We start from the raw sequence: 57,671 nt of genomic DNA, 5'->3' as shown, positions 1-57,671 counted from the left end.
GCTTCTGTTCGAGAAGACAGTTTAAATTCTTACAAGGATTGAAAATGGATGGACATTTGAAAAATGAAAAGTTTTGACTGCCGAATATTTGTCTATTGAAATCAAGTTAGCAGAACAGTCTGTAATAAAGGTAGCCTCAAGAATTTTGGGTAAATTCTTTTTTCTTCCATAGACAATCTTGACTTTTAGATAAAAATCAAGCATTATTATTCTACAAATAAATTGGAAGATAAAAATATGCCCGAAGAGATTTTTATTTTTACTAAAGAGATGGCAGAACTCTTAAAGAAGATGCGATTGCGGGCTCATCTCTCGCAACAGCAAGTAGCGGTTCGTTTAGGTTTATCGCCAAAATCCGGAAAGAAATATATATCGTCATTGGAACGGGGTGAAATTAGAAATCCCACTATTGGCACAGTCCTCCGTTATCTTAAAGTTTGCGGTGTATCCTGGTCAGAATTTTTTTCGGATTTGTCAGCAATCGACTCTGGAATGAGAATGGAAAAGCCTTTATCCGGGTCAGAACTTAAACTAAAATTATCCTATGATATTACAAAATATACTCCCGCATTAAAGCACTTTCCTTATCATAAATACAAATATGTCGACTTAATTCGATTAAAAAAGACGATTGATGATAAAATCTTAGAACTATTGGAAAAAAGCAAAGTCGAAAAGGAATTGATTCCCTATTATATGCTATTTGCCGATGAGTTCTTTTCTTCTTTAGAGGAAAAATTGTTAAGGGCAGAGTTAAAGCCTTCGATACTATTAAATATCAAACGAACTGTCCAGAAAATTCTCAATGCCGAACGCAAACGTATTATGACAAAACCTTTAAGCAAAGGAAAACGAGAACAGATGGCAATTGGATTTACCGAAACACAGGTTGCAATTGAACCAATCTTAAATGATGTGCGAAAACAATTAAATGAAATTGCACCTGACATTACCTGGATTATGCTCTATGAAGATTTTGCCCAAGAGATATGTCTTGCCTTAAATAAATATAATAAAAATGACGAACTTTTAGAAAATGAGTTGAATGAAATTATTAAGAGATGGGTTAAAAGGGGACTAAAGGAAATTGATTTGCAAAAGGTTAAAGATGCTACGATTAAGGCGTTTAATATTGCAAAAAGTTAATTATGCAATAGAGCGCAATGACAAAGATTTTCTTTTATTTAATTTGCTTGCGGGAACAGTATTGGAAGAATTTTATTCACGCTGATGGCAGAAGTTATTTTATTGGAAATTATTCTTTTAGGACGATTTAGTAGTACTAATTTTATTATATGCGACTAATGGTATTGATACTTCTGCTTACTACGAGTCAAGGCACAACATTTTTGGTTCCGCCTTTTGAGCACACGATGGGTTTTAATCGGATAACAAAATTTCATATGGAATTCTATTTGGGTGGTGAATTTAAACTTTCTGACCCGCAAGGGATTACAGGCGCCAAAATGGATGAAGAGAATGACCCGCAAACATCCAGTGATGACCGAATCTTAACCCTTTTCGCAGTCAATTCTGGCACTGCGCAAATTATCTATAATGTAAAATTGAGCAAAATCAAAGTTTATGGTGGATTTGGTAAGGGAAAAGGTGAGTTTAATTCACCTACCGGTATTGTTTGTAATTCCCAAGGTGAAGTTTATATAGCGGATACTGGTAACGACCGGATTGTGAAATTAAGATATGTTAAAGGCGCTTTACATTTTGAGTGTATCTTTGCGGAGTCAATCAGTGCACCAAGAGGAGTTGCTTTAGATGTTGACGGTAATCTATATGTTACGGATACAGAAAACTCACAAATCGTTATCTTTAATAAAAAGGGCGAAGTAATTAACAGATGGATTAGTAACTTAAACCATCCAACCGCAATATCAATTATTGACAAAAACGAAATTTACAATTATTATAAAGAGGACTTTGTAATTGTTGTTGATAACGAAAACAAAAGAATTCAGAAGTTTAACCGAAATGGACAATTAATAGCCAGTACGAATGCTTATATGATAGGATTATCGAATGCGGAATTTAATAGTTGTGCGCTTGATTATAATGCTAATATTTATGTTACAGATATGTTGAACAATCAGATTCACAAATTCGACCGGTCGTTGAATTATATTACTTCTATTGGACAAACTGGTTCTGGACCGTTAAAATTTATTTCACCCCGAGGTATCTTTATTTGGAAACGGTTTGGCCAAGTTTTTATTACTGATGCGGATGGTGGGTACTATTACTGGCTTGGCGTTGATGGCTCGGTGCTTGGTTGTTATCCTCAAGTTATGACTGAACTTCATAAAGGAACGACCATTGCTTTATTTTTGACCGAATTAGCACAACTTAAAATCGATATTTATGATAATGCAGATAACTTAGTGAGGACTCTAATTCCAGAATATTTTAGCCAACCTGGTGAAGTGTTGATTGTTTGGGATGGTAGAAATAATAATAATCAAGAAGTAAGACCGGGCGAATATGATATTAGGATAAACATCTATCCAACTTATGGTTTGGCAAGAAGAAATTTTGTGAAACAACTAAAAACCAAAGTTAAGAAGAGTGCTTAATGTGTTATCTTTATAAGTTTTGAAATAGAATATGCCATTGAGATATTTTGATTATACTGTGCAAAAATTAAAACAAAACTCTTTTTACTGGTCATGGATTGGTTTAGTACTTTTTGTGCTACTTGGTAATTGTAGTTTGGCAACTCATTATGCTGGTGATTTTCAGTCATTTGGTGCTTCAGCCCGGGCTTTAGGGTTAGGCGGTGCTTATGTGGCGTGTGTTAACGATGCTTCGGCAATTTATTACAATCCATCCTGCGGCGTTTTGTTAGATTCGCGACAAATTCTTTTTCTCCATTCAAAGATTTTCAGCGGAATTATCCAACATAATTTTCTCTCATTTATTGCTTCTCAGTCTCGTAATCAAGCATTTGGTGGAGCAGTTTTGTTTAACCGAATCCCTGACATTAAAATCACGAAGTTACCAGATGCTAATCAACCACCCAGTGAATACAATCGACCAGAGATTGACCGGACAATTAATGCTGCAGATTGGACATTCTATCTTAATTATGCTCGGATGATAATTAATAACTTTCATCTGGGAACGAATTTTAAGTTCTTTTATCGCAACTTAGGAATTGGGACAGGTTGGGGAATTGGATTAGACTTCGGGGCGACGAGACTTTTACCGCAAGAATGGCAATTAGGATTACGCATCACAGATATAACGCATTCACTGATATTCTGGAATAATAAGACTCGCGAAATAATCGTTCCTCATTTAGCATTTGGTTTCAGTAAGACTTTTAACTTAAATAATTCCAACATATTACTGAGTTCGGAATTAGAAGGCGATATGGATAAACTCAATTTTAATACTAATCTGGGTGCGGAATATGTCTATAAAAATACTTTGGCATTTCGCCTGGGATTTTATCACCAAAACTTCACAGTCGGTTTAGGCCTGAATTATAAGAAGATTTTTGTTGATTACGCTTATGTTAAAGAATATTATCAAGAAGATTTGGGCGCAAGTCAAAAATTCAGTGGAGGTATTAGATTCTAAAGAGCGAGATTTCACGAAAACTGGTTCATCTTATTGCCCTCTTAATACCTATTCTCTACTATTTCTTGCCCCGCAAAATAAGTATCATAACATTAGCATTGGTAACCTTAATTTTTATTATGATTGATTATATCCGTTTACATATCGGCTCAATCAAAAAGATGTTTCTCCTTTTGTTTGGCCAACTGCTACGGAGAAGCGAATTACATTCTTTAACCGGTGGTAGTTATTTGTTGTTAGCCTCTTTGGTTGCGATATTAATATTTCCTGATCCCGGTGTCTATATGGCGGCAATCTCATTTTTAGTTATCGGTGATACCGTTGCAGCATTATTCGGTCTTAGATTTGGTAAAACGCGATTATTTCGAAAGACCGTGGCCGGCACTTTGGCTTGTTTGGTAAGTTGTCTTTTGATTGCTTATATCTTATCACGATTACCTTATAAGAATTTATCGCTACCGGTCGGAATTATCGGTGCTTTTACTGCAACCTTAGTCGAAGCATTGCCCGTCGAAGTCAATGATAATGTTGTTATACCAATCTTATCCGGTGCGGTAATGCAAATAAGCGCATTACTTTTAAGATGAACACCTTGATAATACTACTTTGTAGTCACTCTGAACTAACAAGCAGTATTAATAGAGATATTGTCAATTTTTGTAGGAATTCTGGTAAATTAAAGATAAGCATATTAAACATAAGTATCAACTTTTTAAAAGATGATTATTCTAATTCATTAAGACTCTTAAGTATGAGTTAGAAAGGAGTCATAGTATGAAGCATCTCTTAATAGCAATTATGCTTATATTATCTTTTGTTACATATAGTTTTAGCGCAAAACAAACAACTAAACTTGACGAAATCTATATCTTATACGGTAAAGGCGACTTTTATACTGCTGAACGAAATCTATTAACCTATTACGCTAATACTTCAAATCAGCAACTTCAGTATCAGTATGCTTTAGAATTAGGTGACCTTTATTTTGATAAACTTAACCAACTAACCAAAGCCGAAAGTATTTACTTATCAATCATTGAGAAGTTTCCAAAACACAAAGGGTTGGGTGATATTTATTATCGGCTGGGTTTGGTTTACGAAAAGCAAAATCGCTATTTAGAATCAGCGCAGATGTATGAACAAGTTGCCATTAAATACCGAAAATCAACTTATGCCCAGGACGCCTTAGATGCCATTGAGCGGTGTTTTAAGAAAAATTATCAAGAAATAGTTGCCAAAATCGATGGCTATCCGATTACTCGAGTGGAATTTGATGAACGGGTTAGCCGAAATCCCGGTCGTTATGAAAAATTTGAAGATAAAGAACAATTGCTTAACGAGATGATTGATGAGCATCTGTTGTATCTTAAAGCGCTTAATAATGGATTAGACCAGGCACAAGATTTCGTGAAACGGATGTCAGATTTTCGAAATGGAGCAATCTTTCAGTTATGGTATCAGAATGAGATTGTTAATAAAATTGTAATTAAAGAAAGTGACAAAAAAGCATTTTATAAAAAACATCGGTCTGAATTTATTACTCCAGAACAAGTTCGAGCGCGGGAAATATTAGTTCAGACCAAAAGCCAAGCCGATTCTATTTACATGATGCTTACCACACAGAAATTGCCTTTTGACTCTGTGGCTCAAGAAATCTCATTATCGCCAACCAAGAGTAATGGTGGAGATTTGGGATATTTCCGGCGCAACACATATCCCAAAGAAATTGATGATTTTGCCTTTAAGGCAAAAATTGGTGAGATAAGCCAACCAATCTATTCTGAAACTAAAGCTGGCTATGTAATACTAAAGATTGAGGATAAAAAACCGCAAAAAATTAGAACTTATAAAGAAGTGTCCGCAGAGATTGAAGGACGATTAAGAAGTCAAAAACTTGATGAAACCTATCGGAATTTTACCGAAAATCTTAAAAAAAACCATCAGATTATAATTGATGAACAAGCAATTAAAGACAACCGCGATACTTTTGCCTTAATTGACGATAAACCAATCTTAAAACAGGATATCGATGAACAGATTGCCAAAATTCCGCCGTTTTATCGGTCTGATTTTGAAACTCCTGAAGGCAAAAGACGAATGTTAGACCAATTAATATTAGAAAGAGCGCTTTTGACCTATTTTGAAAAACAGAAGTTTTGGTTGCGCAATAATGTCTTTGCGCCAGTGGAGGAGACTAAGCGAAGTATGCTGATAAGAGATGTGCGTAAACAAGAAGTTACCGATAAAATTATCGTCACAGACCAAGAACTAAAAGATGATTACAAAAAGACGATTAAAGATTATCAGGTTCCCAAACAAGTTCGCGCCCGAGAGATAACGGTTAAAGATGAAACTACAGCAATCAGACTGAGAAAACTCATCATTGATAATAAAGCAAGTTTTGATTCTATTGCCCGCAATTTCTCTATTGCACCGACAAAATGGAATGGTGGCGATATGGGATTTTTCTCCCAAGGCACCAAGCCGAAAGAAATTGAGAATGTCGCCTTCAAACTATCACCAGGACGCATCAGTCAACCAATAAAAATTAATGACACAACTTATACAATAATCAAGGTTGAAGAAGTTAAGTCGGCTTACACTCGACCATTCGAGGAAGTTAAACAAAAAATCGAACGAAAACTTCGGCAACAGAAAGAAGACTTTACATATAGAAATTTTATCGCCGAATTGCGAAAAAATTATACAATCGAAAGGTTTTTAGTTGAAGAACCTATAGAAAAAGAAGAAAAATAGCATAAAATCTTTCTTTTGATGAAATTTAAGAGAATACTAAAAAATCACAAAGAAGCGAAAGCACATTTTACTATTAGGAATTTATTACCCATTAGTAGAGGAGTTTGTGCTTTCATGCTTAAAAAGATTTATTCAGAGGTTTCATAATATCTTATGCCCGAATTAAGAAAAGACCCGGTAGTTGGTCGATGGATTATAATTGCTTCAGAACGTGCTGCTCGGCCTTCGGATTATCAGCCTAATCGCGAGCCGATCAAAGAAAATAGCATATGTCCTTTCTGTCCGGGAAATGAAGATAAGACGCCACCAGAAATATTTGCCATACGAGAAAGTGGAACCTCAGCCAATGCCCCTGGCTGGAGAGTTAGAGTGATTCCTAATAAATTTCCCGCACTTATTATCCAGAACCCGTTAAAACGACAAGGCGAAGGAATCTATGACCGAATGGCAGGAGTTGGTGCTCATGAAGTAATCATTGAAACTCCAGAACATTCATTGAGTTTGGATAATTTTGATGATAAGGCAATTGCTGATTTTATCTTTGCATATAAAGCCCGAGTAATCGATTTAGCCAATGATAAACGATTTCGTTATATTATGATTTTCAAAAATCACGGTGCCTCAGCCGGGGCTTCTTTGAGCCATCCTCATTCTCAATTAATCGCGATGCCGATTATTCCGAAACATGTCAAAGAAGAAATCGATGGTGCACGTCAATATTTTGATTTTAAGGAACGGTGTATTTTTTGTGATATTATTAAACAAGAATTAGAAGATGACAAACGGGTTGTGAGAGAAACTAATGATTTTATCTCATTTGAACCTTTTGCGGCGCGATTTCCCTTTGAAACCTGGATTATTTCCAAACGCCATTTTACATCATTCTTTGATTTAAATGATAATGAAGTCTATGACTTGAGCATCGTTCTCAAAGACCTGGTAACGAGAATTAATAAAGTTTTATCTTCACCTGACTATAATTTCTTTATCCATACCGCACCATTGGATTCGCCTTGCCTGGAACATTATCATTTTCACATTGAATTTATTCCCAAACTTACTAAAATTGCTGGGTTTGAAGTTGGCAGTGGATTTTACATTAATACGACACCACCCGAAGATGCCGCGCGATACTTAAAAGAATGTGAATCTAAAACTAATTGTTAAGTTTAAGCAGTGCCTGATACGGATAAAAAGTTAAATATAAATTGTCTTTTGATACATTAAGATATCTTATAAGGACCGCTATGTCTAATTTATTTGTATCAGAGTGTTAGATTTAAACAGTGTTGTAAAACAAATAAAAAGTTAAAATATGACAATATCTTAATACGGAAAAAGATGAGAAAATCTTATATGACAACATAATATAATTTATTTGTATCAAGGTGTTAAGTTTAAACAATAATCTGACACAGATAAAAAGTTAAAAGATGAGTTATCTTTTGATACCGAAAAAGTTGAGGTATCTTTTGAGGCTGTATAAATAATTACTATGTTTAAGTGATATTTATGGAAATAGAAGATGATTATATCTTTTGTTGCTTCAGAAGTGGCGCCATTTTCTAAGACCGGCGGTTTGGCTGATGTCATTGGTGCTTTACCTAAGGTTCTTTGTCAAATTCAAAACAATCTTCAGATAATTGTCTTTTCGCCATATTATCAGATGGTTAGAAATTATGAGATGCAAAAAATTGGACAGGTTCTGTCGGTTAATCTTGGTAATGAAAATAAACAGATACATCTTTATACTAAATCTGATGCCGATAAAGAGGCAAACAATCAACTCAAATTTATTTTTATCGGCTGTGACGATTTTTTTGACCGGCCATTCCTTTATGGCGATGAAAAAGGAGATTATCCAGATAATGCACAGCGCTTTATTCTTTTTTCCAAATCGGTATTAGTTGCGCTTCATAGTTTACAAATAAAACCAGATATAGTTCACTGTCATGACTGGCAATCAAGTTTAATTCCTTTATTGCTTAAAAGAACAGTTCACGCTCAGCAGTTTCCATCAACAAAATCAGTTTTTACGATTCATAATCTTGGTTATCAAGGGATTTTCTCTGCCGAGGTTTTTACATTGTTGGATGTTCCTGATGATGTGTTTTCACCCCAAGGTATCGAATATTATGGCAAAGTTAATTTTCTCAAAGCAGGTATTGTATATTCTGACTTCATCACTACGGTTAGTCCGACATATGGAGAAGAAATTCAAAAACCGGAAAAAGGATTCGGTCTCGATGGTGTATTACGAGAACGTCGCGATAAATTGCTTGGTATTCTTAATGGTATTGATTACGAGGTCTGGGACCCGCGTTCGGATAAGATGATTAACCCTAATTTCGATATAACCAATCTGACGCGCAAGACGGAAATAAAGCAAAAATTATATACAGAACTAAACTTAAAAAATCCTTCTGCTCCGTTAGCTGGAGTCATTACTCGTTTGGCCCAACAGAAAGGAATTGATTTAATTATTTCCACAATTGAACCAATGATTAATCTTGGTGTCAATATTATAATCTTAGGTAAAGGTGATAAACAATACGAGAAAAACCTTTTAGAACTCAAAACCAAGTTTCCGGACCATTTAAGTGTCATTTTAGCATTTGATGAACAGTTGGCACATAGAATTTATGCTGGGTCTGATTTCTTCTTGATTCCGTCTCAATACGAGCCGTGCGGATTAACCCAAATGATTGCGCTACGATATGGTGCAATTCCGATTGCTTTCAAAACCGGTGGCTTAAAAGATACAATTAGAGATATTAGCGAAAATCCAGAAAATGGCAACGGTTTTTTGTTCAGTGAATATAATATCAAAGCATTCTTAGATAAAATCAATCAGGCACTGACTTTGTTTCGAAATAAAAGAAAATGGTATAAGATAGTTCGACAAGGAATGCAAGAGGATTTTTCCTGGACAAAATCGGCTAAAGAGTATTTAAATTTATATCAAAAATTAATTAGTTAACAATTAATTAGTTAACCGACCAAAGAAACGCTCCAGTTGAAAACTTGCTTGTGAAACACAAAGATGCGGAGAATCTTTCGATATCTCTTTATTAAAAACAACCGAGAGCAAAACAGATGGAGTTTGTGGAAGTTTTATATTACTGCTAAAATTTGCTGTTGACATTTTAAGAAATTATTATTATTATGATGTTCATTATATAAATGTTTTTAAGAAAGCAAGAAATCGTGGCAAATTTTCTTTTATTTTTAGACTTAAGCGCCTTAATTCGTGATATGAAATATGATTAAAGCGAAAATTGGCAATAAAATATTATCCTTAAATACGGAAAAGACGGTTGCGGACATACTGGCGGATCCGAAAGCATTGGCCGCAAAAGTTGACGGTAAAATTGTTGATTTATCCTATAAACTTGAAGCGGATTGCGAAGTTAGTCCAATCTATTTTGATTCTCCCGAAGGTAAAGAAATTTTCTGGCATTCTTCTGCGCATCTTCTGGCTCATGCAGTTAAGTTGTTATATCCAGATGTAAAATTAGCGATAGGTCCGGCAATTGAACAGGGTTTCTATTATGATTTTGACGCCCAGTTTACTTTTACGGATGAAGATTTATTAAAGATTGAACATAAGATGCGTGAACTGGTTGAGAAGCATCTTGTTATAAAACACAACTTTCTCTCGCGACAAGAAGCGATAGAATATTTCCAAGAACATAAGGAACCTTATAAACTTGAAATCATCAGTGAGATTACCGATGAGCAGATTTCAGTTTATGACCAGAATGGTTTTCGAGATTTATGCTTAGGTCCTCATCTTCCGAATACAAGATTTATTCAAGCATTTAAGTTGTTATCAGTTGCTGGTGCTTATTGGAAAGGCGATGAACATAACCCAATGCTTCAACGGATTTATGGCATTTCGTTTCCTACTCAAGAAGAACTTGATGTCTATTTGAAAAAATTGGAAGATGCAAAACTACGAGACCATCGAAAATTAGGTCCTCAATTGGGTTATTTCTTATTTTCGGAGGAACTCGGTCCGGGTTTGATGTTATGGCAACCCAAAGGCGGTATGCTCCGCAGAATTATTGAAGAATATTGGATTGACTTACATCAGAAATCCGGTTATCAAATAATCTATACGCCACATATTGCTCGGGGACATCTTTGGGAGAAATCAGGACATTTTTCTTATTACAAGGAAAATATGTTTACGCTTATGGTGGAAAAAGAAGAATACGCCTTAAAACCAATGAACTGCCCAGGTCATATTTTGATTTATCAGTCCCAGGTTCGCAGTTATCGTGATTTACCGATTCGTTATGCTGAATTGGGGACAGTTTATCGCAATGAACGCTCGGGTGTAATGCATGGTGCTTTACGAGTAAGAGGTTTTACGCAAGATGATGCCCATATTTTTTGCACACCAGAACAGATTGAAGATGAGATTTATTCAACTCTACAACTCGCCTTAAAAATTATGGGAGATTTTGGATTTAAGGATTTTCATATTGATTTATCTTTACGTGACCCCAAGCATATTGAAAAATATGTTGGCACTGATGAACAATGGCGAATGGCAGAGCAGGCTTTGATAAAAGCCTTGAATAAATCTGGTCTTGGTTACACTAAAAAGGAAGGCGAAGCAACTTTCTATGCACCTAAAATTGATATAAAATTACTGGACAGTTTGGGTCGGGAATGGCAATGTCCCACCATCCAATTCGATTTTAATCTGCCATCGAGATTTAATATATATTTTATGGGCGCAGATGGTCGTCATCACACACCTTTTATGATTCATCGGGCAATTTTAGGTGCATTAGAACGCTTTTTAGGAATTTTAATTGAACATTATGCCGGTGCATTACCAGTATGGCTTAGTCCTTACCAAGTTTCTGTTCTGACCATTACGGAAAAAGAGATTGATTATGCTCAAGAAGTTGTTCGGCAACTGAAAGAACATAATATTAGAGTTATTAGTAATTATCAAAATGAAAAAATAAGTTATAAAATTGGTGAAGCGGAACGCGAAAAAATACCGTATATCCTAATTATCGGTAAACGGGAAGTTGAAAATAATACGGTCTCCTTAAGAAAAAGACATCAAGGCGATTTAGGTAGCAGTAATTTGGAGAATATTATTCAACAAATTAAACAAGATGTGCAAATGAAAAGATGATATTAGCCATTAGCAATCTATTATTATCATTATATCATTTGCTCCAGAAAGGTTTACCATCAGATAAAAGCAGGTTTGATACAGATAAATTAGCTATTAGCGATACGCTATTAGCCATTTGCAATTTATCATAGTGAGGTGAATTATTAGAGAAAATATACCAAGAGCCAATGAAAAAATCCGCGCCCATTTTGTTCGCGTAATTGGGGCTGACAAAAAGATGATAGGCATATTACCCCTACAGGAAGCTTTACGCCTGGCTCGAGCCCAAGGATTAGATTTAGTTGAACTATCACCTAATGCCGAACCGCCAGTTTGTGGGATAATGGATTTGGGAAAATACTTGTATGAATTAAAAACCAAAGCAAAAGCAGTCAAGAAAAAACAACATACGGCTACTGTCCGCGAAATGAGATTTTCAATGAAAATTAATGAAAATGATTATCAAGTCAAATTGAAAAAAATCAAAGAATTTCTTGCCGAACGAAACCGAGTACGGGTCTTACTACCTTTACGCGGTCGAGAAGTGCTACACAAGAATTTAGCAATGAATGTGATTCAACGGTTAATTGATGATTTGAAAGATTGTGCTACAACTGAAGGTGCGCCAAAAGTATCAGGTGAAGGACGACAAATTATTCAAGTAATGCTGATACCAAAATGAAAATAAGAGAACACTCTATAAATCTTATAAATTTAGAATCTTGATTAGGAGAAAAAAATGAAATTAAAAACTTTAAGTTCATTGAAAAAAAGAGTGAAAATTACTGCTCAAGGCAAAATAAGTCGACGCAAAGCCGGCAAAAGCCATTTATTAAGTTCAAAATCAAGAAAAAGAAAACGAATGCTTTCCCACGCATCGATAGTTGATAAATCCTACGAAAAGAAAATGAAACGACTACTTCCTTATGCCTAAAATTAAATTCGATTTCTGTGGAAATAGTACGAAATTCAACAAGAATTCAAAATTAATAAATATTTTTAACAAGGTCGTAACGACCAAAGTCAATACGACCAGGGAGTAAAATTATGCCAAGAGTAACAACTGGTCCAGCAACTCGCAAGCGCAGGAAAAAATGGCTCAAACGGGCTAAGGGCTATTGGGGCGCAAAGTCAAAACTTTATAAAACCGCACGTTTGCAAGTAATGAAAGCCTTGCAATCAGCCTATCGGGAGCGTAAACGCAAAAAGAGAACTTTCCGTTCGCTTTGGATTGTTCGCATTAATGCCGCACTGAAACCACATAATCTGAGTTACAGTAAGTTCATCAACGGCTTAAAATTAGCCGGAATCGAAATGAATCGCAAAACACTCTCCGAGTTAGCCGTCCGTAGCCCAAAAGATTTTGACCAAATTGTGACTTTAGTGAAATCACGCTTGGAAAGCGAAAAGTCTTCCTAAAACTTGAAATCGGGTTTTATGGCAAAAGTGCTGAGTAGATAAATGTGACTCAGAGCGCAAAAGTTTTGTATGGATTTAGTAAAAGTTAAACAAGAAGCCGAAGAAATTCTCCAAACCATCAAGACACTTGATGAGTTAGAGCAACTCCGCATAAAATACTTAGGCCGCAAAGGCATAATTACCCTATTCTTGCGAGAACTTGGTCAGTTACCGATTCAAGAACGCCGTATCCAAGGAGAATTGGCTAATCGTATCAAACAAGAATTAATCCAATTAATTGATAATAAAAAGACAGAACTGCACATTCAAGAGGAAATCAAAAAATCTCAGAAACGCATTGATTTAACTTTACCAGGTAAAAAATCATTCTTAGGCTATAAACATCCGATTACCAAAGTAATGGAAGAAATTGTTCAGATTTTTATCGGAATGGGATTTGAAGAAAAACTTGGTCCAGAAATAGAAACCGAATGGTATAATTATACTGCCTTAAATTTTCCGGAAGAACATCCCGCAAGAGACCAGATTGCCTGTTTCTATTTGATTGAGAATTATCTTTTAAGAAGTCACACTTCGCCGGTTCAGATTCGAGTTATGGAGAAAAGTCAACCACCAATAAGAATTATTGCCCCCGGTAGAGTTTTTCGACCAGATGATTTTGATGCTTCTCATTCTCCGGTCTTTCATCAGGTCGAAGGGCTGTATGTGGATGAAAATGTTAGTATGGCAGAATTAAAAGGAACTTTAGAAAAATTCTGTCAAAAAATGTTTGGTTTAGGAGTTAAAGTCAGATTTACTCCTTCGTATTTCCCATTTACTGAACCGAGCGCTGAGGTTGCTATCTCTTGTGTAATATGTGATGGTCAAGGGTGTAAAACCTGTAAAAATACCGGTTGGCTAGAGATTCTCGGTGCCGGTATGGTGCATCCGCAAGTGTTTTCCGCAGTCGGTTACGACTCATTGAAATATTCCGGTTATGCTTTCGGTATGGGGGTGGAAAGAATCACGATGATAAAGTATCGTATTGACGATATGAGATTATTTTATGAAAATGACATTCGTTTCATTACGCAGTTTTAAGTTGGTCTTAATTTCACTTAATATAAGAAGATAATCTAATATGCAATTATTGAAGGCACTTTTATCACCAAACCAAAAGAAAATTCTATTGATTGTTATTGATGGATTGGGTGGTCTTCCCCTGCAAGATAAAACTGAACTGGAAACGGCTAAGACGCCAAATCTTGATAATTTGGCTAAAGACAGTAGTTTGGGATTGACAGTTCCTGTGGATGATGGTATTACTCCTGGTAGTGGGCCGGCTCATTTGGCTCTGTTCGGTTACGACCCGGTTAAACATCAAATTGGCCGAGGTATTTTAGAAGCACTGGGCGTGGGTTTAGAAGTTGGACCTGACGATGTATGCGTGCGAGCAAATTTTGCAACAATCCAAAATGGAATTATTGTTGACCGGCGTGCGGGTAGAATTTCTACTGAAGAAAACCAAAGAATTTGCAATAAACTGTCAGAAAAGATTAAAAAGATTGAAGATGTGGAAATCATTATTCGTCCCGGCAAAGAACATCGTTTAGTCGTAGTATTTCGTGGCAAAGATTTAAGTTCTGATTTAACTGAATCTGACCCACAGAAGGAAGGCAGACCACCAATAAAAATTTCTGCCACATCTCCTCAAGCAAGTAAAAGTGAAAGAATTGTGAATCTTTTTGTCGACCAATTAGCCAATTTGTTAAAAGATGAACCGAAAGCTAATTATATCTTATTGCGGGGGTTTGCTCAAAATCCATCTCTTGAGCCAATGAGCAGTCGCTATCCTATAAAACCAGCAGCAATCGCAACTTATCCAATGTATAAAGGCATTGCCAGTTTAGTGGGTATGAAAGTATTAGACGCAGGTGAAACTTGGGAAGCAGAGATTGAAACTTTAACGAAAAATTTTAACGAATATGATTTCTTTTATCTCCATTTTAAGGAAGTAGATATGAAAGGCGAAGACGGCGACTTTCACGGTAAGGTTAAATTGATTGAAAAATTTGATACACTTCTGCCAGCAATTCTTAAACTCAATTTTGATGTCATCACTATAACCTCAGACCATTCAACACCAGCCGTGCTTAAAGGTCATTCTTGGCATCCCAATCCGTTTTTACTTTACTCAGAATATTGTCGAAAAGATAATTGGGAAAAGTTTTCAGAAAAAAATTGTGCTAAAGGTAGTCTTGGTATCTTTCCTCAAACTAAAGTAATGCAATTATTATTAGCCCATAGTCTCAAATTGAAAAAATTTGGTGCCTAATATACTATTCACTAACCGCTTTCCGCTATCTATTAAAAAAGGAAGATTGCTATCCATAGAGCGGAGGTGCAGAAATTTCTCCAAATTGTTTCTCTGCGTGCTCTATGGTTTTGTAGTAAATTTTGTCTAAATGAAATTACAAAGAGCGATTATTAGTGTTTGGGATAAAGAAGGTATTGTTGATTTGGCACAGGTCTTGCTCGAACTTAATATTGAGATACTCGCAACAGGCAAAACTGCAGAACTATTAAAGCAAGCAAAGATTAAAGTAATAGAAGTATCGGATTACACTGGTTCACCAGAAATTTTAGAAGGACGGGTAAAAACACTACATCCGAAAATTGCCGGTGGAATCCTTTCTTATCGTAAAGATAAAGATGTTGATACGACCGGGATTGAACCAATAGATATTGTGGTCTGTAATCTCTATCCCTTTGAAGAATCACTCAAGAAAAATCTTGCGCTTAATCAGATGATTGAGATGATAGACATTGGCGGGGTGACTTTACTCCGAGCCGGAGCAAAAAATTTTGAATATGTTACAGTTATTCCTGATAAAAAATTTTATCCGATGATTATAAATGAACTCAAAGAGAAAAACTGTATTTCCTTTGAAACGAGACAATTATTAGCGCTTAAAACATTTGAAATTGTTGCCCATTATGATAGTCTAATTCAAGAATATTTTTACCATCAATTGCAATCAGTAAACTTTGCTGAGTATTATACTAAAACTTATATTAAATCTTTACCATTACGCTATGGTGAAAATCCTCATCAAAAAGCATTTTACTATCAAGACCCATTTTCTAATTTTCAGATAAAGCAAATACAAGGTAAGGAACTTTCCTATAATAATCTGTTAGATTTAGATGCAGTAATATCTATTGTGCAAGATTTTCCTAAAATAACCTGTGCGATTGTAAAACATAATAGTCCTTGTGGTGTTGCAACCCGAGATAATCCTCAAGATGCCTATCTAAAGGCATTAGAGTCAGACAATAAATCAGCATTTGGTGGCATTGTCGGCTTTAATTGTGAAGTTGATGGAGATACGGCAAAAGAGATGACAAAGATATTTTTAGAGGTTATCACTGCGCCGTCATTTACTAATCAAGCATTAACAATGCTAAAAACTAAAAAGAATTTACGAGTTGTGGAATATTCGGGCGAAATGTCTCCGATGTTAATTCGCAACTGTCTTGGTGGAATACTTTTGCAAGAAAAGGATATAATAAAAGAAGATGTAAAGAACTGGCAGGTTGTCTCGCAACGGCAACCGGCTCCACAAGAAATTGCCGATTTAGAATTTGCCTGGAAGGTGGTTAAGTTTGTTAAATCCAATGCAATTGTTTTGGCAAAAGATAAAGCAACAATTGGTATCGGCGCAGGACAAACTTCAAGAATTGATGCCGTAGAAATTGCGATTAAAAAAGCACAAGGAAAATTAACTGGCGCAGTAATGGCTTCAGACGGATTCTTTCCTTTCCGCGATTCAATTGACCTTGCTGGACATAATAAGATAAAAGCAATTATTGAACCCGGCGGGTCGATTAACGATAAAGAGGTAATTGAAGCCGCAAATGAGCATAATATTACTTTGCTCTTTACCGGCACCAGGCACTTCCGACATTAAATCAAAAATCCCAGCAATCTTTGATAATAATATTCATTATGATTTTTTTAGTGTGGACAATATCAATAGGGGTCTCCTAAGCCTAACTATAGATAGAAATATAAGAAATATAATTGGTTATTAAACTTAAAATATGAAAGTTTCCAGTAGAGTCAGAGTCTTTTCTTATCTCATTCTTATCATAACAAATATCATTTCTGTAAATATTAGCGCTCATTGTTAATCTACTCAAATGACTAATATACTCATAAAGAGGTTAGCAGCGGTTTGTCTTATTAGTCTAATATTAAAAACTTCTTCATTAATTACTTACTCCCGAGAGGCGATTTTAATCGGAATTTACGCCTATACAACATAAGAGTACGATAACCTTATATGTTCACTCCAATATCATTTAGGTTGGCAAATTGAAGAAGAAGGTGATGTCGTTCTGACTGTTGACACCCAAAATCGTATACATTGTGTATTATCTAATGGTCTCAGGAGATATCTCACAGTGAGATATATTATCTTTGTTATACCGACACAAATGGGAGAAGTTATCCCATTAATACATCAGAAACTCGAACACTCTTTCAATCCGTCCCAATGTGGTTTGTTACTCTTCAGACAATGTTTATGTTGTTTAGTAGGAAAGATTAACTGGATAAATTGGACGATATTTTCAATTGGACATTCAACAGCGTATAGTGGTCTCCTGTTATGAATTTAACTAACGACCCGAATTTGTCAGGCATTCCCCAATTATCTCATCCTGTAACACGAAATGGTGTTGATTTGGTCTGCTCGCGTGAAATGAGTTTTAATCCACAAGTCTATGATGTGATGTATATGTGACTTCAACCAATTGCTTCTGCCATAGAAATAAAAGAACCCAAAAAGCCTAAACCGGTTTCGCCGGCACTGGAACTATTTATTTTCCCTAATCCTTGCAAGATACAAACCACATTGTTCATTGAATTAATAGCTGACCAAAAATAATTTCGATACTCTATGATAATGCAGGAAAGTTAATCAAAGTTTTATGTAAAGAAGAAAAGAAAACCGGCACTCACAATCTAAATTTGAATACCAAAGAACTATCTTCAGGCGTATATTTTCTATACGCTCCAAACTGAAGAGAAAAGAATAATTGAAAGATTAGTGGTAATAAAATAAATTAAGAACTAAAAATTAAGGAGCAAAAATAGAATGTGGTAATTACTAAGCCGGACCTACTTGATTTCAATGTCACCTAATGTTAAATGTTCAAAAGTTTAATGTTAAAAGCTGATACTATGCCAGACTTGCTTAATAACAGTGACGAATCGCAAATGCAAACAAACGGTAAATTGTTCAAAAGGTTAAGATTAAGTACATAATTTCCTTTTCTGGATAGAAGTGAACAAAAGCAGTAGTAAATGTTCATAATCACTTTCACCTAACCTCTATTATCAAGGGAGTGGAATTGGTAATAATAACGGTTTTTTCCTCAAGCCAGATGGTTTAACTAAAGTCTAACTCCAACCCTATCAGGTCCGACCTGCTTAAATGTTCAAAGTCTCTACTTGAAAAGTTCCTTATCTAACTTATAATCCATTGTAAAGCAAAGTGTTCTAATAAGATTGCTATCTGAACTGATATTAGATTTTCTGTCAGATTACGTTTTAAGTTATTTCAAAGGCGGTCTTATAAATAAGTAAGCAAACATTTGGGAAAGTATTAAAAGAATATCTGTTTTTTACAGATTGAAATACAAACTTCAAGAGATTTTGCTACACGATTTAGGCTAACTGGTAGGCAACCTCATATTCCGCTTATAGGGTAAAATACTATATGCGATGAGCTGGGAAATAGTCTGGCTTGGGCTAGCCCCACCCTAGCCCTTCTACTTTGCTGAACATTCAGAAACTCGACATAGAGTCTAATGAAAATCCGGAAATATCGCGTCTTGCAATGAAAGATGCTTTAGTAGAATTCTGTGTTAATAATTCTTTTATAACTAAATAATATTCGGATAACTAAATAATATTTGGATAAAGTTCTATATAATAATTAAAAGGATTTACCTTATTATCCCTAAAAATCATCAAACCTTGATATAGTAAACCGACTTTGATTAGATTTAATCTTCTATATATAGTATCATAATATTAAAAACACCACATATAGTATGTAATGTAAAAAATTCAATGATTTATCTTGACATCTTCGTCAATTTTTGTATAATTAAGCGTGGTCAAGTATTCAATAATTGTTCCTGCTTTCAATGAAGAGGAAAATATTGTTCCGCTTATTGAGAGATTATCGCAAGTTGTGACATCTGATTATGAGGTTATATTGGTTGATGACGGAAGTAGGGATGGCACATATAAGAAAGCGGTAGAACTGGCATCAACTTATAAGTTTTTAAGAGTCAAGCAGCATAAGCGGAATTTGGGTAAGACAGAAGCAATACTGACAGGTGCTTACGCCTCTAAAGGGCAATATTTGATTATATTTGATGCTGACCTTCAATATTCTCCATCTGATATTCCCAAGTTTGTTGCGGAATTAGAAAATGGCGCAGATATGTGTGTGGGCTGGAAGCAAGGTAAATATGAAAAAAGAGGCGTTTCCAATATTTATAATTTTCTGGCACGAAAGATATTTGGCTTAAAAGTCCATGATTTGAATGCAATGAAGGCGTTTCGGAAGGAACTTTTGTGGGATGTAGTTTCTCTGCGTAAAGATTGGCATCGTTATCTTGTGCCATTAGCCCACGATAAGGGTTATGAGATTCGAGAACTAAAAGTCCCAATCTATCCTCGATATGCCGGTAAACCTAAATATCAAAGTCTGTTTCGGATTTTTATCGGTTTGTTTGATTTATTAGCAGTTGGTTTTCAAATCCGTATAATGCGTAAGCCGATGCTTTATCTCGGCATAATTGGTTTTGTAACAATGATGCTTGGAATCTTAGTTGGTGTCATTGCATTAATTCTAAGATTTCTTGGGCATGGCTTTAGACCTTTATTATATTTAGTGATTTTACTAATCTTAGCAGGATTATTAGTTTTCGGATTTGGCTTCATTGGTGAAGCGGTTGCCCACATTTCTGAGCGTCTGGAGCGCATTGAAAAAGAAATTCAGAATTCAAAATTTTCTGAAAAAAATCGCTCCGAAAAAATATAAATCAAATTTTGCTAATGAAGAAAAGTATATTTTCCATATTTCAAATAATCATTACCCTTGCATTAATGTTTTATCTGGTTCAAAAAGTCAATTTAAAAGATGCGTATGCAATTATGAAACAAGTTAATATTTATTATTATCTGATGGCGATTTTTCTCTGTTTTATCTTTTTACTACTCAGTAATTGGCGATGGAAAATTCTATTGGATGCGCGTAATATTAGATTCTCTTTTGGTTATCTTTTAAAAGTCTATTTGGCATCTTGGCTTTTTAATAACATCTTACCGACGGCAATAGGTGGTGATGTTATTCGAATTGCCTATACTGCGCAAAGAGATTCAGAAACCGGCCGACATCGGACTTCGCCGGCATTAGCCGCAGCATTTGTTGACCGATTTATCGGTTTTATTGGTATTTTCTTTTTTGCCTCTTTAGCCTCAGGTGTGCTTTTTTTAGCGAAGATGGGTAGCAATCGCTACTTGCTTTTAGAAATAGCCGGCTTAGTGTTTTTAATGGTCGTAATGTTGGCAATGTTTTCTGACCGGGTGCACCGAATTTTTTCTCAAATATTTTTCCACCTAAAAATTTTTCGATTAGGCGAACGATTTGAACGGGCTTATCAAGAAATAAAAGATTATCGCCAAATTAAAGATAAACTTGTATGGAGTTTTCTGCTTTCACTGTTAGTTCAATCTGCAATTGCTATGGTGTGGTGGCTAATTGCGCTTGGTATTTCAGTCAATAAATCTCTCTTGTATTATTTCTTATATATTCCGGCAATTGGGGTAATAACCATGATTCCGGTATCTGTCGGCGGACTGGGTATAAGAGAAAATAGTTTTGTTTATATGTTTAATACCTTTGTGGGCATCGCCAAAGAAAAAGCCACTGCAATAAGTGCGCTCTTTTTGATAATTAATTTAATTTTTGCATTTATTGGCGGTATTGTGTTTTTATTTATCAAGCGACAAGCCCATTATGTGGTTGCATCCACAGAACAAACACAATCCGATGCAATTCGCCATCCGCTAACCCCTGACCATTTTTCGCAAAATAGTAAAAAACAGATTGCGGATAGCGAAAAACAGATTTTAGTAATTAAAGAAAACAAGACCTAAGGAGGAAAAGAATGAGTTTTTTACCAAGACCTAATATTTCAGCAATAAAGACCTATAAACCAGGAAAACCGATTGAAGAGGTTGCCCGAGAACTGAATTTGGTGGGCAAGATTATTAAACTGGCATCCAATGAAAATCCTTTGGGAACATCGCCTAAAGCTCTTAATGCCATAAAAAAATATCTTTCCGAGACATATCTCTACCCGGATGATAATGGGTATTATCTTAAACAGAAGTTAGCCGAAAAACATAATGTCAGTATCGATAATATCATTTTAGGTAATGGTTCGGTGGAATTGATTTATTTTGCTTGTCTTACTTTCTTAAACCCTTATGAACGATTAATGCGCAGTGCGGGTTCTTTCTTAATGGCAAAAATTGGTGCAGAAGTGGTTGGTAGTATGACTCAAGATATACCACTCAAAGAATATCGTCACGATTTGCATCGGATGCTGTCGGAAATTACGGCTCAGACTAAAATCATCTATCTTGATAACCCGATTAATCCCCTTGGAACTTGCATATGGGCTAATGAACTGGATGAGTTTATGGATAAAGTGCCGAATTTTGTCTTAGTGGTTATCGACGAAGCCTATTATGATTATATCACCGAGAAAGAGTATCCGAATTCTTTGAAATATCTTCAGGAAGGGAAAAATGTTTTGATTTTAAGGACTTTTTCTAAAATTTATGGTTTAGCCGGATTAAGAATTGGATATGGTATTGCGTCACCGGAAATTATTAATAGTATGATGAAAGTGCGCACGCCGTTTAATGTTAATCGGTTAGCACAGGTAGCCGCAATTGCGGCTTTGGATGATTGGAGTCATATTAAGCGCAGCCGCCGAATCAATGAGCAAGGCAAAAAATACTTGTATCGGGAACTGAGTAAACTGAAGATTTTTTATTTACCAACTTATGCTAATTTTATCTTTACCAATTTTGCGACTGATTCGAAAGACATTTTCGAAGCCTTACAACAACGCCGAGTTATTACCCGCACGATTAAAGAGTATGGTTTTCCTAATGCTTTGCGCATCAGTATCGGAACACCAGCGGAAAATAGAAAATTAATCAAAGAGTTGACCGAAGTACTTATATCATAATGAGTACAAGCGGTTAATAATTTAGGAGGTGTTATGCAATCTGCACAAGTTACTGGAATCGATAAGGATTTAGTCGCGGTAGCACTCAATTCGGCTAAGATGAAAGGTGCCAGTTATGTCGATGTCCGTTTGATTAGAAAACAAGAAGAAGAAATGATGATAAAAAATGGACGAGTTGAAGTATTAAAAAAAGATGAAGATGCTGGTGTTGGTATTAGAGTAATTGCTCAAGGATGCTGGGGATTTGCCGCAACTGCTAAATTAAATAAAGAAGATGTGGCTAAAACTGCAAGTTTAGCAGTGCGTGTGGCTAAAGCATCTTCAACCTTAAAGGCAAAAGATGTGTTTTTGGATTCGAAAGGAAAAATCATCGGAGAATATAAAACTACAATAATTAAAGACCCATTTACGGTTTCATTAGAAGATAAAATGTCGTTACTTTTACAAGTTGATGAAATAATGCGAAAAGTCAAAGGTGTCAGTTTAGTTGAAAGTTATCTCTCATTTAACAAGAAATTTCAAATCTTTGCCGCAAGCGATGATTCTTATATTGAGCAGTGGATTTATCAATCTGGTGGTTTTATTGCTGCAACTGCTGTTAAAGGTAATATTACCGGTGAGCGTTCTTATCCAGGAATGCACGGCCATTATAAAACTGCTGGTTACGAATTTATCGAATCACAAAAGTTTTTAGAAAATGCCCAACGCGTCGCAGAAGAATCTGTTGCCTTAACAACTGCTCGAGAATGCCCAGATGTAACGACAACCGTCATCTGTGACGGTTCAATGACTGCTATCCAAATACACGAAACTATCGGTCATCCTACAGAACTTGACCGGGTGTTAGGCACAGAAGTAAGTTTAGCCGGTAAAAGCCATTTGACTATTGATAAATTGTATAAATTTCAGATGGGGTCACCAATTGTAAATATAACGGCTGATGCAACAATTGAAGGTGGTCTTGGTTCTTTTGGTTTTGATGATGAAGGTGTGCCGGCCCAAAAAACCTATCTGATAAAGGACGGCATTTTTAATGGTTATCTAACATCACGAGAAACCGCGCCAGTTATTAATCAGTCGTCCAACGGCGCAATGCGGGCAGATTCTTGGGCATCGATTCCACTTATCCGAATGACTAATATCAATCTTCTACCTGGAACTTGGACATTGGAAGATTTAATTGCAGATACTGAAGATGGCATTTATCTTGAATCAGCCGGTTCACCCAGTATCGACGATATGCGACTAAATTATCATATCTCTTCAGAAATTGGATGGCTAATTAAAAATGGTAAAAAGACCGAGATGGTTAGACGTCCTTCTTATTCCGGCATCTCTTATGAAATCTGGCGTAATTGTGACGCAATTTGTAATGAGAACTATTGGGAAGTTTGGGGTGTGCCCAATTGTGGAAAAGGTGACCCAATGCAAACAATGACCGTAGGCCATGGAGCTTCACCCGCACGCTTCCGCAATATTAGAATAGGTAAATAAACGATATGTCAATGAAATCGGACATATTCAAAAAAATATTAAGATAATAAGAAGATAGTAATGAGTGTTAAGATAATAGTAGAATAGTGAGGTGTCGAATGATTGATAAGAATAAAACTAAAGAATTACTTTCTGCGGCATTAACACCTTTAGATATGAGTGAAGTGGGTATTTTCTCTATTCAGCGGGGAACAACACGTTTTGCTAATTCTACAATCCATCAGAATATAACAGTGGAAAATCCTTATCTATGGACCAGAGTGATAATCGATTCTTCCGAAGGCAAACGGATTGGTGGGCTTTCTACCCGTAACTTGACACCGACAGGAGTAAAAATGGCAATCTGCAAAGCAGCCGAATTAGCAATGCATTCAACTCCAGATAAAGATTTTGTTAGTCTTCCTAAACCGACTACAAAGTCAAAAATTAAAGAGCATAAGACAGAAGTAATCGAGGTTGTTACTCCTGAGCAAAGAGCATCGGCAGTGAGAGAAATTGTTAAGATCTGCAAAAGATATAATTTAGATGTTGCTGGGGTAATCCATACTAGCACTTATAGTTTGGGTATTAGAAATAATTTCGGAATTGATAAATATGCTCAAGGAATGGATACTTATGTTTCCGTTACCGCAATGTCGGAAAATAGTTCTGGATTTACTGCTGCTGCAAATAAGAAATTTGATAATATTAATTGGAAAGAATTAGCCGAAATCGCATCGGAAAAAGCCCTCTTAAGTAAAAATCCCAAAGAAATTTCACCTGGTACCTATACGGTATTATTAGAACCATTTGCAGTTGCTGAGATTATTATGTTTCTTGGTTGGCTTGAGTTTGGCGCTAAAGCGTTTGCTGAAAAACGCTCGATAATCTCTAAAAACTTAGGAAAACAAATTACCGGCGAAAATATTACTATAGTTGATGATTCCGCACATCCTCTATCACTCGCGCTTCCTTTTGATTTTGAAGGGGTTGACCGAAAAAAAGTGTTACTGATTGATAAAGGTATTGCTAAAGGAGTTGTTTTTGATTCGTTCTATGCTAACAAACTCAAAAAAACCAATACCGGCCATGCATTACCGCAACCTAATCCTTATGGTCCGTTTCCAGCAAATTTGGTAGTGAAACCAGGGACAAAATCAATGAGTGATATGCTGAAGATGTTGGATAAAGGTATTTTAGTTACCAGATTCTGGTATACAAGAGTAGTAGACCCAGATAAGACTTTAATTACCGGCTTAACCCGTGACGGCACATTCTGGGTAGAAAATGGCAAAATCCAATATGGCATAAAAAATCTTCGTTATACGATAAATATCTATGAAACCTTAAAACAAGTAATCGCCATCTCTAAAGAAAATTTTCTCACAGGCGAAAATGCTTCAGTTGTGGCTCCAGCCCTTTTAATTAAAGATTTTAATTTTACGGGAAAAACTCAATACTGAGATGCATTTTTACTAAATGTGACTTGATATTTTACGGTCCGCGATAAGCAAATAACATTTATGTAGAAATCGGGTTCATTTGATTTAAGTAACTTGATTATAATTATTATTTTTTTGTGGGAGTATAAATGGAAGATAGACCATTACCGGAACAAGTGGTCCACGAAACAATAATCAATCTCATCAAAAGGAGTTTATATAATTATCCTAATCCAGCCCAACCACATTTAATGACATTTGTCAATCATCCATTACGCAATAAAGTTGTGACTGATGCTGAAGGTAATGAATATTATCCGGATATTGTTATTATCAACACCTTGAACAATAAAATCGTAATGATTGGTGAAGTGGAAACATTCAGTAGTATTAATGAAGAAGAAGCGCAGCAATGGGCAAAGTTCGCCACTTTAGTTCCGGTCTTTTATCTTTTCTACCCCCGAGGACTTTATGACAAGGTGAAAGCACTTATAAAAGATATTAAAGTAAGTGGTCTCTTTGAGTATCAAAAAACTAATGAACATTATACAATTACCCGACGCTGGCCATTTCTTTCTTAATCCGGCCGTATTTATACGAAAAAATAGAGGTATCTGATACTGAATATGACAGATAAAATTCAGGATTTTTAGAGACTCCAAGGTTTGAGCGCTGTGGAAAAGTGTTATGGAAAACTTACGTCACACATTCGTTCCGAAAAAATCGTAGAAAAATAAGAAATATATTCAATAGTAAGAATTGATTTCTTTCAGTATACTAATGTTTGAGATCTCTGAAAAGTGTTCCAGAAAATACTTGAGGTATGCATCTGTATCGGAAAAAACCATAGAAAAAACAAGAAAAATATTCAGCAAGTTCAATATGTTCGATAGTAAGAACTGATTTTTTCAATATACTCATGTTTGAAATCTCTGAAAAAATGCCCCAGCAAACACTTGAGGCACGCATCTGTATCGGAAAAAACCATAGAGAAAATTAAGAAAAATATTCAGTGATTCCAATATATTCAATAGTAAGAATTGACTTTTTATTGTTCTCGTCAATGTTTTTGAACTTGACAGCAGGAATTTTTTGGTTTAACTTGATTTAATATAAAAATAAAGCGTAAAGAGAAAAACTATGAGACGATATTGGTTAAATATTCTATTAGGTATATTAATTCTAATCATTTCTTGCAAACGAAATAAAGCACCAAATACGCCCGCAACACCTTCTGGACCTTCAATTGGGTATCAGTATGGAGAATATAGTTTTTCTACCAGAACGACTGACCCCAATGGTGATGATATTGCATATCAATTTTATTGGGATGACGGTGATAGTTCAAATTGGAGTGATTTTATACCAAGTGGTGATTCAATAATTATGACAAATTCCTGGGCATCGGCAAAATCTTATACCATAAAAGTTCGGGCAAAGGATACAAAAGAAAAAGTTTCGTCTTGGTCAAACGGGCATCAGATTACAATTCGCCCAAACGCATTGCCCAATATTCCTTCAGTGCCAAGTGGCCCTTTATCCGCTAGAATTGGCACAATTTGTAATTTTAGCACTTCAACTATTGATTCAGATAATGATAGTGTTGCTTATCAATTTGATTGGGGAGATGGCACATATTCAAATTGGTCTAATTTTATTAGCAGTGGCACAATCTGTACTATGTCTTATAGGTGGTCGTCTGAAGGAAATTATTCAGTTAGAGCCAGAGCCAAAGATATTAAAGGTGCAATTACAAATTGGTCAAATCCTCACACAATTAATATTTCTAATGTGCTAATTTGGAGCAGAACTTTTGGGTTGGATGATGACGATATTGGATTTTCGGTGCAACCAACATCTGATGGTGGATATATTATTGTTGGTGCCACTGCAACATATGGTAGTTCTGATGTTTGGTTGATTAAGACCGATTCAATGGGTATTGAACAATGGAATAGAATATTCGGCGGGACTAGCGACGATTACGGTTATTCGGTGCAACAGACTGCAGACCGAGGCTATATCATAACAGGCACAACTGAATCTTTTGGTGCTGGCGGTGCTGATATTTGGCTTATCAAGACCGATTCTTTAGGTAATGAACAATGGCGAAAAACTTTCGGCGGAACTAGTGATGATTATGGTGCGTCAGTTCAGCAGACACCAGATGGTGGATATATTTTGACCGGAAGTATCACAACAGGTGGCGCAAATGGAACTGATGTTTTGCTAATTAAGACTAATTCAACCGGCAATATGCAATGGAACAAAAATTTTCATAAAAATGAAGAAGATTATGGTATGGAAGTAAAGCGAACGGCTGACAATGGATATATCATCGTTGGTTGGACTTATTTCGTGGATAATGATAATATCGATGTCTGGTTAATTAAGACCGATGTCAGTGGCAATATGCAATGGAATAAAACTTTTGATAAAGCAGACGAAGATTATGGTTATTCGGTGCAACAGACCACTGATGGCGGTTACATCATAACTGGTTATACATATTCTTACGATTTAGAGAATATCGATTTTTGGTTAATAAAAACGACTTCGTCCGGCAGTCGGCAATGGGATAAGACATTTAATAAGACCGATGAGGATTATGGTTATTCAGTACAGCAAACCAGTGACGGTGGCTATATTATTACTGGTTTCACTAATTCTGCTGATGCGAATGTCTGGTTAATCAAGACCAATTCAACTGGCATAATGCAATGGGAGAAAATTATTGGTGGAACTGATGATGATTTTGGTTATTCAGTTCGACAGAGTCCAGATGGTGGCTATATTATAACAGGAGCGACTGATTCTTATGGTGCAGGTTATTTAGATGTTTTGCTAATCAAAACTGACCGAGCCGGTAATTTTGTTTTGCCATCTGCTTTGACAAAACCAACCCAATCTTCATCTTCAAAAAGACTCTCTATTCCTCAGCATATCCTGAAACAAACAAAACCGAGTCTTAAAAAGGATTAAACAAAAACAAAGATTTTGTCTAAAGAGAGCGACTTCATAGATAGTGTCGTATATAATATGAATAATTACATAGATAATTTCTTCCGGAAAGGTAGAATGATAAGTTGGTTAAAAGACTTCGACATCGCAAATGTTTCAGACGGGGACATAGGAATAAAAAATGAGGATAAAATAAGCAGTCTAATAAAAGAGAAAGATGGAGTTTTAATAGATATAAAAATCAAAAGAATTATAAAATTCTTAAACCACACAGGGAACTATACCCTATTGTAATCGGTTTTTTGTGGTTAATTTTTGATTGTTAGCGGGTTAGATAAAAATTATGATTGATTTTGGGGAAACTTTTAAGTATACCTTTTGGTAAGACAAATAAAAGACTTATTTAAGAACAGTGATTAAATAATATACAAATTTATTATGTTCATAATAAAACTGAGAAGCAGGTTTGAAATATATAATTTTAAGGAGGCAGAATGGATGTAAAAGATGCTATTGATAAGCGTCGAGCATATCGGTCTTTAGACCCAGTAGAAATTACTCAAGAACTGATTGAAGATTTAGCAAAGTCAGCACAATTGGCACCATCCTGTTTTAATAATCAACCCTGGCGATTTGTCTTTGTTTATGATAAGGATATGTTGGAAAAGATGAAGACAACGTTATCTAAAGGCAATGAATGGGCATATGATGCTTCAATGATGATTGCGGTTTTCAGTAAAAAAGAATTTGACTGTATAATTCACGACCGAGAATATTATCTTTTTGGTTGCGGAATGGCAGTAGGTTTTTTAATGTTAAGAGCAACTGAACTTGGATTGGTTGCACACCCAATTGCCGGTTATAGCCCGAAAAAAGTTAAAGAAGTGCTTGGAATTCCCGAAGAGATGAATGTGATAACGCTAATTATGGTCGGTAAACATTCAGCAGTAATAAAACCAGTGTTATCAGAAAAACAAGTTAAAGATGAGAAAGAGCGTCCGCCAAGATATGCCTTAGAAAAATTTGTTTATCACAATAAGTATACTGAAACAAAATAAATTTTTTGCTAATTAGTTAATCGAGTTTGTGATTCTATGCCTAACAATAGAGTAAGGCAGTTTCCTTGGATAAAAAATTAAGTAAATCCGAATCTAATTGTAAATTAAAGAGTCTAATTACTAAATGATAAATAATAAAGTACCAAGAAAGGAGAAATTATGAATAATATTGAAAAGAGAAATATGCCGCTTTTAGGCGATAATTTTCCAGAAATGAAAGTGCAGACAACTCACGGTGAGATGGAATTACCCAAAGCGTTTGCTGGGAAATGGTTTGTTTTATTTAGTCATCCGGCAGATTTTACTCCAGTATGCACTACTGAGTTTGTCGCATTTCAGAAAAGATATAATAAATTTAAGGCGTTGAACTGCGAACTCATAGGTTTGAGTGTTGACCAAGTCTTTTCTCATATTAAATGGGAGGAATGGATTAAAGAGAAATTGGGCGTAGAGATTGAATTTCCGATTATTGCGGATACGGGTAAAGTTGCCGAAACGCTTGGTCTAATTCATCCCGGCAAAGGAACCAATACGGTTCGTGCTGTATTTGTTGTTGACGATAAAGGTAAAATTCGAATTATCTTATATTATCCCCAAGAACTGGGTAGAAATATGGACGAAATCTTACGGGCTGTAGAAGCAATGCAGATTTCGGATAAATACGGTGTCGCAATGCCCGCAAACTGGCCGAATAATGAGATTATGAATGACCATGTAATTATTCCGCCAGCAAGAGATGTTAAGACTGCTCAAGAAAGATTGGCTAAAGCCAAAGCCGGTGAATTTGAATGTATTGACTGGTGGCTCTGCCATAAGAAGTTGCCCAAATAATAAATGATTAATATGTGCCGAAAAACGCATCGGGTCTAAAGAAAATAATTTATTGAATAATAACCAAAATCATAGAGAAAGGATAAAAAATGACAGCATTATACCAAATTTATAAATGTAAAATATGTGGTAATATTGTCGAAGTCCTACATACTGGTGGTGGCACTTTGGTCTGTTGCGGTGAGCCAATGGAACTTCTGCAAGAAAAGACCGCAGATGTTGGTATGGAAAAACATGTGCCAGTAATTGAAAAGACTGCAACTGGTGTAAAAGTCAAAATTGGTTCCATACCACATCCCATGGAAGAGAAACACTATATTGAATGGATTCAAATCATTGCGGATGGAAAAAGTTATCGAAAGTTCTTAAAACCAGGTGATATACCAGAAGCGGAGTTTAATATCCAAGCAGAAAACATCACGGCACGCGAATACTGTAATATTCACGGACTCTGGAAAAAATAACATAATCGCCACAGTGACATGAAGACAGAAAGGTCGGAATAAATTAAAGATAATATATTTTTTAATTTTTCATAGAGAAATATTAGTTGTGAACATTAAACTTAGTTTTGTTGAGGCATAAGTTTATTTAAGGATTTATTATTAGTATGGTTGAAAGCATATGTTTATGAGTTCTCCATGTTTTTGATATTTGAGTTTTAATATTTAATATGACATATAAAGACCCGGTCTGCGGGATGGAGGTTAGTGAATCAGACGAAGCCGGTAGATTTGACTATCAAGGCATAACCTATCATTTCTGCAGTATATCCTGTTTAGAAAAATTCAAAGCCGAGCCAGAAAAATATCTTGCTTTCCCGAAATTTTTTATCCCTGTTCCTGAAGAAATGAAAAAGCGCGACAAAAATGAAACAATAACGATTCCAATAAAAGGTATGACTTGCGCTGGTTGTGTTTTAACCATTGAAAATGCATTAAAGAAACTACCTGGAGTTAATAAGGTTGCAGTAAATTTAGCAGGAGAGAATGCCACAATTGAGTTTGATAAAAACCGCACAAGTATTAATAAAATCAAAGAGACAATCAGAACAGTTGGCTATGATGTTATAGAAGAGAAAGAGATTGAAGGTGATTCACAAAAACTGTGGCAGAAAGCAAAATTTAGATTGATTATTGTCTGGATAATTACAATTCCACTTGTCGTTTTAATGCTGTTGCATATGGTATTTAATATTCATATTTTTTATATTGAACACATTATGCTAATTCTTGGTGGTTTAGCAGTTTTTGTTCCTGGATTTAATACATTAAAATCGGGTATCAGTTCTATTAGGCACGGTTCAGCATCAATGGATGTTTTGATTGGAATCGGCACAATCACTGCTTTAGTTAGCGGTGTTTTGAAAATCTTTAATCTTCAAATTGAAAATTATGCTGGTATTGCTGGAATGATAATGGCAATCCATCTTACCGGTCGGTATATCGAAGCCAGGTCTAAGGGCAAAGCATCTCAGGCAATTAAACGATTACTACAACTCGGCGCAAAAACCGTTAGAACTATAGTAAATAATCAAGAACAAGAAATCCCAATTGAACAATTGAAAGTAAATGATATAATGGTGGTGCGTCCCGGAGAAAAAATTCCGACTGATGGTGAAGTAATTTGGGGTACATCCAGTGTTGATGAATCAATGGTAACCGGTGAATCTTTACCAGTTAAGAAAAAAGTCGGCGATTCAGTTATTGGTGCAACAATTAATCAGAACGGATTACTCCATATCAGAGCAACAAAAGTGGGTAAAGATACCTTTTTAGCCCAGATAATAAAGTTAGTGGAAGAATGTCAAAATTCAAAAGTGCCAATTCAAGAATTTGCAGACAAAGTCACTGCACGATTCGTACCAATAATTATAGTAATTGCAATTACAACATTTTTCATCTGGTTGTTTTTGGCACCTTATTTAAGAAATATTCTATTCTGGGCAAATGATATTTTACCTTGGGTCAATCCATATTTATCTTCGATTTCCTTAGCAATATTTGCGGGCGTTGCAGTCTTAGTTATTGCCTGTCCTTGTGCTTTGGGTTTAGCAACACCGACTGCTTTAATGGTCGGTTCAGGTATTGGAGCAGAAAAAGGGATTTTGTTTAGGTCCGGCAAAGCGATTCAAATGCTTCAGCAAGTAAAAGCAGTAGTGTTCGATAAGACAGGCACAATCACTAAAGGCAAACCAGAAGTTACTGATATTATTACGGATGATGCTGTGAATGAAAATGAATTGTTAGCATATGCGGGAAGTTTGGAATTAGGTTCAGAACATCCACTGGCTTTAGCCGTTATCGAGAAAGCAAAATCAAAAAGTATAACTATCAGTACGCCGAATAAATTTAACGCCATTTCAGGAAAAGGCATTATCGGTATGGTCAATAATAGAAAAATTATCGTTGGCAATAAGATATTTTTTGATGAGTTGCATATCAATTATTCTCCAATAAATAATAAGATAACTGAATTAGAAGATGAAGGTAAGACCGTGATATTAATTGCAATTGACCAAAGATTAGCCGGATTAATGGCAATTGCTGATACTTTGAAAGATGACTCGAAATCGGCATTAGAAGAATTAAAGAAAATGAGATTAAATCTTATTATGCTTACCGGTGATAATGAACGAACTGCAAAAGCAATTAGTCAGAAAGTCGGTATTGAAAGGATTGTTGCCAATGTTCTGCCTGAAGATAAACAGAAAGCAGTTGCCGAGCTTCAAAAAGAATACGGAATTGTTGCAATGGTTGGTGATGGTATAAATGATGCGCCAGCATTGACTCAAGCCGATGTTGGTATTGCCCTCGGAACCGGCACAGATATTGCAATTGAGGCATCAGATGTTACCTTGGTCAGGGGAAGTCTTTATGGTGTTGTGACCGCAATTAAACTTTCCCGAGCAACTTTTCGTAAAATTAAACAGAATCTATTCTGGGCATTCTTTTATAATACAATCGCGATTCCATTGGCAATTCTGGGATTACTACATCCGATTATTGCCGAAACCGCCATGGCATTAAGTTCAATAAATGTAGTGACTAATTCATTAAGATTAAGAAGAGAAGTAAAGCATAGGATATGAAGAACAAAGGAAAAAGGATAAGTAAGAAAGATAAGAAATGATAGAAAGATGTTTAAATTTTTGTGTCTTAGTAATTGAACTTTTATTGTATGAAGACTGATATTGAGATTGCTCGAACTGCAAAACTAATCCAATTGAATCTCTTGCTGAACTTATGGGAATTGACGAGAAATTTATACTTCCTTGTAGTCAATATAAAGTAACTAAATTAATGATTGTATGAAGACTGACATTGAGATTGCTCAGAGTGCAAAACTAATCCCCATTGAAGTTCTTGCAGACAAGATGGGTATTAATGAAAGTTTTGTGCTTCCTTGTGGTAGATATAAAGCTAAAATCTCACTTCAGTTCTATGAAAAAATTAAATCCAATCCTGATGGTAAATTGATTCTGGTTACAGCAATCACACCAACTGCTTTTGGTGAAGGTAAGACCACAGTCGCTATTGGTTTAAGTATGGCATTTAATCAACTCGGCAAAAAATCAATTGTTACCCTACGCGAACCTTCTTTAGGTCCAGTATTCGGGATAAAAGGCGGTGCGGCTGGTGGTGGCTACGCCCAGGTTCTTCCAATGGAAGATATTAATTTACATTTTACCGGCGATATTCATGCAGTTGGCTCGGCTCATAATCTTTTATGCGCAGTATTAGATAACCACATCCATTTTGGTAATAAATTACAGATTGATGAAAGAGAAATTGTGTTTAAGCGAACAATGGATATGAATGACCGGAGTTTAAGAAATATTGTCGTCGGTTTAGGTGGTAAGACTAACGGGCCAGCCAGAGAAGACGGTTTTATCATTACCGCAGCAAGCGAAATAATGGCAATTTTGGGTTTATCCAGTTCTCTTAGTGAATTAAAACAGAGACTGTGTCGAATTTTAGTGGCTTTTGATATAAATAATAATCCAGTGACTGCGGGTAATTTAGGAGTTTGTGGTTCGATGGCAGTATTACTTAAGGATGCCTTAAAGCCGAATTTAGTCCAAACCATTGAACATACGCCAGCATTTATTCACACCGGACCATTTGCCAATATTGCTCATGGCACAAGTAGTGTGATTGCAACTAAAATGGCGTTAAAACTTGCTGAGTATGTTGTAATTGAAGCCGGGTTTGGTTCTGATTTAGGAGCAGAAAAATTTATTGATATTGTGTCACGGGTTGCCGGTTTTAAGGTTGATGTAGCAGTAATTGTGGCAACAATCAGAGCATTGAAATTACACGGTGGAGCAAATGAAAAAGACTTAAAATCAGGCACAATCGAACATCTCCAAAAAGGATTTTCCAATCTGGCAAAACATATTGAGAATGTAAGAAAATTGGGAATGTCTTCCGTAGTTGCCTTAAACATATTTTCTGGTGATACTAAAGATGAGATTGAAAATGTAAAAGCATTTTGTGCTCAAAATAAAGTTCCTTGCGTAGAAGTTTATAGTTTCCATACAGGTGGTAAAGGTGCAATCGAATTGGCCGAGACGATAATCAAGACCGTTGAGCAAAATCCATCAAATCCCCAGCCAATATATGAATTAGAAGATTCAATTGAGACTAAAATCGAAAAAGTCGCGACTGAGATTTATGGCGCTAATCGGGTTGTCTATACACCAAAAGCAGAAAAAGATATTGCTCGGATTATAAAATTAGGGTATGAAAAATTGCCAATCTGTATTGCCAAAACTAACCGCTCCTTGAGTGATGACCCAACTCTTTATGGCCGACCAGAAAACTTTAAGATTACAATTACAGATATTAATATTTCTGCTGGCGCAGGATTTCTTGTGCCCTTAGCCGGTGATATTACCTTAATGCCAGGTCTTGCCAAAACTCCTAATGCAATGAAGATTGATATTGACGAAAATGGTAGAATAGTCGGCTTATCATAAAAGAGTGGTTTTTGCTTGTTATTAGTCAAGTGGTTTTTGCTTGTTATTAGTCATCGGGTAAGGATTATTATATTGAAAATTATTTTCTTGAGTGGCCTAATGGACATTCTCGGTTGCCTAATAGGTGAGCCGGTCGGCAAGCCAGGGGGCAAGCCAAGGGGCATACCGGTGGGCAACCGAGGGGCATACCTACCGGATTGCCCAACCAGCAAATTTTCAGATAGCCCTTTGTTTTGCCCTTTGATTTAACCTCTGGATTATCAATGGGATAACAGAACAAGTTGCCTAATCTTCTGCCGACTATGTCAAACAGACCGGCTGACAAAATTCTTTAGCAATCTATGTTTGTATCAAATTTTAATGATTATTTAACTACCAATATTCTCTCGGTTAGTTCTCGGCTTGAATCTACATAAAGGATTAGCAAATAGGCGCCTGACTAACTTTTTTGCTTTGACTATCTTTGCAGACCAATTTTATTCTTTGCTTTTCGTTGTCAACTGGTAAAGTGGTAATTCTTCTTCTCAAAATATCATAGATATTGAAATTAACTACCCTACCAGCAGTAATTCATAATCAATCACAACCTGTGATTTTGTGGTGTTGGGATAGGTTGTTAATATGTCTTTCTTATTTGTCTGAGCGTTTTGTTCAACTCCTGACATCACATCCCGAATTACTGAAATAGTATTACTCCTGTGGTTTGCCTCATAGGTTCTATTTTGAATCGTATCCAACATAAAACCACAGGACAACTTTTAATTGCAACTGTAGTCACAATCGAGTCTGTGGTATCATCAATAATCGACATATTGTTCTATTATAATTAGCACAATAGACTTTGTTGTTAATAGAATGCCACAAAAGAGTTGAAGGACTATTTGCTACGGGAATTGTGGTTATTACGTAATTTGTAATCCAATTAATTACAGTGATATTATTGCTCACGGCATTGGCACAAAAGAGTTGAAGGACTATTAGTGGTTATTACTTGATTTGTAATCCAATTAATTACAGTGATATTATTGCTCATGGCATTGGCACAAAAGAGTTGAAGGACTATTAGTGGTTATTACTTGATTGATTGCGCCATTAATTACGATTATGTTGTGACTGAGTCTTAAACAATAAAGCCGATTGTTAATAAAATTCCAACATATACCAAAAAGGCCGGGAGAAATTCCGAATAGTCGTTATCACTTGATTGGTACTTCCATTAATCACCGTAATGTCATCACTAACCTAATTCGCACAATGGATACGATTGTTAATTAAATTACAACATAGAATACGAGGTTGGACTCCAACCGGAATTATAGTTTCTACTTGATTAGTTGTGCCATCTATCACAGATACATCACTGCTCACCGCATTAGCACAGGAAACCTTATTATTAGTAGCATTCCAACAAAGGTAAAAAGGATTAGTTCCTACAGGAATTGTTGTGTCCATCCATTGTCCGTTTGCACAGTCAGGTATATAACTGAAGGAGATAATAAAAATAGAAATAAAATTGGAAAATATTTCATAATTTTAATGTATATAACTTGAGTAAACTCTTTTTTGCATATTGCTATGATATTTCATCCAGTCACTGCAAATTATTCGTCTGTTAGGCAAAAAGAGTTGTAAGGTTAAATAAAAGAATTAGCGAAAAGCAAAAAGTATTTCTTGATAACTTTTTCTTCTTATCTTCGAAAATCCTATTAAATATAAAAAACTTATTAAATATAACTTGAATTCTCTTCCATAAAATCTTATCACAACCAAACAATCTTGTCCAAGCAACAACATTTAGAGTGTTCTGAGAAAGTTCAGTTTTGCCGCTTAATATCTTGAACTTACTGAACATTGTTCTTGTATTGCTGTGTCTTCTCCGATACGGATGCGTCTTGCAAGTTAGTTCCGTGATGCTTTTTCCGAACACTTCATTTATAATTCTAACTCATAAAATAATTAATATATGGTTATCTTTGCGTTTTTATTTTCTTCTTTTATTGTAGGTATAAGTGTATTGGGTTCAAACATTTTGGGTTTAATATTAACATCCCCAACTTTCTCTTTTTATTTGAGATAGAGAACCCAAAAGTATAAAGTACTTTTAGTTAGATGTTGTTAATAATTATTATTTTCTTTGTTGGCATTTAACATTAATTTCAAGTTTGCTTTAAGATAATTAATTAAAAAGAAAGTTTGAGGGTCAAAACAATACTATCTGCTGTAAAATAAAACTTAGGATAGATGTTTATAAATCTATAATAGTTTGGGTATAATATGATTTTCAGAAGTCGATAACTAACTCATTTTAGTTCTGAAGTGCAGTGTGGACAGCGAGTGGCTTTAATCGGTATTGTAGAACAACAATAAGGACATTCTTTTGTTGTCGGTTCGGCTGGGATAGGTTTAGGTTTTAAGCGATTGATTTGACGAATTATCAGAAATATGATAAATGCAACAATTAAAAAATCGATAATTGTGTTAATGAACACTCCGTAATTTATTGTTGCGGCACCAGCGGACTTAGCTTCAGCAAGTGTTGCGTAATGTTTTCCTGAGATATTAATGAATAGATTAGAGAAGTCAATGCGACCAAGCAGTAAACCAATCGGCGGCATAATAATATCATTGACAAGAGATGTGACTATTTTGCCGAAAGCAACGCCGATAATGATTCCAATTGCCATATCAATAACATTGCCTCGCATCGCAAATTCTTTGAATTCCTTAAACATTTTATATCACCTCCTTTTTATTGGACTTAATTCTTTTTTCTAATAATAAACAACTTCTGACAAAACCTCATTTTTACAATTCTCATTTTGAACTTAGAAAAGCAACCGGTAAAATCATCTCTTCCATTGATACACCACCATGTTGATAACTATGTTTGTAGGTTTTCTCATATTCTTTTGGCTTTGTGCCGTAGATAAAATAGTAATCAGATTTGGCAATAACAAATCTAATTCCCAAATGTTCTGCTGGTAACATATATTCTTCCGGTTGATTAAGAATGATAGCAGTTTTGGGGTCGACTTTTAACGCCCCACCGTATTTATATCGAAGGTTAGCGGAAATTTCTCTTCCGCCGGTAATGATTGTTGGCCGTTCAACCTTAATAAAGCCATGGTCCGAAGTAATAATAATGTGACAATTACGACTCTTCAACTTTTTGAGTAATGATAGTATCGATGAACTCGCAAACCAGACACGAGTAATATTCAGAAGACTTTGGTCATCTGTTATTAGTTCTTCAATCAGTCGGGCACTTTTTGTGGAATGAATCAGAAGGTCTAAAAAATTTATTATCACAGTTGCTAATGGATAATACCCATTATTATCTTTTATTGGTTGCAGTTGAAGCAGACTTTCTTGACTGTTTTCAATATCTTCGTTACTGCTGGTTTTTAAGTATAACACTTTATTATTATAGGCATAAGATTGAAGAAACTTTTGAAGTAGTACTGGTTCGAAACGATTTTGCGCAGTGTCATCAAATACCCAATCACTTTTACATCGGCGATAAATCTCTAAGGGCAACATTCCAGCAAATATTGCATTTCGAGCATAGGGGGTAGCAGACGGCAGTAAAGAACAATAATACTCTTCTTTAATATCAAAGAATTCTTTTATAAATGGAACGCAGGCTAACCATTGTTCTAACCGCATTGAGTCAAAAATAAAAAGAAATACAGTTTTTTCTCGAAGTTTCGGCAAGACAAAATGTCTTAAAAATTGATGCGATAATATCGGTCCTTTATTTTGCTCAATTAGCCAAGACCGATAGTTTTCCACAATATAATCAACAAATTGTCGATTGCTCTCGCGTTTTTCGTCATGAAAACTCTGTTGAAGGACTTCATCACCGAATCGATTAATTAAATTCTGCCAGCGGATAATATTTTTATAATGGTTAACCCAATCTTCAAAAGTGTTGATTTGCGAACGAGAAAGAAAAATTTTGGTAAAATCGCGCTTAATATGGTCGGCAATTATGGTCTTTTTCTCTACAAGTCTTTTAAGCGCGGCTAAAATTTGAACTGGCGTAAATGGTTTTACAATAAAATCATCGACTAGTTGAGCAAATGCTTGATTCATAATCTCTTCTTCTTGACATTTAGTAACCATTGCCACTAAAATGTTAGGGTCGATTTCTTTAATAGTTTGAAGTACTGTCAAACCATCCATCCCGACCATCATTTCATCTAATAGAACCAAATCAAAATTCCGTTGCTTTACAAGTTGGATACCATCAGGACCATTGCTGGCAGTTTCAACTTCATAGCCTTTTTCTTGTAGGAAGTAAACATAAGGTCTTAAAAAATCCACCTCATCATCAATCCATAATAGTTTCATTTTGCGATTTATCATCTTATTTTTCGTTTACGACCTCGGCAATTGGTAATTGGATTGTGAAAACAGTGCGACCGGGTTTTGATTCTTTGAGAAAAAGTTTACCTTTGTGATATTCTTCAATGATTCGTTTGGCTAAGGTTAAGCCAACACCCCAGCCGTATTTTTTTGTCGTGGCGCCGGTCTTAAAGATATCTTTTATTAGTGCAGATTTAACTCCTTCGCCGCTATCAATAATGTCAATTTCTAAAAATTCATAATTTCGATACGGTTTTGTTGTGATTTCTATTTGACCAGGATTTGTGCCAATGGCTTGAACACTATTTTTCAATAAATTTTCTATTGTCCAAGAAAATAACACCTCGTCTACTTTAATATTGGGATTAAACTCAATATTAGAAATGAACTCAATACTTTTAGGAGTGCGGCGTTTTATAAAAAGAATTACTGGTTCAATTATCTCTTTAGGCTGACGCAATTTTAATTCCGGCGGTAGACCAATACGACTAAATCGTTCCAATACTTCTCTCATTCGCATAATATCTTCTTCCATTTGACTAAGCGCTAAGGACAACTGGGGTTTTTGATTGGCTGAAGACATATCAGGGCTAACCGGGAATTGATTTTGCGATAATTTGAGTGTTTCTATCCATCCTGAAAGAGAAGAAATGGGCGTTGCCAATTGATGCGCCGTCTCTTTGGCTAAAGTCGTCCAAATTAATTCTTGCTCTCTTCGGTGATAGATAATAATTCCCCAAATACCAATAAATATAAAAAGCACAAGAAATCCGAGTTGTAAAAAAGGATATAATCTAAGCGCTTTTACAGAATTCGGCATTCCGTAGTGAATCTCTCCGAGTTTTTTAATTGTATCATTAAGCGTTATAGTAAGCGGAATTGGTGCATGCTCATTATCTAAACGGGCCATTAAAACTTTCAATCTCTCTGGCGTGGGGTTTCTTTCGGGTAAATTTATATAAGAGATAGGATTACCTTCAGCATCGGTAATAATTACCGGAAAGTCAATTTTCTTAATAACTTCTTCAAAGATTACATCTAATTCCGGCGAACTTTCACTACTGGGTTCAGTGGCTCGTTGCATATATTGAGCATAGATTCGCGAGCGAACCGCAGTTTCTTTTTCCAACTGTTGAACAAGATAACGAGTATAAAAAAACCAAAAACCGGCTAAAATAACGATTCCACTAATGAAGTAATATTGGAGAAATCTAAATCCAATTCTAAATGGTGCCATCTGTTAATAGTAATATAATTGTCAATATAAGTCAATAGAACGCATAGAAAAAATCAAGTTTTGCCGATTAATATACTGAACTAATGGACACTACTCTTATTTTGTTGTGTTTTCTTAAATAGGAATGCGTGCTGTAAGAGAGTTTTGTGCCACTTTTCAGAACACTCTCAATATCAGTATAAATAAGATAAGTTTGTCAATTATTTTATCTTTTTAGCTAAGACTGTAGAATGTTTTTCCGTAATTGAGTAATTTTTAGACTTATATTCTAAAAGCACGATATAAATGCCAATTGGTGCGAGATTACCATTTTCTGTTTTGCCGTCCCAGGTTATTACTCCGTTTTGAGTTGTCAGTTTCTTATATTCATAGGTTTTAATCAAATGGGCGTTTAAATTATAAATAGAAACTTTTAATGTTCCTTTAGTTTCAGGAAAATTGTATTGGACAAATAGAGTGTCATCAACGCCGTCGCCATCAGGACTGAAGATTTTATTAGTAAGCGAATAATTACCAGTAGGCGATGTCACCCGGATAATTCTTGATATTCGATTATTGTTAGGTTTTTGGTCTCGAGCAAAAACGACAATTGCTTCAAGTAGATGTTCGCCTTTAGGCACTAATTGCCAGACAAAACTGAGCGTCGTCTCCGATTGAGGTAAGATTGATAAGTCATAACAGATATACAATCTCTCTCCAGAATCTTCAAAACCATCTCGGTCGATGTCGTTAATCACATTCAAAGTGCATGGTCCAACAAATTGGTAACTATAATTGGTAACTTTTATAAACATCGTAACATTTTGATTTTCAGTAATAATAACCGGGCTATGTTCAAAACCACTGACCGCTAAATCATAATAGGAAAATATACTATTATCTCTGCCTGGGGTTGAGCCGGTAGTATCTAAGGAGCGAATCCAATTAATAATACTATCTTCAGCCCAAGGTGAGATTCTTTCCCAAGACAAACCGTCGTTAGTAGAACCATAATCCCGGCGAGGAAAAGAGTCATTAGGGTTAAATGGTGTGCCATAACTGGAACTATCGCCTGTTGGTGAAAAAAGTAAAATTGGGTCAGTTGTGGCTAAACCATTATCACCGAAAGCAGTGTTACCTATTGTAAGCACTAAAAGACTGTCAGGTAATTGATAAGGTTGAATGTAACCACCTACTGGATTAGACGCAGTATATTCTGGGTCTAAGATTATGGCAAAACTGTAAGGCGGAAGCAAAGTAGAATTGATAACTACATTGGGATAACGGATTAGCAGAGTGGTATCGGACCATTGAATAATGTTGTCATAAGATTGAAAGTCATAGATTCGCCAACCAGATAAATCAACTGTATCAGCAGTTATATTATAAAGTTCAATGAATTCATTACGGTCTTCGGCAGAAAGTGCTGATGTATTCGTTCCTTTGGGATTTGCCATAACTTCATTTATTACTACGCGAGAAGAGAATTTTTTGTTTGATAGGATATTTTGTGCATTTAAGAGATTACCCCAAAATGATATACCGCAAAACCAACAAAAAATTCGATAAAATTGCATCTGTTACTTAATTGTGTATTCTTTGAACAAGCCCGATGCCAAAGAATTAATGGGTTAATGCGTAAGCAATGATATTAATACCCATTTTGAAAGCTTCTTCGCGTTTTTCTATTGGGTCATCATGGGCTTCGGTCCAGCCATCGCTAATATTAGAGTTCCAGGTATAAAAAACGACTAACCGTCCTTGATAAAAGATACCGTAACCTTTAGGGGCTCCTTCATAATGTTCATGGATTTTAGGTAATCCTGAAGGAAATTTATAGATAAGATGGTAAATTGGATGTTCATAAGGAAGTTCTACTAATTCATTTTCCGGGAAAACTTTTTTTATCTCGCGTCGAAAAGATTCGTCCATTCCGTAATCATCGTCAGCGTATAAAAATCCGCCAAGAATAAGATAAGTCCTTAATCGTCTCACTTCATCATCCGAAAAAGTAACATTACCGTGTCCTGTCATAAATAAAAACGGATAGTTAAATAATTTTTCATCATTAAGACTAACAACTTTTTCATATTCCTCTGTTTTCAAATTAGTTCTTTTATTCATTTCCTTTGCTAAATTAGGAATTGCATCAGGGTCATTATACCAATCACCGCCACCAGAATACTTTAAGCGGGCAATGATTAGATTTTGACCAACTACTATAGTGTATCCACTAAATAGCATCGCTAATAAAAATATTTTATTAAGAATCATTCTATCGAGCATGTTTTAATCTCTCGAGATATTGGTAAGGTATTTTTAATTCACCAATTAGAATTTTTCCTTTGCGACCGCCATGACAATCAGAACCGCCAACCGCAACTAAATTTCTAATCATCACTAAATTTAAAAGAAAATTAATCTCGTTTTCAGTATGCTCCACTCGCCAGACTTCTAATCCGACAATACCTTCATCAATCAGAAAACTAATCATTGCTCGGTTTTGATAACTCATCGGGTGAGCCAATACCGGGATACCGTGAAATCGACGAATAAGTTTGATGGCTTCTTTGGGTGAAAGTTTTTCTTTCGGTACATACGCCGGACAATGATAACCAAGAAATTTCCAGAATGCCTCATCATAACAGGAAACATATCCTTCTTCAACTAATACCTGGGCAATATGCGGTCGACCGACCGAACCTACCCCGGCTAATTCTAATACTCGGTGCCAATCAACTCTTGCGCCTTGTTTGGCAAGTCTTTCTACCATTGATTTCGCACGAGCAACACGTTTTTGTTGAATATCAGCAAGGAACTCTTTCAATTTTTTATTTTTATAATCAATATAATAGCCGATAATATGGATGTCGTTTTCGCCAAGAACACAACTCATTTCTACTGCGGGAACTACTTCTAAGCCTTCTTTTTTTCCTTGGCGTTTTGCCGGTTCAACTCCTCCAATCGAATCATGGTCGACAATACCAATTGCTGATAAACCGCATTCTTTGGCTTTGATTACCACTTGTTCTGGAGTTAGCAGTCCGTCAGAGAAAACCGTATGGATATGTAAATCACAAAAACGCATATCCGTTTTGACCGGCTTAAAAATCGACCTAAAAAGGTTCATTTTTTAATTATAAATATCACTTTTTTATTTTATCTAAAGATTTTCAGACAATGTTTGGTTAATTTTATTAAATATACTTTCAATTTCAAGCGTTGACGGATTAATTCTTAATTTTGTTTCATTAATATATACTTCATAGTTTTTATATTCGGGTTCAACTCTGATAATGTCTTTAATTGATTTAAGATTGATTAAAATATTAAGTCGAGCACCCTCCATAGCAGTTTTGAGATAAGATATGGCAACTCCCACATCAGAAATGGCGTTTTTGTTACCTTTTTCGGCAATGGGTTTTGCTAAGTTAATTGTGGAAAGTGCTAAATCAAATACTTGTTCTGGAATCCGACAAGCATCTTTCAATGCCTGAAGAATTTTTTCTTTACGAACCTTTTTTTCTTCGTCAGTGGCTTTGGGTAATTTGTAGGCTTGAATAACTTGATTAAAACTTTCCGCATCAAGATGGATAAGTTCATAAAACTGTTTTTGCGCCAACTGAATTTTATCTTTAATTTCATTTAGTTCTTTTACAATTTCTTCTGATGATGGTTTAGCAAGGGTTAAATTTATCACCATTAATAATAGCGAAGCACCGACGGCTCCGGCTAAGGCTGAACAAGAGCCACCACCCGGAGTCGGCGTTGGTTGACTAAGTTCAAACAAAAATTCTTCAATAGTTTTACCTTTGGCACTGGTCAGTTTTGATTCTAAAATTTGCTCGGAATTAAATTCATTTAATTGCAAATAATAAACTGCACTATCAATCAACGCTTTTTGAGGTACTAAACCAACAATTTCGCTCTCTCTAATTGTCACTCCATAGCGTTCGGCTTCTCTTTTAACAGTCTCAAAAACACGATATAACGGTGTTCCCAGATAATTGGTCATATTTATGGAAACTTGCACACAATTCTTTTCGGTGATTGAAAAGCCCAGGGCTTTAACATAGCGATAACCGCCATCCCGGAATCGAATCGCTTTAGCAATCTTTTTTGCAATGCTTACATCAGTTGTATTGAGATTGATATTATAAGCAATTAAAGGGAAACGGGCACCTACGACAACCGCCCCGGCCGTGGGATGTAATTCAGGCTTACCAAAATCCGGTGCCCGAGATGGGTCGGTTTTAATTGCAGTTTTTAATCCTTCAAATTCGCCTTTACGGATATTTGCCAGGTCAACTCGATCTGGTCTGGTTGCGGCAGATTCATATAGATAAACTGGAATATTAAGTTCCTCGGCAATTCTTTTACCTAATTCTTTTGCTAAACAAACACATTCCTCCATTGTTATATTAGCAATGGGAATAAAGGGAATTACGTCGGTCGCACCAATTCTGGGATGTTCGCCTTGATGGTGGTTCAAATCAATTAGTTCGGCGGCTTTTTTACAGCCTCGAAAGGCTGCTTCGACAACTTGAGTCGGTTCGCCAACAAAACTGATGACCGCCCGATTATGGTCAGCATTCATTTCTTTATCAAGGAGAATAATGCCTTCTACAGATAGAATTTCTTTAATAATACTATCAATTACTTCTGTTCTACGACCTTCAGAAAAATTAGGAACACATTCAACAATTTTACTCAAAACAACTCCTAATCTATTTAAGGTTTATGTTTGGATTTGTTGATAATTTATTAATTGAAAAAATTCTTCGGATATACTGTTTTGCATAATGCATAGAAAAACTGAAGTATCATTTTAGTAATTTTTTCACTGACTCAGGTTTTTGAACTTTGAGATAGAAAATACGAGATCGAAGTTGTACAGTCAAATAGAGATAATGATTTAAGAAATAGGAAAATTTATCATAATGAAAATAAGTTATTAAACTTATCATAGCAAAACTTATACTTATAATTTTTATCCAAAATTATCATTTTGTCAAGCGTAATTAAAAAGTATTTCTGAAAGTGGCACAGAACTCTCTTGAGGTACGCATTTCTATCCAAGAAACACAACAAAATAAAAGCAATCTTCGGTAAGTTCAGGACATTAATCGGCAAAACTTGACTTTTTCCGGGCTCTCTAAAAGCACCTCTGAAAAATACTACTTAAGGCACGGCAATTTTTGAATTTGCTCTTGGTCTTCCATGCATTTTGGCCAAACTTTCAGTAAATAATATAATAAAAAAATTAAAATTTATCATAAATACTTTTATTAAGTTTTGATCAGATAATGAATAATTGGGAAAGACGCATTTCGGCGGCGGTATTCTAATAGTCCTTTTAATCTTACTTTGTTGAGCATATCCTTTAGACAGGTCTTGTAAAAATATTTGACTAAATTTAATAAAATATTAAAATATTAATATGAGACAAAAAATATTATTAATTTTGGGATTGATATTTTTTATGATTGCTTGCACTAAGCAATCGAGTAAAAAAATAGAGGTAACTTTTTGGCATGCGATGGGAGGGAATGTTGAGAAAGTCTTACAGGCAATGGTGGCTGACTTCGAATCAACCCATAAACACATTGATATTAAGTTAGTTAATATGGCGGATTATAATACATTGGCACAAAAACTAATGAGCGCGTCTGCAGTTAATCAACCGCCAACTATTGCCCAAATGTATGAAAATTGGACAACACAACTTTTAAACCATAACTATTTAGAACCGCTTGATAATTATGTTAAAGGTAAAAACGGATTGACTCCAAACGAAATTAATGACATCTGGCCTGTGCTTTTGGCAAATAATACTTGGAATGGCAAAATTATTACTTTACCTTTTAATAAGAGCGTGCCTGTTTATTATTATAATATTGACCTTTTTCAAAAAGCCGGTATCAAAAGTTTTCCTAAAACCTGGGAAGAGTTTAGGCAGGTTTGTTTTCAGTTAAAAAAGAGATTGGGCAATTCAATCACGCCAACGGCAAATGGAACTGATATTTGGATATTTGCTTCAATGTTGCACCAACAAGAAGGCAGACTTTATGATGAAGAGCACAACCAGCCTTTATTTAATGGTCCAGAAGCAGTGCGCGGGTTGCAATTTCAAGTTGATTTGATATATAAAGATAGTGTCCAAAGTCCTAAAACCGGTGCAGACTTAATTGATGATTTTTTAGCCGGCCGGCTGGCAATGGTTCCGTTTAGTTGTGCTCGACGAGCAGTAATGCAAGGAGTGGAGAGTTTTCCCATTGGAATGGCGCCTTTACCTATTTGGAATAAACCAGCCGCAATTATTTATGGCACAAATATTGGACTGTTTAAGTCAGCAAACCAAGTTCAAAAAGATGCAGCCTGGCAGTTTATCAAATGGTTTATCAGCAAAGAGAATCAAATTCGCTGGTCTTTAGGCACTTATTATGTGCCAATTCAAAAAAGTGCACTTGATGATTCTCGGATGCAAGAGCATTTTCAAAAGACGCCTGGCTTAAAAGATGCTTATTTACAAATGGAAAATGCGGTATTTGAACCAAGAGGCGAAGTTTGGTTTGAAGGCAGAAACATTCTTATTAGTGACGGATTAGAGCCACCGACCTTAAATAAGATGACGCCTAAACAGGCATTAGACTTTGCTTGTCAAAAGTTATTAGCCCGAACTAAAAAATAAATTTAAGGAGAAGAAAACTATTAGAATTTAGTCTGAGGTAAAGAATCGGTAATTAATTCAAAAAGATATGGATAAATTCCTATGAATTTTTGATTAATCTAATTGCCTTTATTGCTGATTTTTCTTTATCTTTTATTTCCAGCATAAGGTCATATTTGATATCTTTCGTCTCCTGAATAAATTTAGTAAAATGGCGCAAATTGATATGTTCGCTATGCGTGCCTTTAGTTGCTTTGGGCTTTTGACTGCTATAATCAACCATTAAGACTCCATCTTTTTTAGCCCAGGTCTTATTTGCTAATAACATCGCCTGCCTTATTGTCTCTTGATTATTTAAGCATTCGTGGTGGAAGGAATCAAATAAAACCGGAATGCCAATTTCATTATGGACGAAAAGACAATCTTTAAGAGTATAAGAGATATGGTCATTTTCAATCACCAGACGATGCTTAATTATTTGAGGTAATTTTTTATATTCATTAATAAATCGTATTGTTGCCGAGGTCTTATCTTTGTATACACCGCCAATATGAATTTGAACTTTTGCCGTATAATTAAGTTCTAACAGGTCTAATATTTCACAATGATAGATTAATTCTCTGATACTACTTTGCACAACATCTTGGTTTGGGGAATTAATCAAAACGAACTGGTCTGGATGCATCGAGATACGCATCCTGTGTCGTTTAATAAATTTACCAATTTCCGCAAATCGGTTCTGGAAATATTTCTGCCAATTAAAAGTGCAAATCGGATGAGAAGCAAACGGCACAATATCGGAACTGAGGCGGAAAAATAATAGATTATGGGCGACATTATATTTCAATATCTGCTCAAGACAATTTAAATTATTTGCAACTTTTTCTTTCAGATTTTTTTCCGAATAAGATGCCAGCCGAAAAGTAGTGTTGGCAGTGCAGCCAATTGACCGATTAATACAAGGGTAACCAATTCTCATCGGTTTCTACCTTTGCCGGAGTCAGTAATTTCGACTAACTGCTTAGGAAATGGATTTAAGAAGGTCTGTTCTAATAAATATTGATTATCAAATCGCATGGCCCAACTTTGAATGATTTTGGTCAAAACACTTAATGGAATTCGTTCATCACGATATTCTTCAATTAAATCTAAAAAGAATTTCCGTTCCGGTTTACTCAACTCATCGCTTACTCCACCAAAAGCATGCATCAAAACATTAATCCAAGATGAGAATGTCGGCGGTTTTTTAAATAATTCATATAAAGTTTTCTCATAAGCATCTAAAACTGCATTAATTTTTATTCGGGATTGGTTTGCTACAATCTTACCCAATTCTCTTAATTTTACTTGACTGTGCGCCATAAATAATAATTTGTTAATAGTGTGAAATCGCACTAATTCTTTCATTTGTTTTGTCTTTTTCGTTTGACGAAATTGAGCCAGTGTAAACAATTGGGTAAAAAAATATTCTCTGATAGTGAAATTTTTTAACCTTCCTTCATCTTCAATTGCTAAACCCTTAAATCGTTGTAGAACTTCTTTACCAAAAAAGCCTGCGCCAGGAGAAGAACGCGCCTCAGGATGAAAACTCTGATACACTTTCACACTATTTATGCCACATGACGGTGAACGGTATTTTAGGATAAAGCCATCAATCTCAGATAAAGAACTGAGATATTTATCAACAAATGATACCATTTCTTTGGTGACATCGCGGTTAGTTGCTGGTTGATAGAGATGTAAATTACCCCTATACATAACAACTCGAATTGGGTCTCGAGGAACACCCAAACCAATTTCAACTTCTGGACATACTGGTATATAATTAACATAAGGTTTTAATTTTTCAACGACATAATCAAGTATCATATCGCCATTATAACGACATTTAGCAAAACCAAGACATTTACTGACTACTACATTGGGTTTCGGAAATTTATTCATAACAATAGTTTAACCAGACAATAAGTATGATGTCAAGGATAAGGATGTTGAAATTCTGATAAACCAATTTTTATCACAGCATATATAGAAATCATTAATATTCTTTATCTTTTGTAAATTCAGAGACACTTTTCAAAGTTTCATCGCAAAAGTACAATAGAAGTTATCTTTTCTTGAAGATACTCAGAAAAACAAGTGTTTATGTAGAAACTTGTGAAGACAGGAAAATTTTAAGACATTAAAAGTCATCTCTAAAAGTTTGTTTTTGTGTTTTCATGGTTAGTTTTTTAGAAAGTTAAAAATAGTTCAATAAATAAAGAAATGTGCTTAATCCCAAATAAAAATCGAGTTATCTGAATCTACAAAAAATAACACCACGATAAAATTCTTATATCTATTATTTTGATTTTAATGGGGTTGGTTTTATTTAAGACAAGTATATTGACTTTCTTCTTATTTGATTTAGTTGTCTACATTATACCAGCGACTTCACTATTCATCTTGAGATAAGAATTTGCTGGCTTACTATAAGACAATTTGCTCACACTGCATTTAGAAAGACTAACAAGTTAAAAATAGAAGTTAATAAAGGAGATAAACCACTAACCCTTAGGCGACCTTATCTACTTCATACAAGATAATCCCGCCATACTTTTATGTTAGGATTTTGTTAGGATAGACCCAACCCTACCCTAGCCCGGGGCTAGGGGATATGCTCAAAAAATGGTCAAAAGAGAGAATTTTCAGTGTACACAAACTATCGATATTGCTGTTTGAGTATTTTCGTTGGAAATTAATTTTTAGGTTTTGCGCTTTCGGGGTTTAATAATATTTGTGTACTCGACAGTTCTCTTGATTGAGCCTTATGCAAAGGTCAATTTCTACCAAAGATTGATTATAGGAGAAGCACAGTTATGCTTGCGCTATGTTTCTCGCAGTTCGTGGTTAGCAGATAGTGTTCTTGAACAATACTTTTTCAGAAATTGTCTTGATTTTAATTGTTTCTAAAATATAATCAAAGTCTATGTCTCGATTAAAAATAGCGCTGTACATTAGTCTGGGATTAATTACACTTTCGTTTGCTTCGATTCTGATTAAACTCACTAATGCGCCAAGTATTGTTATTGCTGCAGGAAGATTGACAATTGCGGCAATTGTTTTGCAACCTTTGTTCTGGTTGCAATTTTTTAGATTACGCAGCGAAATTCAACATTCCCAATGGTATTTGATAATTCTTTCAGGTATATTTTTATCTGCACACTTTATAATGTGGATAGAATCATTGAATCACACTTCAATTCCGAGTTCAGTTGTTTTAGTCGCAACTGACCCTATCTTTGTTGCAATTTTTTCGCCTTTACTTTTGCGTGAAAGAGTCTCTTTAAGAATTATTATTGCAATAATCCTTGGATTTATCGGCACAATGATTATTGCTAGTCAAGGGATTACATCCTTTACAATCACTAAAGGAAATTTTTTGGCATTAGGTGGTGCTGTATGTGCTAGTGGTTATCTTTTAATCGGTAGAAAAGTCCGTCCTCAAGTCTCACTACTTGCTTACATATATATTATGTATACAACTTCAGCAATTATATTAGTATTAGCAGTATTAATAACTGGAAATAAGTTTTTCGGCTATACCTTTCAATCATATCTTTTTATTGCTTTATTAGGAATTGGACCTCAGTTGATTGGTCATACGAGTTTTAACTGGGCTTTGCGTTATTTGACTGCACCGGTAGTGGCAATGACAATTTTGGGCGAACCTCTCGGCACAACAGTATTAGCCTGGTTAATCTTAAAACAATTACCAACTATTAAAGAAATCTTTGGCGGTGTAATTATTGGTATTAGTATTTACTTGGCTGTCACGGAATTAGGAAAGAACACAAAAGAAAGATAACTCTCAATGTATCCACCCCAACTGGGTATTAAATATCTTTAATTATGCCATAGAGAAAAATTAGTTCCGTAGTACTTCTAATAAGAAATTCCTTCGCATCCTTTTTTCATAATATTTCTGCCAACTTATGTGTGGTGAATTAAGTAATAATAACCCAATTCCTTATTGGACGAAGTCACAGAAGGTTCTAACATTTTTTTTCTGTATCTTTGTAAGTTCATCACTTCTTTTAAGAAAGAACTCTAAAAAGAGTCTCTGAAATCATTTGCAGCACGCATCTGTATCTGAGAAGATACGCAAAGATTACAGGAAGTATTCAATAATTAATTCCTATAGAGAACACTGAAAAAGTCAATTCTTACCATTGAAGATATTGGACTCGCCGAATAATTTTCTTATTTTTCTGTAATTTCAGTGGCACCTTTTTCAGAACACTCTTATACTGCCAGTGGCAAAATTGACTTTTGCAGAATTCCGTTTAGATTATCATTGACAAGGTAACTTTTTTTAGTAAAATTATGCTGAATGGTAAGGAAGAAGAACCCTCTCGGAGAAACTTTGGTAGGGTTATTCTTTTTTAATCGCATTAAGTTTAGTTTGCCAATTACTATCAATAATTAACATTTTATCTTCTTGGAGGCACGCTATGAAAATTTTTATTGATTCGGCAGATGTTAAAGAAATAAGAGAAGTTGCCAGTTGGGGAATTCTTGATGGTGTTACGACTAACCCGACTTTAGTTGCCAAAACGGGCCGGGAAATTAAAGAATGTGTTACAGAAATTTGTCAAATTGTTGACGGTCCGATTTCAGTTGAAGTTATTAGCACTGAGGTTGAAGGAATGGTAAAAGAAGCCGAAGACTGGGCAAGGATTAATCCGAAAAACATTACGATTAAAATCCCAATGGGCACTGAAGGTCTCAAAGCAGTAAAAATCCTTAAAACTAAAAACATCAAAACCAATGTGACACTGGTCTTTAGTCCTAATCAAGCAATTTTAGCCGCAAAAGCCGGAGCAACTTTTATTAGTCCCTTTGTCGGTAGATTAGATGATATTTCCCACTTCGGAATGGATATTGTCGGCGATATTGTGCAAATTTTCAATAATTACGGATTTGAGACGGAAATAATTGTTGCCAGTGTGAGAAATCCATTACATGTGGTTGAAGCGGCAAGAATGGGTGCGCACATCGCCACTGTTCCGTTTGCAGTGCTTAAACAGATGGTTGGACATCCGCTTACTGATATTGGAATTAAAAAGTTTTTTGAAGATTATCAGAAAATTCCTAAGAGGTAAAAATTAGGTTAAGGCGTATAAGTTGAGATAAATAGAAGAATTGAATTCAATGGGAAATTTATAAAATGACGAGATAAAATCAAATATGAAGTTTAAGTGTAAATCTACGGAGGACAAATGCCATTAGTCGATTCAAAATCAGGTAAAATTATCAAAGATTATTCCATAGAAGAATTAAAAGAGATGGCAAATTTAATGCGCGGTTATAATATGGTAGCATTGGCTGCTGCAGGTTCAGGCCATTCAGGTGGCACAATGTCAATTATGGATATAACCGCTGCTTTATACCTAAAAGTTGCCCGTCATGACCCGAAAAATCCTTTCTGGCAAGACCGCGACCGAATTATTTGGTCAACAGGCCATAAAGCACCAAGTCTTTATCTTGGCTTAGGTGCTGCTGGCTATTATGATATTGAAGATGTAGTTCGACTGCGTAAACTCTATTCGCCTTATCAAGGCCATCCCCATTGGCTAAAATTACCTGGGGTTGAAGCCTCAACTGGTTCATTAGGACAGGGGCTTTCAATCGGTGTGGGCATTGCTATGGCAGGGAAATTAGACAACAAGGACTACCGAGTGTATGTGCTTAATGGTGACGGCGAATTGCAAGAAGGTCAAATCTGGGAAGCAATAATGGAAGCCGGTAACTGGAAACTGGATAACCTCTGCTCAATCGTTGATAAGAATCGATTACAAATTGATGGCTGGGTTAAGGATGTGCAAGATATTGACCCATTAAGAGAAAAATATGAAGCATTCAAGTGGCATGTTATTGAAATCGATGGTCATGATATGGGACAGATTCTTTCGGCATTTGAAGAAGCCAAAACAATAAAAGGAAAACCGACTGTAATTATTGCTCATACGGTAAAAGGCAAAGGCGTCAGTTTTATGGAGAATGTTGCGGGTTGGCATGGCAAAGCACCTAGTGTCGAAGAGATGAAAAAAGCAGTTGCGGAACTCGGCTTAAGTGAAAAATTGAATATTCCGGCATTACTCAAACGAGCAGAAGATTACCAAAAAGAAGTTGATGCTAAGTTATCGCAAAAAATCCCTAAATTCAGCCGAGACTATTTCTGGAATCGGCAACCTAATATGAAAGTCAAAATGGAACCAACGCGTTTCGGATTTGGTAAAGCATTAGAAGAACATGGAGATGACCCAAGAGTAGTCTGTATTGGTGCTGATATTTCCGGTTCAATTACTATCAGTTATTTCTATGAAAAACATCCTGAACGAAAAAACCGCTGGATTTCTGCAGGTATTGCAGAACAATCAGCAACTGCTTTAGCTGCCGGTCTAGCCAAAGAAGGTAAACTGCCGGTTTTTGGAACTTATGGGGTATTTGCTTCCGGTAGGAATTTAGACCAGTTGCGGACAACCGTCTGTTATGGCAATTTCAATGTCTTTATTGCCGGTGCTCATGGCGGTGTTTCAGTAGGTCCTGATGGTGCGACCCATCAAACCTTAGAAGATTTGTTTCAGATTTGCGGACTACCTAATATGCACGTTTCTGTGCCTTGTGATGCTTTGGAGACCAAACGGGCTACTGAATATATGCTTTTTAATATTAAAGGACCTAAATATATTCGATTTGCTCGTGAAGCAACACCGATTGTGACTACAGAAAAAACTCCTTATGTCTGGGGTGTTTCTAATATCTACCGTTTTCGACAAGAAAAAGATAATTTTCTGGATGCCTTTGATGTCTATTTAGCACCTGAGTATAAATCAGAGAATGAAGACCTAACAATTATCGCCTGTGGACCAATGGTTCCTGAAGCAATGCGTGCGGCTTGGATTTTGAAAAATGATTTCGGTTTGGAAACACGAGTAGTTAATATGCATACCTTAAAACCATTAGATGAGCAAACCATTATTAAATGTGCCTTAGATACTGATGTGATTATTACTGCTGAAGAACATCAAGTTGGTGGTTTGGGAAATCGAGTTTCCGCAGTAATTACCCAAGCAAAAGAACTTTATGGAAGAAATATTTTATTAGGAATGATTGGTGTCAAAGACCGATTTGGCGAATCTGGTCAACCTTGGGAACTAATGTGGGAATTTGAAGTCTCAGGTGAACATATCGCACAAAAAGCCAAGGAAGTTTATGATTTTGTAAAGATGAATAGAAAATGTCCGAGGTAATTTTAGCCTTCAAGCCGCAGAGAACTACAAACAGTTTACCTGATTGATTTTGTAGTATTATCTCAGTTTTATGCTAAGAAAAAGCAAAAAAATAAAGATGAAGATGCCAATATAAAAACATAAAAGGAGATTAAATGCCGATAAAAAAAGCAAAACGAGTCAAAAAAATTAAAGCCTGTACTTTAGCCTGTGGACTTCCTGAATCATATCGTATGACACAAATGGGAACGGAGACAGCATTTGATGTGTTAGTTCGTGCCCGCCAACTTGAAGCCCAAGGGAAAAACATTATTCATCTTGAAATCGGTGAACCGGACTTTGATACCCCGCAGAATATTAAAGAAGCCGCCAAAAAAGCTATTGACGAAGGTTACACCCATTATGGACCATCGCAAGGCTTACCAGAGTTAAGAAACGTCATTGCAGAAAAAGCGGGCGAATTACGCGGTATGACATTTACGCCTGATGAAGTTGTCGTCACTCCTGGAGCAAAACCAATAATGTCATTTGCCATAATGGCATTAGTTGAAGACAATGACGAAGTTATTTATGTTAATCCCGGCTTTCCGATCTATGAATCAATGATAAAGTTTATGGGTGGTAAAGCAGTCCCGCTACCACTTTTGGAAAAAAATGACTTTTTACCTGATCTGAGATATCTTAAAAAAATACTAAATAAGAAGACCCGACTGCTAATACTTAATTCACCGCATAATCCTTGTGGTAGTGTGATGAATGGGGATTATTTAAAAGAGATGGCTGAAATTCTTGAGCCGTACGAAAATCTTTGGATTCTATCTGACGAAGTCTACTCAAGAATAATCTACGAAGAAAAATTCGAGACGATTGCTAAATATCCGGGAATGAAGGACCGAACCATAATCCTTGACGGTTTTTCTAAAACTTATGCAATGACCGGTTGGCGTATTGGTTATGGTATAATGCATCCAGATTTAGCCAAAGAACTGGCTCGGATTGAAACAAATATTAATTCTTGCACAACGACCTTTATCCAGCGAGCCTGTATCACTGCATTAACTGATTCACAAATTGAACCAGAAAAAATGCGACAACAATTTCACAAACGTAGAGATGTTATTGTTGAAGGCTTAAATTCAATCAAGGGGATTTCTTGTAAGAAACCCCAAGGCGCATTCTATGTCTTTGCTAATGTCCAGAAAACTGGTTATGACCACCGGGAACTTGCTGATAGACTACTATCCGAAGCCGGAGTCGCTTGCTTAGCCGGAACCTGTTTTGGTGAATATGGCAAAGGATATATCCGTTTTTCATATGCTAATTCTATCGAAAATATTCAGGAAGCAATTGCCCGCATCAAAAAATTTATTGAGAAGTAGTCTTTATGGATTAGCGGTTTTTTAATAAAGAATCCGTAGATACGTAGATTGTTACCATTCGACATTTTGAGAGATTAGGTAATAATATATAATATACCCGAGAAAATCAAATTGTCTATTACCCCCAAAGGATTTTGTTGTAAAATTTTCTGTAGAAAAAGTTACGAGGATTGAGAAACAAAAGAAAGACTTAAGATTGAGATGTCGGTTTAGTTAAAAAGATATCATCCATACCAAAAAATCTTGGTTTTTGTCTTACCAGAAAGCGAATTGCCTTGAGAACACCAGAAGCAAAAGCATTCCGATTAGTGGCTCGATGCACTAATTCTAATCGCTCCCCCTTGCCGGTAAACATAACTGTATGTTCACCCACAATATCACCGGCTCGAATAGAATGTATTTTGACCTCTTGATTTTTACTGTCGGTTTTTCTTATAATCTCAGCCAAATTTTTAGCCGTGCCACTGGGCGCATCGCGTTTCATTTTGTGGTGAGATTCGACAATTACAATATCAAAGTCTCTTAAGAAATTTGCGGAAATCTCTGTTAATTTATAAAGTAAATTTATTCCTAACGAAAAATTGGCTGAAATTAGAATTGGTATCTTTTTTGAGTATTTTTTAATGGCATCTATATCCTTTAATCCGGTCGTGCCAATAATATAAGGTTTTCTGGCATTGGCAGCAATTTTGACATTATCCAGCGTAATTTCAGGAATTGCAAATTCTACCACAATATCTGCAGTATGGATTACTTTCGACAAATTATCTTGAATAAATCCTATGCCAATTGGTGTTCCGATTAAAGGATGCCCCGATGCTTCAATTCCAGCCACAATTTTAATATCTTTTTCCTGCGAAATTGCGGATACTAAGGCACTCGACATTTTTCCACAAGCACCAACTAAAATGACCTTAATCATAATCTCAGAAAAGCTTTTTACAATTGCCTTAGATTTTGATTTCTGATTTGTAAAACTTAAGCAAGACTTTTTTGATAACAGCCCGATTTTTTTTAGAAGGTAAGGTTAAGGGTAATCGTAATGGTCCGGAAGGCATTCCTAAGACCGACATTGCATATTTTATTGGTCCAGGATTGGTTTCAATAAACATCACTTTGCTTAAAGTAAATAATTTCGTATTTAATTCGTATGCTCTTTTAATCTCACCTTTGAAGAAATACTCAATCATTTCTGCTAATGTCTTCGGTACGATATTGGCAATTACAGAAATGACTCCTTTGCCGCCCACTGATAAAATTGGTAAGGTTAAAGTATCGTCACCCGAGAGCACAGTAAAATTTTTACCACAGCGATTAATTATTTCGGTAATTTGGTCTAAATTACCAGAGGCTTCTTTAACGCCAATAATTATATCAGGAAATTCCTTATGTAATCGTTCCATTGTTTCCGGAAGCATATTTACTGCAGTTCTACCTGGTATGTTGTAAATAATTATTGGTAATTTTACGGACGAGGCAACAGCTCGGTAATGTTGATAGAGTCCGTTTTGAGTTGGTTTATTGTAATATGGAGTCACAATAAGACAAGCATTAGCACCTAATTCTTTTGCTCGTTGCGAGAGTTTAATAGTTTTATCAGTTGAATTAGTTCCTGTTCCTGGTATCACTGGCTTTTTGCCTGCGACGGATTCAACTGTGGTACGGATAATTACTTCCCATTCTTCAAAGGATAAAGTTGGTGATTCGCCAGTTGTTCCACATGGTACAAAACCATTCGTCTTGTTTGCTAATTGATATTGGATGTTTTGTTTTAAACC

The 57,671-nt window shown here is 35.6% G+C and carries 46 protein-coding genes; 32 read left to right on the top strand and 14 right to left on the bottom strand.

Annotation, left to right across the window (positions count from 1 at the left end):
• The first annotated feature begins 237 nt into the window (after positions 1-237).
• The 27 genes from N2201_00585 to N2201_00455 all read left to right on the top strand — a co-directional run bounded on the left by N2201_00585 (position 238) and on the right by N2201_00455 (position 34,986).
• Entirely contained in the window at positions 238-1,146 is a 909-nt protein-coding gene (locus N2201_00585; GenBank protein MCX7784720.1) for a helix-turn-helix domain-containing protein, read from the top strand.
• 149 nt (positions 1,147-1,295) lie between these two features.
• On the top strand, positions 1,296-2,585 hold the full coding sequence (locus tag N2201_00580) for a 6-bladed beta-propeller (GenBank protein ID MCX7784719.1): 1,290 nt from the start codon (positions 1,296-1,298) through the stop codon (positions 2,583-2,585).
• Between the two features lie 58 nt (positions 2,586-2,643).
• On the top strand, positions 2,644-3,594 hold the full coding sequence (locus N2201_00575) for a PorV/PorQ family protein (GenBank protein MCX7784718.1): 951 nt from the start codon (positions 2,644-2,646) through the stop codon (positions 3,592-3,594).
• A gap of 119 nt (positions 3,595-3,713) precedes the next feature.
• Complete coding sequence (locus N2201_00570; GenBank protein ID MCX7784717.1) at positions 3,714-4,181, top strand: hypothetical protein; 468 nt, start codon at positions 3,714-3,716, stop codon at positions 4,179-4,181.
• A 187-nt stretch (positions 4,182-4,368) separates the two neighbouring features.
• Complete coding sequence (locus N2201_00565; protein MCX7784716.1) at positions 4,369-6,351, top strand: peptidyl-prolyl cis-trans isomerase; 1,983 nt, start codon at positions 4,369-4,371, stop codon at positions 6,349-6,351.
• Positions 6,352-6,504: 153 nt separating this feature from the next.
• Complete coding sequence (galT, locus tag N2201_00560) at positions 6,505-7,518, top strand: galactose-1-phosphate uridylyltransferase (GenBank protein ID MCX7784715.1); 1,014 nt, start codon at positions 6,505-6,507, stop codon at positions 7,516-7,518.
• Between the two features lie 358 nt (positions 7,519-7,876).
• On the top strand, positions 7,877-9,331 hold the full coding sequence (glgA, locus tag N2201_00555) for a glycogen synthase GlgA (protein MCX7784714.1): 1,455 nt from the start codon (positions 7,877-7,879) through the stop codon (positions 9,329-9,331).
• Positions 9,332-9,613: 282 nt separating this feature from the next.
• The gene (thrS, locus tag N2201_00550) at positions 9,614-11,512 is read left to right on the top strand and encodes a threonine--tRNA ligase (GenBank protein MCX7784713.1); all 1,899 of its coding nucleotides are present in this window, start codon (positions 9,614-9,616) and stop codon (positions 11,510-11,512) included.
• A 157-nt stretch (positions 11,513-11,669) separates the two neighbouring features.
• A complete protein-coding gene (infC, locus tag N2201_00545; protein ID MCX7784712.1) occupies positions 11,670-12,176 on the top strand; it encodes a translation initiation factor IF-3 in 507 nt (168 codons plus the stop codon).
• Between the two features lie 57 nt (positions 12,177-12,233).
• Complete coding sequence (rpmI, locus tag N2201_00540) at positions 12,234-12,428, top strand: 50S ribosomal protein L35 (GenBank protein ID MCX7784711.1); 195 nt, start codon at positions 12,234-12,236, stop codon at positions 12,426-12,428.
• A gap of 113 nt (positions 12,429-12,541) precedes the next feature.
• Positions 12,542-12,913, top strand: a complete 372-nt coding sequence (gene rplT, locus N2201_00535; protein ID MCX7784710.1) for a 50S ribosomal protein L20 — start codon at positions 12,542-12,544, stop codon at positions 12,911-12,913.
• 69 nt (positions 12,914-12,982) lie between these two features.
• Positions 12,983-13,993: a phenylalanine--tRNA ligase subunit alpha gene (pheS, locus tag N2201_00530; GenBank protein ID MCX7784709.1), complete on the top strand. Its 1,011-nt coding sequence runs from the start codon at positions 12,983-12,985 to the stop codon at positions 13,991-13,993.
• Between the two features lie 40 nt (positions 13,994-14,033).
• Positions 14,034-15,227, top strand: coding sequence for a 2,3-bisphosphoglycerate-independent phosphoglycerate mutase (locus N2201_00525; protein MCX7784708.1), 1,194 nt, complete (start codon positions 14,034-14,036; stop codon positions 15,225-15,227).
• Between the two features lie 130 nt (positions 15,228-15,357).
• Complete coding sequence (gene purH, locus N2201_00520) at positions 15,358-16,863, top strand: bifunctional phosphoribosylaminoimidazolecarboxamide formyltransferase/IMP cyclohydrolase (protein ID MCX7784707.1); 1,506 nt, start codon at positions 15,358-15,360, stop codon at positions 16,861-16,863.
• Between the two features lie 702 nt (positions 16,864-17,565).
• Positions 17,566-17,700, top strand: a complete 135-nt coding sequence (locus N2201_00515) for a hypothetical protein (GenBank protein MCX7784706.1) — start codon at positions 17,566-17,568, stop codon at positions 17,698-17,700.
• Between the two features lie 1,377 nt (positions 17,701-19,077).
• On the top strand, positions 19,078-20,016 hold the full coding sequence (locus tag N2201_00510; GenBank protein ID MCX7784705.1) for a glycosyltransferase family 2 protein: 939 nt from the start codon (positions 19,078-19,080) through the stop codon (positions 20,014-20,016).
• A 14-nt stretch (positions 20,017-20,030) separates the two neighbouring features.
• Positions 20,031-21,134, top strand: a complete 1,104-nt coding sequence (locus N2201_00505; protein ID MCX7784704.1) for a flippase-like domain-containing protein — start codon at positions 20,031-20,033, stop codon at positions 21,132-21,134.
• Between the two features lie 11 nt (positions 21,135-21,145).
• Positions 21,146-22,240, top strand: coding sequence for a histidinol-phosphate transaminase (gene hisC, locus N2201_00500; protein ID MCX7784703.1), 1,095 nt, complete (start codon positions 21,146-21,148; stop codon positions 22,238-22,240).
• Between the two features lie 33 nt (positions 22,241-22,273).
• Positions 22,274-23,734: a TldD/PmbA family protein gene (locus tag N2201_00495; protein MCX7784702.1), complete on the top strand. Its 1,461-nt coding sequence runs from the start codon at positions 22,274-22,276 to the stop codon at positions 23,732-23,734.
• Between the two features lie 98 nt (positions 23,735-23,832).
• Entirely contained in the window at positions 23,833-25,176 is a 1,344-nt protein-coding gene (locus tag N2201_00490) for a TldD/PmbA family protein (protein ID MCX7784701.1), read from the top strand.
• A 128-nt stretch (positions 25,177-25,304) separates the two neighbouring features.
• A complete protein-coding gene (locus N2201_00485; protein MCX7784700.1) occupies positions 25,305-25,736 on the top strand; it encodes a hypothetical protein in 432 nt (143 codons plus the stop codon).
• Between the two features lie 559 nt (positions 25,737-26,295).
• Entirely contained in the window at positions 26,296-28,137 is a 1,842-nt protein-coding gene (locus N2201_00480; protein ID MCX7784699.1) for a PKD domain-containing protein, read from the top strand.
• Positions 28,138-28,610: 473 nt separating this feature from the next.
• Positions 28,611-29,174, top strand: a complete 564-nt coding sequence (locus N2201_00475) for a nitroreductase family protein (GenBank protein MCX7784698.1) — start codon at positions 28,611-28,613, stop codon at positions 29,172-29,174.
• Positions 29,175-29,333: 159 nt separating this feature from the next.
• On the top strand, positions 29,334-30,005 hold the full coding sequence (locus tag N2201_00470; protein MCX7784697.1) for a peroxiredoxin: 672 nt from the start codon (positions 29,334-29,336) through the stop codon (positions 30,003-30,005).
• Between the two features lie 89 nt (positions 30,006-30,094).
• Entirely contained in the window at positions 30,095-30,469 is a 375-nt protein-coding gene (locus N2201_00465) for a desulfoferrodoxin (GenBank protein MCX7784696.1), read from the top strand.
• Positions 30,470-30,678: 209 nt separating this feature from the next.
• Positions 30,679-33,096 carry a heavy metal translocating P-type ATPase gene (locus N2201_00460; GenBank protein ID MCX7784695.1) on the top strand — a complete coding sequence of 806 codons (2,418 nt, stop codon included), beginning with the start codon at positions 30,679-30,681 and terminating at the stop codon, positions 33,094-33,096.
• Positions 33,097-33,315: 219 nt separating this feature from the next.
• Entirely contained in the window at positions 33,316-34,986 is a 1,671-nt protein-coding gene (locus tag N2201_00455) for a formate--tetrahydrofolate ligase (protein ID MCX7784694.1), read from the top strand.
• 79 nt (positions 34,987-35,065) lie between these two features.
• Here the strand turns inward: N2201_00455 and N2201_00450 are convergent, their stop codons facing one another.
• The 10 genes from N2201_00450 to ftcD form a co-directional block, all read right to left on the bottom strand.
• On the bottom strand, positions 35,066-35,311 hold the full coding sequence (locus tag N2201_00450; protein MCX7784693.1) for a hypothetical protein: 246 nt from the start codon (positions 35,309-35,311) through the stop codon (positions 35,066-35,068).
• Positions 35,312-35,537: 226 nt separating this feature from the next.
• Positions 35,538-35,726, bottom strand: a complete 189-nt coding sequence (locus tag N2201_00445; GenBank protein MCX7784692.1) for a hypothetical protein — start codon at positions 35,724-35,726, stop codon at positions 35,538-35,540.
• A 502-nt stretch (positions 35,727-36,228) separates the two neighbouring features.
• Positions 36,229-36,438: a hypothetical protein gene (locus N2201_00440; protein ID MCX7784691.1), complete on the bottom strand. Its 210-nt coding sequence runs from the start codon at positions 36,436-36,438 to the stop codon at positions 36,229-36,231.
• Between the two features lie 848 nt (positions 36,439-37,286).
• Positions 37,287-37,718 (bottom strand): large conductance mechanosensitive channel protein MscL, encoded by a 432-nt coding sequence (mscL, locus tag N2201_00435; GenBank protein ID MCX7784690.1) that lies wholly within the window; start codon positions 37,716-37,718, stop codon positions 37,287-37,289.
• A gap of 82 nt (positions 37,719-37,800) precedes the next feature.
• Entirely contained in the window at positions 37,801-39,354 is a 1,554-nt protein-coding gene (locus N2201_00430; GenBank protein ID MCX7784689.1) for a response regulator, read from the bottom strand.
• Position 39,355: 1 nt separating this feature from the next.
• Positions 39,356-40,591, bottom strand: a complete 1,236-nt coding sequence (locus N2201_00425; protein MCX7784688.1) for a HAMP domain-containing histidine kinase — start codon at positions 40,589-40,591, stop codon at positions 39,356-39,358.
• Positions 40,592-40,791: 200 nt separating this feature from the next.
• A complete protein-coding gene (locus N2201_00420) occupies positions 40,792-42,147 on the bottom strand; it encodes a lamin tail domain-containing protein (protein MCX7784687.1) in 1,356 nt (451 codons plus the stop codon).
• A gap of 46 nt (positions 42,148-42,193) precedes the next feature.
• Complete coding sequence (locus tag N2201_00415) at positions 42,194-42,844, bottom strand: DUF4159 domain-containing protein (protein ID MCX7784686.1); 651 nt, start codon at positions 42,842-42,844, stop codon at positions 42,194-42,196.
• Between the two features lies 1 nt (position 42,845).
• On the bottom strand, positions 42,846-43,700 hold the full coding sequence (locus tag N2201_00410) for a PHP domain-containing protein (GenBank protein ID MCX7784685.1): 855 nt from the start codon (positions 43,698-43,700) through the stop codon (positions 42,846-42,848).
• 33 nt (positions 43,701-43,733) lie between these two features.
• Positions 43,734-45,284 carry a glutamate formimidoyltransferase gene (ftcD, locus tag N2201_00405; protein ID MCX7784684.1) on the bottom strand — a complete coding sequence of 517 codons (1,551 nt, stop codon included), beginning with the start codon at positions 45,282-45,284 and terminating at the stop codon, positions 43,734-43,736.
• A 726-nt stretch (positions 45,285-46,010) separates the two neighbouring features.
• Here ftcD and N2201_00400 point away from each other — a divergent pair.
• A complete protein-coding gene (locus N2201_00400) occupies positions 46,011-47,261 on the top strand; it encodes an ABC transporter substrate-binding protein (GenBank protein ID MCX7784683.1) in 1,251 nt (416 codons plus the stop codon).
• A 79-nt stretch (positions 47,262-47,340) separates the two neighbouring features.
• Here N2201_00400 and uvsE read toward each other — a convergent pair whose 3' ends face one another.
• Together uvsE and N2201_00390 are read right to left on the bottom strand one after the other, a co-directional pair.
• The gene (gene uvsE, locus N2201_00395) at positions 47,341-48,219 is read right to left on the bottom strand and encodes a UV DNA damage repair endonuclease UvsE (GenBank protein MCX7784682.1); all 879 of its coding nucleotides are present in this window, start codon (positions 48,217-48,219) and stop codon (positions 47,341-47,343) included.
• Entirely contained in the window at positions 48,216-49,184 is a 969-nt protein-coding gene (locus N2201_00390; GenBank protein MCX7784681.1) for a DUF523 and DUF1722 domain-containing protein, read from the bottom strand. Before N2201_00390 ends, uvsE begins: the two co-directional genes overlap by 4 nt.
• A 1,024-nt stretch (positions 49,185-50,208) precedes the next feature.
• On the opposite strand from N2201_00390, the gene N2201_00385 reads away from it, so the two are divergent.
• The 4 genes from N2201_00385 to N2201_00370 all read left to right on the top strand — a co-directional run bounded on the left by N2201_00385 (position 50,209) and on the right by N2201_00370 (position 55,893).
• Entirely contained in the window at positions 50,209-51,087 is an 879-nt protein-coding gene (locus N2201_00385; GenBank protein MCX7784680.1) for a DMT family transporter, read from the top strand.
• A 646-nt stretch (positions 51,088-51,733) separates the two neighbouring features.
• Positions 51,734-52,384 carry a fructose-6-phosphate aldolase gene (fsa, locus tag N2201_00380; GenBank protein MCX7784679.1) on the top strand — a complete coding sequence of 217 codons (651 nt, stop codon included), beginning with the start codon at positions 51,734-51,736 and terminating at the stop codon, positions 52,382-52,384.
• Between the two features lie 117 nt (positions 52,385-52,501).
• Positions 52,502-54,535, top strand: coding sequence for a transketolase (locus N2201_00375; protein ID MCX7784678.1), 2,034 nt, complete (start codon positions 52,502-52,504; stop codon positions 54,533-54,535).
• 134 nt (positions 54,536-54,669) lie between these two features.
• Positions 54,670-55,893 carry a pyridoxal phosphate-dependent aminotransferase gene (locus N2201_00370; protein MCX7784677.1) on the top strand — a complete coding sequence of 408 codons (1,224 nt, stop codon included), beginning with the start codon at positions 54,670-54,672 and terminating at the stop codon, positions 55,891-55,893.
• 190 nt (positions 55,894-56,083) lie between these two features.
• On the opposite strand, the gene dapB is transcribed toward N2201_00370, so the two are convergent.
• Entirely contained in the window at positions 56,084-56,815 is a 732-nt protein-coding gene (gene dapB / locus N2201_00365; GenBank protein ID MCX7784676.1) for a 4-hydroxy-tetrahydrodipicolinate reductase, read from the bottom strand.
• Positions 56,816-56,843: 28 nt separating this feature from the next.
• Positions 56,844-57,671 (bottom strand): 4-hydroxy-tetrahydrodipicolinate synthase (dapA, locus tag N2201_00360; protein MCX7784675.1); only part of this gene is annotated, 828 nt, incomplete at its 5' end.

It is taken from the genome of candidate division WOR-3 bacterium (assembly GCA_026418155.1).
Lineage (GTDB): Bacteria > Hydrothermota > Tepidihabitantia > Tepidihabitantales > CAIPLT01 > JAOABV01.
Note: the sequence above shows the minus strand (reverse complement) of the source record. Positions and strands in the feature narration are given on the sequence as shown.

What these genes read in the sequence shown, in the direction of transcription:
- N2201_00585 (MCX7784720.1), top strand. Translation starts at nt 238, where the DNA reads ATGCCCGAAGAGATTTTTATTTTTACTAAAGAGATGGCAGAACTCTTA.
- N2201_00580 (MCX7784719.1), top strand. Translation starts at nt 1,296, where the DNA reads ATGCGACTAATGGTATTGATACTTCTGCTTACTACGAGTCAAGGCACA.
- N2201_00570 (MCX7784717.1), top strand. Translation starts at nt 3,714, where the DNA reads ATGATTGATTATATCCGTTTACATATCGGCTCAATCAAAAAGATGTTT.
- N2201_00565 (MCX7784716.1), top strand. Translation starts at nt 4,369, where the DNA reads ATGAAGCATCTCTTAATAGCAATTATGCTTATATTATCTTTTGTTACA.
- galT (MCX7784715.1), top strand. Translation starts at nt 6,505, where the DNA reads ATGCCCGAATTAAGAAAAGACCCGGTAGTTGGTCGATGGATTATAATT.
- glgA (MCX7784714.1), top strand. Translation starts at nt 7,877, where the DNA reads ATGATTATATCTTTTGTTGCTTCAGAAGTGGCGCCATTTTCTAAGACC.
- thrS (MCX7784713.1), top strand. Translation starts at nt 9,614, where the DNA reads ATGATTAAAGCGAAAATTGGCAATAAAATATTATCCTTAAATACGGAA.
- rpmI (MCX7784711.1), top strand. Translation starts at nt 12,234, where the DNA reads ATGAAATTAAAAACTTTAAGTTCATTGAAAAAAAGAGTGAAAATTACT.
- rplT (MCX7784710.1), top strand. Translation starts at nt 12,542, where the DNA reads ATGCCAAGAGTAACAACTGGTCCAGCAACTCGCAAGCGCAGGAAAAAA.
- pheS (MCX7784709.1), top strand. Translation starts at nt 12,983, where the DNA reads ATGGATTTAGTAAAAGTTAAACAAGAAGCCGAAGAAATTCTCCAAACC.
- N2201_00525 (MCX7784708.1), top strand. Translation starts at nt 14,034, where the DNA reads ATGCAATTATTGAAGGCACTTTTATCACCAAACCAAAAGAAAATTCTA.
- purH (MCX7784707.1), top strand. Translation starts at nt 15,358, where the DNA reads ATGAAATTACAAAGAGCGATTATTAGTGTTTGGGATAAAGAAGGTATT.
- N2201_00515 (MCX7784706.1), top strand. Translation starts at nt 17,566, where the DNA reads ATGAATTTAACTAACGACCCGAATTTGTCAGGCATTCCCCAATTATCT.
- N2201_00505 (MCX7784704.1), top strand. Translation starts at nt 20,031, where the DNA reads ATGAAGAAAAGTATATTTTCCATATTTCAAATAATCATTACCCTTGCA.
- hisC (MCX7784703.1), top strand. Translation starts at nt 21,146, where the DNA reads ATGAGTTTTTTACCAAGACCTAATATTTCAGCAATAAAGACCTATAAA.
- N2201_00495 (MCX7784702.1), top strand. Translation starts at nt 22,274, where the DNA reads ATGCAATCTGCACAAGTTACTGGAATCGATAAGGATTTAGTCGCGGTA.
- N2201_00490 (MCX7784701.1), top strand. Translation starts at nt 23,833, where the DNA reads ATGATTGATAAGAATAAAACTAAAGAATTACTTTCTGCGGCATTAACA.
- N2201_00485 (MCX7784700.1), top strand. Translation starts at nt 25,305, where the DNA reads ATGGAAGATAGACCATTACCGGAACAAGTGGTCCACGAAACAATAATC.
- N2201_00480 (MCX7784699.1), top strand. Translation starts at nt 26,296, where the DNA reads ATGAGACGATATTGGTTAAATATTCTATTAGGTATATTAATTCTAATC.
- N2201_00475 (MCX7784698.1), top strand. Translation starts at nt 28,611, where the DNA reads ATGGATGTAAAAGATGCTATTGATAAGCGTCGAGCATATCGGTCTTTA.
- N2201_00470 (MCX7784697.1), top strand. Translation starts at nt 29,334, where the DNA reads ATGAATAATATTGAAAAGAGAAATATGCCGCTTTTAGGCGATAATTTT.
- N2201_00465 (MCX7784696.1), top strand. Translation starts at nt 30,095, where the DNA reads ATGACAGCATTATACCAAATTTATAAATGTAAAATATGTGGTAATATT.
- N2201_00460 (MCX7784695.1), top strand. Translation starts at nt 30,679, where the DNA reads ATGACATATAAAGACCCGGTCTGCGGGATGGAGGTTAGTGAATCAGAC.
- N2201_00455 (MCX7784694.1), top strand. Translation starts at nt 33,316, where the DNA reads ATGAAGACTGACATTGAGATTGCTCAGAGTGCAAAACTAATCCCCATT.
- N2201_00445 (MCX7784692.1), bottom strand. Translation starts at nt 35,726, where the DNA reads ATGTTGGATACGATTCAAAATAGAACCTATGAGGCAAACCACAGGAGT.
- N2201_00440 (MCX7784691.1), bottom strand. Translation starts at nt 36,438, where the DNA reads ATGGACACAACAATTCCTGTAGGAACTAATCCTTTTTACCTTTGTTGG.
- mscL (MCX7784690.1), bottom strand. Translation starts at nt 37,718, where the DNA reads ATGTTTAAGGAATTCAAAGAATTTGCGATGCGAGGCAATGTTATTGAT.
- N2201_00430 (MCX7784689.1), bottom strand. Translation starts at nt 39,354, where the DNA reads ATGATAAATCGCAAAATGAAACTATTATGGATTGATGATGAGGTGGAT.
- N2201_00425 (MCX7784688.1), bottom strand. Translation starts at nt 40,591, where the DNA reads ATGGCACCATTTAGAATTGGATTTAGATTTCTCCAATATTACTTCATT.
- N2201_00420 (MCX7784687.1), bottom strand. Translation starts at nt 42,147, where the DNA reads ATGCAATTTTATCGAATTTTTTGTTGGTTTTGCGGTATATCATTTTGG.
- N2201_00415 (MCX7784686.1), bottom strand. Translation starts at nt 42,844, where the DNA reads ATGATTCTTAATAAAATATTTTTATTAGCGATGCTATTTAGTGGATAC.
- N2201_00410 (MCX7784685.1), bottom strand. Translation starts at nt 43,700, where the DNA reads ATGAACCTTTTTAGGTCGATTTTTAAGCCGGTCAAAACGGATATGCGT.
- N2201_00400 (MCX7784683.1), top strand. Translation starts at nt 46,011, where the DNA reads ATGAGACAAAAAATATTATTAATTTTGGGATTGATATTTTTTATGATT.
- uvsE (MCX7784682.1), bottom strand. Translation starts at nt 48,219, where the DNA reads ATGAGAATTGGTTACCCTTGTATTAATCGGTCAATTGGCTGCACTGCC.
- N2201_00390 (MCX7784681.1), bottom strand. Translation starts at nt 49,184, where the DNA reads ATGAATAAATTTCCGAAACCCAATGTAGTAGTCAGTAAATGTCTTGGT.
- N2201_00385 (MCX7784680.1), top strand. Translation starts at nt 50,209, where the DNA reads ATGTCTCGATTAAAAATAGCGCTGTACATTAGTCTGGGATTAATTACA.
- fsa (MCX7784679.1), top strand. Translation starts at nt 51,734, where the DNA reads ATGAAAATTTTTATTGATTCGGCAGATGTTAAAGAAATAAGAGAAGTT.
- N2201_00375 (MCX7784678.1), top strand. Translation starts at nt 52,502, where the DNA reads ATGCCATTAGTCGATTCAAAATCAGGTAAAATTATCAAAGATTATTCC.
- N2201_00370 (MCX7784677.1), top strand. Translation starts at nt 54,670, where the DNA reads ATGCCGATAAAAAAAGCAAAACGAGTCAAAAAAATTAAAGCCTGTACT.
- dapB (MCX7784676.1), bottom strand. Translation starts at nt 56,815, where the DNA reads ATGATTAAGGTCATTTTAGTTGGTGCTTGTGGAAAAATGTCGAGTGCC.